42 protein-coding genes (1 of these 42 running past the window's edge) are annotated in these 57671 nt (G+C 66.4%); 22 read left to right on the top strand and 20 right to left on the bottom strand.

Annotated features, from left to right (window positions below):
- On the bottom strand, nt 1–60 hold the beginning of the coding sequence (locus NZU74_06435; GenBank protein MCS6880954.1) for an NYN domain-containing protein. Its footprint begins 423 nt before the window's first position; the window shows 60 of its 483 coding nt (coding positions 1–60); the start codon lies at nt 58–60; its stop codon lies beyond the left edge, outside the window.
- A 477-nt stretch (nt 61–537) separates the two neighbouring features.
- On the opposite strand from NZU74_06435, the gene NZU74_06430 reads away from it, so the two are divergent.
- The 5 genes from NZU74_06430 (at nt 538) to NZU74_06410 (ending at nt 5918) form a co-directional block, all read left to right on the top strand.
- Nucleotides 538–1656 carry a DUF4097 domain-containing protein gene (locus tag NZU74_06430; protein MCS6880953.1) on the top strand — a complete coding sequence of 373 codons (1119 nt, stop codon included), beginning with the start codon at nt 538–540 and terminating at the stop codon, nt 1654–1656.
- 155 nt (nt 1657–1811) lie between these two features.
- Complete coding sequence (locus NZU74_06425) at nt 1812–2597, top strand: ParA family protein (GenBank protein MCS6880952.1); 786 nt, start codon at nt 1812–1814, stop codon at nt 2595–2597.
- On the top strand, nt 2587–3699 hold the full coding sequence (locus NZU74_06420) for an alpha/beta hydrolase (GenBank protein MCS6880951.1): 1113 nt from the start codon (nt 2587–2589) through the stop codon (nt 3697–3699). Before NZU74_06425 ends, NZU74_06420 begins: the two co-directional genes overlap by 11 nt.
- A gap of 158 nt (nt 3700–3857) precedes the next feature.
- A complete protein-coding gene (locus NZU74_06415; GenBank protein ID MCS6880950.1) occupies nt 3858–4667 on the top strand; it encodes an ABC transporter permease subunit in 810 nt (269 codons plus the stop codon).
- 225 nt (nt 4668–4892) lie between these two features.
- On the top strand, nt 4893–5918 hold the full coding sequence (locus NZU74_06410; GenBank protein ID MCS6880949.1) for an ABC transporter substrate-binding protein: 1026 nt from the start codon (nt 4893–4895) through the stop codon (nt 5916–5918).
- 1107 nt (nt 5919–7025) lie between these two features.
- Here NZU74_06410 and pepF (NZU74_06405) read toward each other — a convergent pair.
- Complete coding sequence (pepF, locus tag NZU74_06405; protein MCS6880948.1) at nt 7026–8828, bottom strand: oligoendopeptidase F; 1803 nt, start codon at nt 8826–8828, stop codon at nt 7026–7028.
- Nucleotides 8829–9116: 288 nt separating this feature from the next.
- Nucleotides 9117–10919, bottom strand: a complete 1803-nt coding sequence (gene pepF, locus NZU74_06400; protein MCS6880947.1) for an oligoendopeptidase F — start codon at nt 10917–10919, stop codon at nt 9117–9119.
- A gap of 290 nt (nt 10920–11209) precedes the next feature.
- Between pepF (NZU74_06400) and NZU74_06395 the strand changes: the two genes are divergently transcribed.
- Entirely contained in the window at nt 11210–12691 is a 1482-nt protein-coding gene (locus NZU74_06395; protein ID MCS6880946.1) for an FGGY-family carbohydrate kinase, read from the top strand.
- 7 nt (nt 12692–12698) lie between these two features.
- Here the strand turns inward: NZU74_06395 and NZU74_06390 are convergent, their stop codons facing one another.
- Nucleotides 12699–12881, bottom strand: a complete 183-nt coding sequence (locus tag NZU74_06390; GenBank protein ID MCS6880945.1) for a hypothetical protein — start codon at nt 12879–12881, stop codon at nt 12699–12701.
- Nucleotides 12882–13036: 155 nt separating this feature from the next.
- On the opposite strand from NZU74_06390, the gene NZU74_06385 reads away from it, so the two are divergent.
- From NZU74_06385 to NZU74_06345, 9 genes are all read left to right on the top strand, one after another.
- Nucleotides 13037–13993 carry a NotI family restriction endonuclease gene (locus NZU74_06385; GenBank protein MCS6880944.1) on the top strand — a complete coding sequence of 319 codons (957 nt, stop codon included), beginning with the start codon at nt 13037–13039 and terminating at the stop codon, nt 13991–13993.
- A gap of 6 nt (nt 13994–13999) precedes the next feature.
- Complete coding sequence (locus tag NZU74_06380) at nt 14000–14890, top strand: DNA adenine methylase (protein ID MCS6880943.1); 891 nt, start codon at nt 14000–14002, stop codon at nt 14888–14890.
- A gap of 227 nt (nt 14891–15117) precedes the next feature.
- Nucleotides 15118–17850: a beta-galactosidase gene (locus NZU74_06375; protein ID MCS6880942.1), complete on the top strand. Its 2733-nt coding sequence runs from the start codon at nt 15118–15120 to the stop codon at nt 17848–17850.
- Complete coding sequence (locus tag NZU74_06370) at nt 17847–18791, top strand: glycosyltransferase family 2 protein (GenBank protein ID MCS6880941.1); 945 nt, start codon at nt 17847–17849, stop codon at nt 18789–18791. The genes NZU74_06375 and NZU74_06370 overlap by 4 nt, the downstream gene beginning before the upstream one ends.
- Nucleotides 18792–18902: 111 nt before the next feature.
- Nucleotides 18903–21086 carry a glycoside hydrolase gene (locus NZU74_06365; GenBank protein ID MCS6880940.1) on the top strand — a complete coding sequence of 728 codons (2184 nt, stop codon included), beginning with the start codon at nt 18903–18905 and terminating at the stop codon, nt 21084–21086.
- Nucleotides 21087–21351: 265 nt separating this feature from the next.
- On the top strand, nt 21352–21804 hold the full coding sequence (locus NZU74_06360) for a hypothetical protein (GenBank protein ID MCS6880939.1): 453 nt from the start codon (nt 21352–21354) through the stop codon (nt 21802–21804).
- Nucleotides 21805–21890: 86 nt separating this feature from the next.
- Nucleotides 21891–22997, top strand: a complete 1107-nt coding sequence (locus NZU74_06355) for an alpha/beta fold hydrolase (protein ID MCS6880938.1) — start codon at nt 21891–21893, stop codon at nt 22995–22997.
- A gap of 78 nt (nt 22998–23075) precedes the next feature.
- On the top strand, nt 23076–23816 hold the full coding sequence (fabG, locus tag NZU74_06350) for a 3-oxoacyl-ACP reductase FabG (protein MCS6880937.1): 741 nt from the start codon (nt 23076–23078) through the stop codon (nt 23814–23816).
- 91 nt (nt 23817–23907) lie between these two features.
- A complete protein-coding gene (locus tag NZU74_06345) occupies nt 23908–25284 on the top strand; it encodes a murein biosynthesis integral membrane protein MurJ (GenBank protein ID MCS6880936.1) in 1377 nt (458 codons plus the stop codon).
- Nucleotides 25285–25345: 61 nt separating this feature from the next.
- On the opposite strand, the gene NZU74_06340 is transcribed toward NZU74_06345, so the two are convergent.
- The 13 genes from NZU74_06340 to NZU74_06280 form a co-directional block, all read right to left on the bottom strand.
- Nucleotides 25346–26530 (bottom strand): M20 family metallopeptidase, encoded by a 1185-nt coding sequence (locus tag NZU74_06340; protein MCS6880935.1) that lies wholly within the window; start codon nt 26528–26530, stop codon nt 25346–25348.
- Nucleotides 26531–26728: 198 nt separating this feature from the next.
- Nucleotides 26729–29605 (bottom strand): C1 family peptidase, encoded by a 2877-nt coding sequence (locus NZU74_06335; GenBank protein MCS6880934.1) that lies wholly within the window; start codon nt 29603–29605, stop codon nt 26729–26731.
- Nucleotides 29606–29728: 123 nt separating this feature from the next.
- Nucleotides 29729–30556, bottom strand: coding sequence for a purine-nucleoside phosphorylase (locus NZU74_06330; protein ID MCS6880933.1), 828 nt, complete (start codon nt 30554–30556; stop codon nt 29729–29731).
- Between the two features lie 214 nt (nt 30557–30770).
- Nucleotides 30771–31463 (bottom strand): PH domain-containing protein, encoded by a 693-nt coding sequence (locus NZU74_06325; GenBank protein ID MCS6880932.1) that lies wholly within the window; start codon nt 31461–31463, stop codon nt 30771–30773.
- A gap of 10 nt (nt 31464–31473) precedes the next feature.
- On the bottom strand, nt 31474–32229 hold the full coding sequence (recO, locus tag NZU74_06320) for a DNA repair protein RecO (protein MCS6880931.1): 756 nt from the start codon (nt 32227–32229) through the stop codon (nt 31474–31476).
- A 544-nt stretch (nt 32230–32773) separates the two neighbouring features.
- Nucleotides 32774–34390: an alpha/beta fold hydrolase gene (locus NZU74_06315; GenBank protein MCS6880930.1), complete on the bottom strand. Its 1617-nt coding sequence runs from the start codon at nt 34388–34390 to the stop codon at nt 32774–32776.
- A complete protein-coding gene (larE, locus tag NZU74_06310) occupies nt 34387–35250 on the bottom strand; it encodes an ATP-dependent sacrificial sulfur transferase LarE (protein ID MCS6880929.1) in 864 nt (287 codons plus the stop codon). Before larE ends, NZU74_06315 begins: the two co-directional genes overlap by 4 nt.
- Nucleotides 35251–35327: 77 nt before the next feature.
- Complete coding sequence (gene larB / locus NZU74_06305) at nt 35328–36086, bottom strand: nickel pincer cofactor biosynthesis protein LarB (protein MCS6880928.1); 759 nt, start codon at nt 36084–36086, stop codon at nt 35328–35330.
- A gap of 424 nt (nt 36087–36510) precedes the next feature.
- A complete protein-coding gene (locus NZU74_06300; protein ID MCS6880927.1) occupies nt 36511–37263 on the bottom strand; it encodes an MBL fold metallo-hydrolase in 753 nt (250 codons plus the stop codon).
- Between the two features lie 283 nt (nt 37264–37546).
- Nucleotides 37547–39313: a hypothetical protein gene (locus NZU74_06295; GenBank protein ID MCS6880926.1), complete on the bottom strand. Its 1767-nt coding sequence runs from the start codon at nt 39311–39313 to the stop codon at nt 37547–37549.
- 940 nt (nt 39314–40253) lie between these two features.
- Nucleotides 40254–41015, bottom strand: coding sequence for a segregation/condensation protein A (locus NZU74_06290; protein MCS6880925.1), 762 nt, complete (start codon nt 41013–41015; stop codon nt 40254–40256).
- 135 nt (nt 41016–41150) lie between these two features.
- Nucleotides 41151–41693 carry a hypothetical protein gene (locus NZU74_06285; protein MCS6880924.1) on the bottom strand — a complete coding sequence of 181 codons (543 nt, stop codon included), beginning with the start codon at nt 41691–41693 and terminating at the stop codon, nt 41151–41153.
- A gap of 251 nt (nt 41694–41944) precedes the next feature.
- A complete protein-coding gene (locus NZU74_06280) occupies nt 41945–42745 on the bottom strand; it encodes a cyclase family protein (GenBank protein MCS6880923.1) in 801 nt (266 codons plus the stop codon).
- A gap of 266 nt (nt 42746–43011) precedes the next feature.
- Here NZU74_06280 and NZU74_06275 point away from each other — a divergent pair, with 266 nt between their 5' ends.
- The 7 genes from NZU74_06275 (at nt 43012) to NZU74_06245 (ending at nt 54009) form a co-directional block, all read left to right on the top strand.
- A complete protein-coding gene (locus NZU74_06275) occupies nt 43012–44151 on the top strand; it encodes a hypothetical protein (protein ID MCS6880922.1) in 1140 nt (379 codons plus the stop codon).
- A gap of 409 nt (nt 44152–44560) precedes the next feature.
- On the top strand, nt 44561–46234 hold the full coding sequence (locus NZU74_06270; GenBank protein MCS6880921.1) for an ATP-binding protein: 1674 nt from the start codon (nt 44561–44563) through the stop codon (nt 46232–46234).
- 580 nt (nt 46235–46814) lie between these two features.
- The gene (locus tag NZU74_06265) at nt 46815–47261 is read left to right on the top strand and encodes a MarR family transcriptional regulator (GenBank protein MCS6880920.1); all 447 of its coding nucleotides are present in this window, start codon (nt 46815–46817) and stop codon (nt 47259–47261) included.
- A 528-nt stretch (nt 47262–47789) separates the two neighbouring features.
- The gene (locus NZU74_06260) at nt 47790–49055 is read left to right on the top strand and encodes an extracellular solute-binding protein (GenBank protein MCS6880919.1); all 1266 of its coding nucleotides are present in this window, start codon (nt 47790–47792) and stop codon (nt 49053–49055) included.
- 683 nt (nt 49056–49738) lie between these two features.
- Nucleotides 49739–50806 (top strand): sugar ABC transporter permease, encoded by a 1068-nt coding sequence (locus tag NZU74_06255; GenBank protein ID MCS6880918.1) that lies wholly within the window; start codon nt 49739–49741, stop codon nt 50804–50806.
- Nucleotides 50799–51896 carry an ABC transporter permease subunit gene (locus NZU74_06250; protein ID MCS6880917.1) on the top strand — a complete coding sequence of 366 codons (1098 nt, stop codon included), beginning with the start codon at nt 50799–50801 and terminating at the stop codon, nt 51894–51896. The genes NZU74_06255 and NZU74_06250 overlap by 8 nt, the downstream gene beginning before the upstream one ends.
- A gap of 187 nt (nt 51897–52083) precedes the next feature.
- Nucleotides 52084–54009, top strand: a complete 1926-nt coding sequence (locus NZU74_06245) for an alpha-amylase family glycosyl hydrolase (protein MCS6880916.1) — start codon at nt 52084–52086, stop codon at nt 54007–54009.
- A 76-nt stretch (nt 54010–54085) separates the two neighbouring features.
- Here the strand turns inward: NZU74_06245 and NZU74_06240 are convergent, their stop codons facing one another.
- The 3 genes from NZU74_06240 to NZU74_06230 form a co-directional block, all read right to left on the bottom strand.
- Nucleotides 54086–54466: a hypothetical protein gene (locus NZU74_06240; GenBank protein MCS6880915.1), complete on the bottom strand. Its 381-nt coding sequence runs from the start codon at nt 54464–54466 to the stop codon at nt 54086–54088.
- A 61-nt stretch (nt 54467–54527) separates the two neighbouring features.
- Complete coding sequence (locus tag NZU74_06235) at nt 54528–55205, bottom strand: CPBP family intramembrane metalloprotease (protein ID MCS6880914.1); 678 nt, start codon at nt 55203–55205, stop codon at nt 54528–54530.
- 1152 nt (nt 55206–56357) lie between these two features.
- Complete coding sequence (locus NZU74_06230) at nt 56358–56588, bottom strand: pentapeptide repeat-containing protein (protein ID MCS6880913.1); 231 nt, start codon at nt 56586–56588, stop codon at nt 56358–56360.
- Nucleotides 56589–57671: the final 1083 nt, after the last annotated feature.

Genomic DNA, 57671 nt, shown 5'->3' with positions numbered 1-57671 from the left:
GGCGATGTCAATCGCCGGGATCTGGCCAATCAGGTTGTGCCCGTCAATGAGAACTGGCATATGATTGTATTGTAACATTCTCTTCTGGCGACTATTGGGCTTCGCCTCGCTCCGAGGGGTGAAAAAAGAGTTTTCACGGGAGGGCGCAGCCCCTCTCAGGTGTAGAGTTTTTGGGGCGAGCAGGGGTTTTCGGCATTCCAATGCGGTTACGGTCCTCACCCCCCGCCCCCTCTCCCGCGAGCGGGAGAGGGGGGAGTTGGGCGTCCCGATGCCCCGGATGGCGCATGCGATGCGAGCATACGCCGGAAAACCCTGCACCTGAGAAGGGCGCAGCCCTTCCGGGCCCTCCCACCGGCAGATGCGCGGGGAAACCTCGGCAGGCTGTAGCCCTCCCACGGGCAGGGGTATGGAGAAACCTGGTTTCCCCATACCCCTCTAACAAGTCCTGTTCGCAGAGACGACAATAGTGCAACAGCGCCGCGCTCTGAGGCGTCGTATGCAACGGAGCCGGACGGCCAACGAAGGGGTGAAGCAACGATGAGTCTCGAAACCGGTCCCCAGCAGGAACAACCGCCACGCACGGGGCCGACGACCCGCGCTGCACCGGGAGCGCCCGCCGAGCCGTTCTATCGCCGCCGCGAGCAGGCCCGGCGCTGGGGCGCGCTGCTCTTACTGATCGGGATTGTCTGGCTGGTCTTTGAATTGACCGTGCGCAGTTCGGTTTATGGCGTGCGCATCAACCTGGCCGAACGCTCCGATACGCTGCCGCCCCGGAGCTTTGCAGCCAGCGCCGTGCGCATCAACGGCGTGAACGATGACATCGAACTGGTTCCTGCCGTCGGAGAGGACATTACCGTCGAGGCAACCCGGCGCGCTGGCGGCTGGAACAAGGACGTCGCCACCGCGGCCCTCCAGGGCCTGGAGGTGGTCACCGAGGTGCAGGGTGACACCCTGGTAATTAGCGTGGGCGGCGGCAATGGTCTGACCAGGGTCCTTGGCCGGGCGTCCGCCGTGTCGCTGCGGGTAGCTGTACCGGCCAGTACGCGGGTTGAGGCCACGGTGGTGAACGGCGATATTGCCGTCACGGGCGTACAGGGCGATCTCATGCTGCAGACCGTTAGCGGCGATGTGCACGCCGAGAGGGTCAGCGGCGATCTGCGAGTCAACAGCACCAGTGGCGATGTGCGTGTACGCAATCATCGCGGCCCGCTCACGGTGAACACCACCAGCGGCACAATCAGCGCCGAGGGGCTGATTACCGGCGCGCGTCTCTCCACGCTAAGCGGCGATATCGAACTGCGGGGCGTCAACGATGGTCCGGCGGCCCGCGCCATTGCCGGCGCCGCAGATCCCCAGGGCGACGGCGATATCATCATTGATACCACCAGCGGCAACATCGTCTTCGAGGGTCGCCTGGCCTCCAATGCTGCCGGCGTTATTACCACGATTTCCGGCGACGTGCGCGTGCGCCTGAGCGATCCCGCCGATCTACGCCTCGATGCGCGCACCGTCAGCGGCGAACTCAGCAGCGACCTGCCGCTGGCCGACGATGCCCCCGAGCGCCGCCGCCTGAGCGCCCTCATTGGCCCCGGCACGGCCAATCTGACCATCACCACTACCTCCGGTGATGTGGAGATCGGAGCTGCCCGCCGGTAGGCCTCCGCTCGGGGCCCTGCGGATTTTTCCTGTTCGGTGCTTGCAAATCATCGCCCGGTCTCATCAGGACGCCATATACGACAATCCACAATCCAGAATCATATAACTCCCTGTCAACGCTGGTTACCATCTCTGGTACAATCGTGCCGGAGGGCATGTCTACAGCGGAGGCGGCCATGGGCCATGTTCTGGCGCTGGCAATGCAGAAGGGCGGCGTCGGCAAGACGACCACCACCCTGAGTCTGGGCACGATGCTGGCAGCGCGGGGACGCCGCGTGCTGCTGATTGATATTGATCCGCAGGCCAATCTTACCCAGGGCCTCGGGGTTGACCCGAGCGCCCTGGAGTACAGCGTGTACGAAGTGTTGCTCAACCCCGAGCGGGGCATCGGGTTCGCGACCATCACCACCGACGCAGGGGTGGATCTTATCCCGGCGGCCCTGGAACTGGCCGGGGCCGAACTGGAGCTGGCAGGCAAGGTGGGGCGCGAATTGTTGCTGCGCAAGGCGTTGCGCACCAGCCGTGAGCAGTACGACTACGTGCTGATTGACCCGCCTCCAAGCCTGGGCATCTTTTCGCTCAACGCCATGGCCGCCGCCGACGCGGTGATCGTGCCGCTCCAACTGCATGCCTATGCCCTCAAGGCAATGCCCCAGCTTGAACAAACGATTCAACTGGTGCGCGAGATCCATCCGAACCTGACCATCGGCGGCATCATCTGCACCCTGGCCGACCGGCGCACCAATCTGAGCCTGCAGATCGAACAGCAAGTTCGCGAACGCTACGGCGCCCTGGTGTTCGAGACGGTTATCCCTATAAATGTCAAGCTCGCCGAGGCCCCGACCGTGGGCAAGCCCATCGGCGTCTACGCCCCGAGCAGCGCCGGGGCGCTGGCCTACGAGGCCCTGGCGACGGAACTGGAGTCCCGCTATGGCGTCTGAGCCTCAAGATACGGCCCCCATTCGCCGCGGGCGCGGCCTGCGCCTTTCCACTGAGAACCCCGCCGAGGAACCCGCAACGTCGCCCGCTACTGACCAACCGCTTACCCGTGGGCGCGGCCTGCGCCTTTCCACTACCGCCGCCGAAGCTTCCACCGTCCTCCCGGTCGCAGAGGCTTCCGCCTCTGGACAGACCCTGCGGCTCGCCACCGAAGCCCCGGCGGTCCCGCAGTCCGTCTCTGCCGCGACAACCGCGCCGTCAGTTTCGTTTCTGCTCGAATCGCTCTGGCTCTCCAGCGGCAAGGTCGCCTATCGCCGCGCCGGCGCGGGGCCGGCCCTGCTGCTGCTCCACGACTTTGGAGCCACCTCGCGCATCTGGCGGGGCGTCGCCGGCGCCCTGGCTGGCGCGCGCACCTGTTACGCCCTCGATCTGCCCGGCGCCGGCGGCACGCCGCCGCGCCCCGCCCCGCCCACTCTCAGGACCCTGGCCGACGCGACGATCGCCTTCGCCGACGGGCTGGGCCTGGGGCGTTTCGACCTGTGCGGGCATGGCCTGGGGGCCGCGGTCGCCGCGATGGTGGCGGCGCGCTACCCCGACCGGGTGGGGCGCGTGGTGCTCAGCAACCTGGGCGCCCGCTCCTTCGCGCCGGAGCTGGTGGCCCTGGAATGGACCCGCGCGCCCCTCGATCTCTCCCTCGGTCTGGCCCGGCCGCTCTTCGACTTCTGGCAGCCCTGGAATCGCTATCTGTTCCAGGCCCCGCCCCTGGCGGCCTTCCTCGGCGCCCAGACCCTGCAGCGCCCGCCTGCCGACCAGGAGCTGTGGCGCGAGTACCTGGCCGACCACGCCGCCACCGATGCGCGGGCCTACCTGACGGCCCTTACCGCTGCCGGCGTTCCCCAGTTGCATGCGGCGCTGCGGGCCATCAGCGCGCCGACGCTCCTCGTAACTGGCGACAGCGACCGTCTCGTCCGCCTGAGCGACGTTCAGCAGTGCCAGCGACTGGTGGCAGACAGCCGGCTCGTTGTGCTCGAAGACTGCGGCCATCTGCCAATGATCGAGACGCCCGACGTGTATCATCAGACGCTGCGCGATTTTCTGGAGTGAGGGAGCGCTTTCTTACCGCAGAGGACGCGGAGTGATTTAAGCCGCCGATGCTCTGCGCTCCTCTGCGCCCTCTGCGGAAAGCCGCAACCTATTCCTCCGCTCCGCTCCCCGCCGGGACGCCCGGCGCCCCACGAGCCGTTTCGTGGTACGATGGGAGCATGTCAAACACCGCTCTGCAAAGTGAGTTGCGAGCGGCCGGCGGAGGGCCGGGGCGTCTGATTGCCCTGGCCCGTCGCTACGCCGCTGCGCTCTTGCTCATGCTTATCATCCTTATCGCGCTTGAGATCGCGCTGCGCGCCTTCCGGGTGCCGGTCTACCTCGTGCCGCCGCCCTCGCGGGTGCTGGCGCGCCTGCTCGCCCCTGGTGACCTGCCGGGCCACGCCGTGGCCACCGCCACCGCGGCTATCGCCGGGCTGGCCGCCGGAACGCTGGCCGGTTTCGGCCTGGCGGTGGCCTTCGTGCATCTGCGGCTGCTTGAAGATGCCCTCTACCCCTGGGTGCTGGTCTCGCAGGCGGTGCCCGCCGCGGCCCTGGCCCCCCTGCTGGCCATCTGGCTCGGCGACGGCCTGGCACCCCGCGCGGCCATGGCCGCCCTCTTCGCCTTCTTCCCCATCCTGGTGGCCGCCACCCGCGGCCTGCGCGACGTCACCCCCGAACAACTGGCCCTGATGCGCGCCTGGGGCGCCACCTCCTGGCAGACCTTCCGCTGCCTGCGGCTGCCCGCGTCGCTGCCGGCGCTCTTTAGCGGCCTGAAGATCGCCGCCGCCCTGGCCGTGGTCGGCGCGATTGTGAGCGAACTGGCCGGCAGCGGGCGCGGGCTGGGCTTCGTGGTCAGCGTGGCCGCCTACCATCTGCGCACCGACCAGATCTTCGCCGCGGTTATCGTCGCCGCGGCGATCAGCCTGGGGTTGCACGGCCTCGTGGTGCTGGCGGAGCGGTTCATCGTCTTCTGGCGCAGACCGGGGTAGGGCGTGGGGAGTGGGGAGTAGGGAAGTGTCCGGGAAGGATGCGTTCCCACGATCCCTCCTGCCGGCCAGGGGCGCGGGGAAACCCGGTTTCCCCGCCTTGCGACCGGTCCTGCGAAGTCTGACACCCTGGTGATTCACCACCAGCGATTGTGGTCGCAGTTTATTTCGGGAGGGCCTGGCCCTCCCCAACCCTCCCGCTGGTGCTGCAAACCACTGAGGTCACATATGCGCACATTCACTCTTATCCTGTTCCTCGCCATCGTCCTGGCGGGGTGTGCTACGCCGCCGTCGCCGCCAGCGTCGCCCGCCGCCGGCCCCGAGAAGCCCCGTGTAAGCATGCGCCTGCAGTGGTTCCCCCAGTTCCAGTTCGCCGGCTATATCGTCGCCAAGGTCAAGGGCTACTACCACGAGGCCGGGCTCGACGTCACCCTCAACCCCGGCGGCCCCGACCTGGTACCCCTGCCCCTGGTCGCCGCGGGGCGCGACGACTTCGGCAGCACCGGGGCCGATACGGTGCTGATCGCCCGCGAGCAGGACATTGACGTGGTGGCCCTGGCCACCTGGTTCCAGGCCAGCCCGGTGGGGTTCATGGTCCACGCCGACGCGGGGATCGGCGGCCCGCAGGACTTTCCGGGGCGCACCATCGGCATGTTTTACGGCGACAATGTGGAGACCGAGTACCGCGCCCTGCTCGCCGCCGCGGGCATCCCCCGCGAGGCGGTGCGCGAGATACCCGGCGACTACAGCCTGGCCCCCTTTCTGGAGCGCCGCGTAGACATCTGGCCGGTGTATGTAACCGACCAGCCCCATATCGCCCGCCGCGCCGGGGCTGACGTGCGCCTGATCCTGGCCCGCGACTACGGCGTGCAGTTGATGGGCGACGTGCTCTTCACCACCGAGCGCTTCCTGCGGGAGAACCCGCGCACCGTCCGCGCCTTCGTCGAGGCCACCCTGCGCGGCTGGGCCGACGCCATCGCCGACCCGGACGGCGCGGTGGAGCTGATCCTGGCCTACAACCCCGAACTGGGGCGCGAGCAACTGGCCTTCGAGGCCGCCGAGACGATCACGCTGATCCGCTACGGTCCCGGCGAGCGCTGCCCCGGCATCAACGCCCCCGGCCTCTGGGCCGCTGAGGCGCGCTTGCTCCAGGATCTGGGCATCCTCACCGCCCCGCCGGATCTGGAGGCCGCTGTACAGGGCCAGTTTGTGCGCGATTTCTATGCCGCCCGGGGGGTAAGGTGCGGGGGGTAAAGGGGGACGGACGGCGCAACGGACGCCCCATCGGGCCAACGCCCGGCGGGCCGTCGCCACGGGCGACCCGTGGGGCTAACGCCCGCCCGACTGTTCCTACCAGGCGATAGTGGAGATTATGCAAAGACCTGACAGTAGGCGCACGTGCCATCCCTGTGCACGCTGCAGAGAGCAGGCGCCCGCCTATCGGGCAGGTCTTACATGAGGTCTTTTTTCAATTGTTCGGTACCGTTCACCAACCATACAACTACACCAGATCAAGCTGTACGTTTGGGCTTGTACGCATACTTTCCGTCGTGCTTCTTACGATGAATCGGTCTTCCCAGGGGTTTTTACCTACAGTAATCGTCTGGCTCCACCAGGCAACCATGTTGCTGGCCAACCAATCTCCGTCTAAGTGGGGGCGCCTTCGTCTGGCCTCTTCGATCTCTCTTCTCGATTCGAGATCTCTCTTCAAAGCGGCGACAATTTCGTCATGTGTCGCATACTCAGGTAATGCCTTGAACCTGGTGTTCTGTTTTTCGCTGCAGATTCGGGTAATCAAACGACTGATGATTGCAAAGACGTTCTCATCCTCGTAGCACTTGCCCATATTCACCCCCCGTGGTGCGACAGTCTGCTGCGTTAGAAAGGTTTATGGTTTTCCCTGTTGCGGGCAAGTATACCGTGGCTCCTATACCACGTCGTATCCGTAGTTGATCGGGCACGCTCTGACGGCGAGGACGCCTTTGCCGTCAGAGCAGGCGGATGGCGGCTTCAGCCTGTGCAGGCACGATTTATGATGATTGAGAATTAAAGCCGGTGTAGCCCGCGCAGGCGGGCTTCGCATCGGTAGCCCGCGGCTTCAGCCGCCGGGCTACTGAGCGAATACCGGTTTATATTCTTAATCTTCATCAGCCGCCGGGCTACATGGCGAATGCCGGTTTACATGCTTAATCTTCGTCTATTGCCAGCGGCAAGGCGTGGCTCATGCATCGCCCCCGCGCGCGAGAGGCTTGCACTGAGCGAAGCCGAAGGGGGGCGGAGGGTGAGAGTCGCAAGCGCACTGGAACGCCGAAAACCCCTTCTCGTACCAAGAACCTGCACCTGCGAGCTTCCCCTGCTACCCTACAACCGCTCCAGCGCATCAATCAACTGCGCGTAGGTGTCCATCGCCGCCTGCACCGGGGCCGGAGTGGTCATGTCCACCCCCGCGTCGCGCAGCAGGTCAATCGAGGGCCGCGACGAGCCGCTGCGCAGGAAGGTGATGTACCGCTCCACCGCCGGCTGGCCCTCAGCGATGATCTGCCGGCTCAGCGCCAGGGCCGCCGAGAGGCCCGTGGCGTACTGGTAGACGTAGAAGTTGTAGTAGAAGTGGGGAATGCGCGCCCACTCGAAGCCGATTTCGTCATCAAGCACGACCGTGGGGCCGTGGTACTTCGCCACCAGGTCGTAGTAGCGCGCCGTGAGGGTCTCGGTGGTCAATGGCTCGCCGGCCTCGACCAGTTCGTGCATCGTCAGCTCGAAGCTGGCGAACATGGTCTGGCGAATGATCGTCCGCCGGATGTCCTCGATCTGCTGCACCAGCAGGCGCCGGCGCAGGGCCTCGTCGTCGCGGTGCCTGAGCAGGTAGTCGGTCAGCAGGGCCTCGTTGAGCGTCGAGGCCACCTCGGCCACGAAGATGGTGTAGTTGCCGTAGACGAAGGGCTGGCTCTTGCGCGTGAAGTAGGAGTGCATCGAGTGGCCCAGCTCGTGGGCCAGGGTGAAGGCGTCGTCGAGCTGGTCCTGGTAGTTGAGCAGAATGTAGGGCGGAGTGGAGTAGGCCCCGCCGCTGTACGCCCCGCTGCGCTTGCCCACGTTTTCGTACACATCAATCCAGCGGCTGCTGAAAGCCTGCCGCAGGGCCTCGGCGTACTCCGGGCCAAGCGGCGCGAAGGCCGCCTCCATCAGCGCCGTGGCCTCCGGGTAGGGCACGGTGATCGCCACATCGGGCACGGGCTGGGCGTACAGGTCGTAGACCCGCAGCTCGTCGAGGCCCATCAGCCGCTTGCGCACCTCCATGTAGCGGTAGTTCGTGGCGAGATTGGCTTCCACTGTGGCGATCAGGTTGTGGTACACCTCAAGGGGAATCTCGTTGGGCGCCAGGGCCGCCTCCAGCGCCGAGGCGTAGTTGCGCAGACGCGCTTCGATCACGTGGGTGCGGATGGCCGCCCCCAGGGTGGTGGCAATCGTGTTGCGGAAGGGCCGGAAGGCCCCGAAGTAGCCCTTGAAGGCGTCGCGGCGCACCCGCCGGTCAGGACTCTCGATGAAGCGGCGGTAGCGGGCGTGGGAGAGTTGCACCGGGTTGCCCTGCTCGTCGGTGATGCTGGGGAAGGTCAGGTCCGAGTCGATCAGCATCTCGAAGGTCTCATAGGGCGCACGGGTGATGTCGCTGAACTGCGCCAGCACGTGCTCCACCTCCGCCGAGCGGACGTGGGCCCGCCGCCGGTTGAGCTTCTCCAGCTCGTAGCGGTAGAGCTGCAACGCGGGCGTCTCGCGCAGCCACTGGTCGAGGGTGGCTTCGGGCACGGCGAGGATCTCCGGCTCGATGAAGGCCATGGCCGCGGCGACGCGCGCGGCGAAGGAGCCGGCCCGCTCCTGCAGGGCCTGCCCGACCGGATCGGTGGCGTCGGTGTCCTTGCGGTGCGAGGCGTAGATGTAGAGGGCGTAGAGCCGCTGGCCCACCTCGTCGCGCAGGGCCAGCACTCGCGCCAGGTGCTCAGGGCCCTGGCCCAGGCTGCCCTGCAGGGCCGCAAGCTGGTTCGCCTGCTCCTCCACCGCCGCCAGCTCCTGCTCCCAGGCGGCCACGTCGGGAAATACCACGCTTAAATCCCAGGTAAACTCGACCGGCGCCTCGGCGCGGGTGGGCACTTTCTGGGTTGCGGTTGTCATGCGGTGCGATCTCCTTTGATACTCCAGCGAAGCCTCTCCAAACGCTGCGGGATCCCAAAACGGCAAAAGGCGCTTTCCTGGGAGGGCTTTGCCCTCCCGGACCCTCCTCCCGGGCAGGAGGTATCGGGAAACCGGGTTTCCCCATACCCCTGCCTGAAGGGGAGAGTTTCGCCGCCCCCTCCCTGACCCTCCCCCGTTGGGGAGGGAACCGGGCGCCTCCCCCCGGCGGGGGGAGGCTGGGAGGGGGGCGAAATGCCGCGAATGGTAACACAGCCGCGAAACCATGCCTTACCCAAACAGCAACCGCTCCAGCCGATCCACGAACCGCGCCAGTACGCCAAAGGCGCGCTCCATCGGTTCGGTGGCGCGCATATCAATGCCGGCCAGTTGCAGGGCCTCCAGCGGGTAACGCGAACCACCCGCGCGCAGGCACTCCAGGTAGCGCTCGGCGGCGCCAGGCTCGCCCTGCAGCACCCCGTCGGCCAGGGCATTGGCCGCGGCGATGCCCGAGGCGTACTGGAAAACGTAGAAGGCGCTGTACAGGTGGGGGAACTGCGCCCAGGCGATGCCGTTCCGCGCCGGTTCGACCTGCACCGCCGGCCCGTAGCCGCGCGCAAACAGTCCCGCCAGCAGGTCAATCATCCCGTCGGCGGTCACGGGTTCGCCGTCCTCGACCCATGCGTGGACCTGCTGCTCGAATTGCGAGAGGATCGGCATGAGGAACAGGTAGCGGTGAAAGTTGTGCATCGCTTCCTCAATGATGGCGATTTCCACCTCCCGCGATGGACCCTGGGCCAGCAAATGGCTCCGCAGCAGGGCCTGGTTGAAGTTCGAGGCCACCTCGGCAACGAAGGTCGAGTAGTCGGCGTACACGGGCATCTGGGCGTGGTTGGCCAGCCAGGAGTGCATCGAATGGCCCAGTTCGTGGGCCAGGGTGCTCACCCCGTTCAGGGTGCCGTCGTAGTTCAGCAAAATGAACGGGCGCGTATCGTAGCTGCCCGAGGAATAGGCCCCGCTGGTCTTCCCCCGGTTAGGGTACACATCCACCCAGCGCTCGCGGGTCAGCCCGGCCCGCGCCACCGTCGCGTATGCGGCCCCCAGGGGCTCGACGCTGGCGCAGACCAGCTCGACCGCTTGCTCGTAGGGTACCTGGTAGGGCGGCGCGAGCGGAGCGAAGATGTCGTATGGCGCCATCAACTCCAGCCCCAGCGCCCGACGGCGGATGTCCCAGTAGCGGTGCCAGAGAGGCAGATGACGGTTGCATGCCGCGATCACGTTGTCGTACACCGCGCGGGGCAGATTGTCGTGGTCGAGTCTGGCGCTCAAAGTATCGGCGTAGCCCCGCGAGCGGGCCAGAAAGACATCGGCCTTGACGCTCCCGGCGTAGATCGCGCCGAAGGTGTTCTTGAAGGCCAGAAAGCCGTCCTGGAAGTGCTCCCAGGCGCGCTGGCGCAGGGTCCGGTCGGGACTCTGCAATAACTCCTCGATCGTGCCTGGCGTCACCTCGTGCCGCACGCCGGAGCTGTCCTCCGCGGGGGCGAAGCGCAGGTCGCTCTCGGCCAGCATGAGGTAGGCGCTATAGGGGGCGCTGAGCGGCTCACCCGCCCGCGCCAGGAGTTGCTCGATCTCCGGCGGGCGCACGTGGGCCGCGCGCCGGCCAAGGTTCTCAAAGTAGTGCCGGTAGGGGGCCAGCTCCGGCTCGGCGGCGATCAGCGCCTCCAGCCGTTCCGGGCCGAGGGCCAGCAACTCCGGCTCGGCGAACGCGGTGGCCGCGCCAAGCCGGGCATAGAGGCTGAGCGCGCGCTCGCGCAGCGCCGCGGAGGCCTGATTGGTGGTATCCTCATCGAAGCGCATATGCGCATAGGCGAAGAGCCGGCCCATCCTGACGCGCAAAGCGTCAGCCAGCCGCAGCCAGGCAAGCAAGACCTCTGGGGCCTCGCCCAGGCGTCCCTGGTAGCCGGCGACCGCCTCCAGTTCCGTCTCGAAGGCGCGCGCATCGGCCTCCCAGGCCGCCTGGCCGGGGTAGATGCTGTCGAGATCCCAGGTATACTCAACCGGCGCCTCGGCGCGATCGGGGAGCGTCACGGTCATCACAGGTCCTTTCTCAGGCAATGGTTGGTTCAGGAACGAAATCACCCCGGCATTATACCTGTGCCGGGTGGCGGGCGCCAGTGACAGGACTATAACCTCGTTGGCAGGCAGGTGAGATAGCTCCTTGCGCTGCAAACTCCACTATAATGGTTTGCGTTCATACCCACCGCACGTATCCTCACCACAAAGAGCGCAGAGGGGCGCAAAGGGTTTGAAACAGTCCATCCTCTGCTTTTCTCTGCGTGCTCTGTGGTGAACGTGAATCAGCAATTGCCTGCACGGAGCGCGGCGTGGCGGAGACACTGGTGCTGGGGATTGACCAGGGCGGCAGCGGCACTCGCGCCGTGCTGCTGGATGGCGCCGGAACGGTGCGCGGCTACGGGTATCGCCCCGTGGGCCGGCTCTACCCCCGGCCCGGCTGGGTCGAGCAACGCCCTTCCGCCGTCGCCCGCAGCGCGCGCGAGGCGCTCGACGAGGCCGTTGCCCGCGCCTGCTGCGACCCCGCCGCCATCGTCGCCTGCGGCATCACCTCGCAGCGCGACACCGTGTTCGCCTGGGACGCCCGGAGCGGGCGCCCGATCGGCAACGCTATCACCTGGCAGGATCTGCGCACCGCGCCCCTGGTGGAGGAGACCAGCCGGTGGGAGCGCGCCGCCGAGCGTCGCGCTCGCCTGGGCCAGTTTCCTGGCCCCTACTGCTCGGCCATGCACATGGCCTGGCGCATGCGCCACGACCCGGCCTTTCGCCGCGCCGCCGAGCGCGGCTATCTGCGCGTCTCGCTCAGCGCCGGCTGGCTCATCCAGGCCCTCGGCCAGCCCGCCGAGCATGCCCTCGACTACTCGCTGCTCCAGGCCATGACCGTCTTCGACCCGCGCCGCCGGGCGCTCTGGGACGAGTGGATAGACTATCTGGGCCTGCCGCGGGCGGCTCTGCCCGTCCCGCGCCCGACCCTGCACCCCTTCGGCGCGCTGCGCCTCGGCCAGGTTGATGTGCCGGTCATGGCGCTGATCAGCGACCAGCAGGCCGCCCTCTTCGGCTACGACTGCCGTAGCCCTGGCCAGGCCGTCGCCACCCACGGCACTGCCTCGTTCGTCAACGTCGTCGCCGGCCCGGTCGCTCCGCCCCAGGGCATCTGCAAGACCTACCTGGCCTGGGAACTTGATGGCGCGCCCACCTACGCCCTCGAAGCCGACATGACCGTCACCGGCGCGGTGGCGCGCTGGCTGAGCCAGATGCGCCTGATCCGCCACGCCGCAGACCTCGACGCCCTGGCGCGGAAGACGCCCCACAGCGATGGGGTGGTGTTCGTCCCCGCCTTCACCGGCCTGGGGGCGCCCCGCGAGGACCGCAGCGCCCGTGGGGCCATCTTCGGCCTGACCCTGGGGACCACGCTCGGCCACATCGCCCGCGCCTTTTTTGAGAGCATCGGCTGCCAGTTGCGCGAGATCCTCGACACGATGGAACACGAAGGCGGCGTGCGGATTGACGAGTTGCGCGTCGGCGGGGGCCTGGCCCGCAGCGACGTCGCCTGCCAGATCCAGGCCGACGTGGCCGGCGTGCGCATCGTCCGTGCCGCCGACACCGAGACCAGCGCGCGGGCCGCGGCGCTGCTGGCCGGCCTGGGCGCGGGCGTGTGGAACGGGCCGGAGGACCTGCCGCGGCTGCTCGACCAGGGCGCGCGGACCTTCGAGCCGCGCCTGGAGGCCCCGGCACGCGCCGAATTGCTGGGGCGCTGGCAGCGGGCGGTGGAACGGGCGCGGGGGTGGGGGTGAAGGGAAACTAACCCGCCCGCGCCAGCACCACCGTCGCGAAGGTCGCACCGGCGACGATCAGCGCCGTCAGCAGCAGCAGCCAGAGGGGCGTCGGCGCGCTCAGAAACGACACGCTGAACACCGTGATCAGCACTGCGCCGGTGACGATCCAGATCGTCATGATGGCAATCAGGCGGTGAAGCGAGGTCATAGGGCAGGCTTTCCTTTCAACTCAGCCGCATGGTACTATAACCGGACTTCGTCTCGGCGAGGATTTCAGCAGGGAGGCGCGCGGTGGCCCTGCCCTCCAGATCGGGCGCAGGTGAACCCGGCTTTTCTTATGCGCCTTGACAGATACACGTAAACGTGTATACTTATATCGTCTTGTCGAAGTACCGCACCCGTGCTAGAGTATACCCGCTGCACGATCAGAGAGAGCAAGAGGGTATTCGCATGGGGAGGCAGCCGCTAGCCGAGGTGTTTGGCTTCCGTATCGATGACCACTCCGACGAAGCGAAACGTCATCGCATGGAACGTCTCTGCCCATTCAACAACAAAGGTGCAAAGTGTAACAAAGATAAAGCTGATGATCCTCTAGGTGTATGCAGCATCTACCATGAAGGACAGACCGTGATTATCTGTCCGATACGTTTTCGCGAAAATTGGCAGATTGCAGAGGATGCCGCAAAGTTTTTCTTCCCATCTGGAACCAGATGGACATCCTTCACTGAAATACAACTCAAGGATCGGTACGGTGTATCGGCCGGGAACATTGATGTTGTTCTGGCAGCATATAATGAACAACGCCAGGTGATAGATTATGGCGCTCTTGAGGTGCAGGCAGTCTACATCTCCGGTAACGTCCGAAAGCCTTTCACCTTCTTCATGCAAGATCCGACCAGCAGAAACTCTCTGGATTGGTCAGAACAGAAAGATTACCCGCGTCCTGATTATCTGTCTTCGTCTCGAAAGCGCCTTGTACCTCAATTACTTTACAAGGGAAGCATCTTTCGCTCATGGAAAAAGAAGATTGCCGTTGCTATCGACAAGAGCTTTCTGGCAAGCCTCCCCGACCTGCCAGAAACGACAAAGGGCAGCGCAGATATCGCTTGGCTCGTCTACGATCTGAAGCATGATTTGCATACCAATCGCTTCAAACTAACACTTGTACAGACATTGTATACAGATTTTTCCGCAATTCTCAAGCGAATGACGGCACCAGAACCAGGCAACGAAAAAGATTTTCTCGCCTTTCTACAACGCAAACTGCGTAGCAAGCAGACGCGTAGCAACGCAGATGGTGACATTTCACCAGAGGAATAACCACCTATGCAACACTCGTTTCTCGATACGGATCTTCACGCGCCGATCATTAATGTGGCAATGGTGCCTCAGCGCAGCCCGTTCCGCTATCCGGGCGGAAAGACGTGGCTCGTGCCGTACATTCGCGCGTGGTTGCGCAGCCTGCCGTTCCGTCCAGCGGAGTGTATCGAGCCGTTCGCCGGCGGCGGCATTGTCAGTTTGACCGTTGCGTTTGAACATCTGGCAGACCACGTCACAATGGTCGAACTCGACGATCACGTCGCTTCGGTCTGGCAGACCCTGCTGAGCGGCGATGCGGAATGGCTGGTGGAACGGATTATGACCTTCGAGGTCACCCGCGAGACGGTGGCGGCGGTCCTCTCGGCTGCCCCGGTCACGTCGGAGGAACGCGCCTTCCAGACTATCCTGAAGAATCGCGTGAATCGCGGCGGTATTCTCGCCGCCGGCGCCAGTATGGTAAAGCACGGTGAAAACGGTAAGGGGTTAACGTCGCGCTGGTATCCACAAACGCTCAAACGGCGCATCCTGGACATCGTGGCGCTGAGAGACCGGATTACGTTTGTGCATGGCGATGGACTCAACCTGGTTCGCCAACACGCGCGCCGCGACGATGTGGTCTGGTTCATCGATCCGCCATACACCGCCGCCGGAAAACGCGCTGGCAGTCGTCTGTACACCCACTCGGAACTTGATCACGAGGAACTGTTCCGTCTGGCGAGCACCCTTGCCGGTGATTTCTTAATGACCTATGATGATGCCGAGGAAGTGCGTTCGCTTGCGCGGCGCTACGGCTTTGACACCTATCTTGTGGCGATGAAAAACACGCACCATGCTCGGATGACCGAACTCTTGGTCGGACGCTGCCTGGATTGGGCGCGCCCCATGCTCTCGAGCTGAAACGACACCGGAGATAGTCCAGGGAAGACTCGCCCTTCCCGGACAACCGCTCTCCTAACCTGTGAAAGGCCACAAACGCGACCTGGAAACATTAAAGGTGTGAGGCGCTGGCGAGGTAAGGATCGCTGATCAGGTGGAAAGACGCGTGTCACGAGGGTGGATGCGCATCTCCACACCTCCGCACCTCCACACCTCCACACCTCCACAGTTCAAACAAGGACCAACCCGTGACGCCCTCAGTCAAAGTTGACCGCGACGGTCTCCATCTCAATGGCGAGCCATTTTACCTGCTGGCCGGCTGCGTCCACTACTTCCGCTGGCCCCGCGCCGAGTGGCGGCCCCTGCTCGAACAGGCCCGCTGGGCCGGCCTCAACACCATTGATACGGTCATCCCCTGGAACCGCCACGAACCCCATCCCGGCGTGTTCGACTTCCACGCCGAGGCCGACCTGGGCGCCTTTCTCGACCTCTGCCACGACCTGGGCCTGAAGGCCATCGTGCGTCCTGGCCCCTACATCTGCGCCGAGTGGGAGAATGGCGGCATCCCCGCCTGGCTCAGCGCCGACCCCGCCATCCGCCTGCGCGTGGATAGCCCGGGCTACCTGGGCGCGGCGCTGCGCTGGTTCGACCGCCTGCTGCCGATCATCGCTCCGCGGCAGTTTACCCGCGGCGGCCCGGTGATCCTCTGCCAGATCGAGAACGAGCACTGGGCCTCCGGCGTCTACAGCCACGATGCCCACCAGCAAACCCTGGCCCGCGCCCTGGTGGAACGGGGCATCGAGGTCCCGCTGTACACCTGCATGGGCGCGATCCCCGATTGGCCCGAGTTCCGCAATGGCTGGAGCGGCATTGCCGAGAAGCTCGTCCAGACTCGCGCCGTCTGGCCCGATAATCCCCTGATCGTCAGCGAGTTGTGGAGCGGCTGGTTCGATGTCTGGGGCGCGAGCCGCCAGACGCGCAAGACGGCGGCGAAGCTCGATATGATCCTCCACCAGCTTGTCGCCGTGGGCTGCGCCGGCTTTTCCCACTGGATGTGGGCCGGAGGCACCAACTTCGGCTTCTGGGGCGGGCGCACCGTTGGCGGCGATCTGGTGCATATGACCACCAGCTACGACTATGACGCTCCGGTGAGCGAGTACGGCGAACTGCGCGCGAAGGCCCTGGTCGCCCGCCGCCACCATCTCTTCCTGGCCTGCTTTGGCGCTCGCCTTGCCCCCATTCTGGCCGATGCCGCGCCGGGGGGCCTGACCGTGCTCGTCCCTCCAGCCGTGCGCGGGCGCAGCGAAGGCGGCGCGGCCCCCTTCCGCACCGCGCGCGCCGGCCCCAACGCGCCCGAACCCTGGCGCCGCTTCCGGGCCACCTTCCTCCAGAACCCTGATCTGGAGGGCCGGACCTATCAGATTCTGCTTGACGACCCGCCGCGCCACCTGAGCGTGGAGGTGGAACCGGGCAGCATCCGGCCCATCTTCGCCCACCTGCCGCTGGCAAAGGGCATGACCCTCGTCTGCCATACCGGGCGCCTGCTGGGCTTCTGGAGCGACGACTCCCGCCACCTGCTGGTGGTCTACGGCCAGCCCGGCGAGCGGGGCGCACTGGAACTGGCCCTGCCCGGCCTTGGCGCGCCGCTGGAGGTGCTGCGCGCCGAGACTGGGATGCAGGCGCGCCTGGACGCTGCCACCCTGCGGCTGCACTACTGGATCGCTGGCGACCAGGCCACCCTTGACCTGCGCGGCGCTGCCGGGACGCTGCGGGTCATGGTCCTCAGCGCCGAGGCGGCGGCTCGCTGCGAGCCTGCGCCGGACGGCGAGCCGCGGATCGCTCCGCGACCCGCCCCGCCACGGCGGACGCGCCTGACACTCCCTGTCGAACGGCGACCGGTGGCCGATCTGACCACTGAGGAGGGCTGGCATCCTCTAGAAGCCCCCTGCCCTCTGGAACGGCTCGGCTGCGACCGTGGCTATGGCTGGTACCGCGCCATCCTCGAACTGGAGGCGCCCCTGGATACGACGCTGGTCGCTCCGTGGGTCAGCGACCGCCTGCGCGTGTTCGCCAACGGGATGGAACTCGGCGTCCTGGGAGTCGGCCCGGACGGGCCGCGCTATACCCTGCCGCTGCGCCTGCCTTGCGGGCGCCACGACCTGCGCCTGCTGGCCGATAATCTCGGGCGCTTCAACTACGGCCTGGGGTTGGGCGAGCGCAAAGGCTTGCTCGACACCCTCTACCTGGGCGGCGCGGAGGAAGACATTGCCAGCGGCTGGATCGCTCTGTGGCAGGAAGTGAGCTTCGTCGGAGAGGCCGTGGCGCGAACGCGCCCCGGCGCCGTGCGTCCCGATGCCGCCGGCGTCCACCTCGAACGCCTGCCCTTCACCGCGCCGGTTCTCTGGCTGCTGCGGGAAATCAACGTGCCCGGGGAATGCCGCGCCGTGGTGCATTTCAGCAGCGCCGACCGGGGCAGCGGGGCGCTCTTCGTCAACGGCCTGGCGATTGACCGCTTCAGCCGCCACCACAGCCACGGCTGGATCAAGCACGATATCACCCACCTGCTGCGGCCCGGAACCAACGTGCTGGCCCTGCTGCTGCAGGGCTACGCCGGCGACCCCTGGCGCGCGACGCTGATCACCTATGACCCCGCCCGGCCCCTGCCGGCGGCCTGGAGCTTTCGCCCTGGCGTAGAAGCCGGCACGGGCGATCCGCCCCTCACCGGCCCGGCGTGGTACCGCGCCTGCTTCGGGCGCAACGCTCTGTCGCACCTTCGCGCCCTGCGGCTCGAACCGGGCAGCCTGGAAAAGGGCCAGATCTGGTTAAACGGGCACAACATCGGGCGTTTCTGGCAGATCGGTCCTCAGGAGGCCTACAAGCTGCCCGTCTCCTGGCTCCACGAGCACAACGAACTGCTGATCTTCGCTGAAGCCGGCCATACCGACAGCGTGACCCTCGTCGCCGATGAGAGCCTGCCGTGACCGAGCTGGCGATTGTCATCGTCTCCTGGAACGTGCGCGACCTGCTCTGCCGCTGCCTGCGGGCGGTTGCAGCCTCGCTGGCGGGCAGCGGCATCGCGTATGAAATTATCGTCGTTGACAACCAGAGCGCCGACGGCACGCCGGAGGCCCTGCGCGCCGCCTTTCCCCAGGTGCGGCTGATCGAGGCCGGGGCCAACCTGGGCTTCGCCGCGGGCAACAATCTGGCCCTGCGCGAGCTGCTGGCCCGCGACGTGCCCTTCATACTGCTGCTCAACCCCGACACCGAGCCGGTCGGCGACGCCATCCCGCGGCTGGTGCGCTTTCTACAGCAGCATTCCGAGGCGGCGGCGGTCGGGCCGCAATTGCGCTACGCCGACGGCGGCGTGCAGTCCTCCCGGCGGCGCTTTCCCACCCGCATGACCTTCTTCTGGGAGAGCACCGCGCTCGATCGCCTGTGGCCGGCCAACCCCTGGGCGCGCCGCTATCGCTGCGCCGACACTCCGGACGACCAGGCTCAACCTGTAGACTGGCTGGTGGGCGCGGCCCTGCTCGTGCGCGCGGAAGCCATTCGCCTGGCCGGCCTGCTCGACGAACGCTTTTTTATGTACAGCGAAGAACTGGAGTGGCAACGGCGCCTGCAACACACCCGCGCTGCCGGAGCATCGGCGATCTGGTATCTTCCTGAGGCGACGGTTGTGCACCACGAAGGCAAAAGCAGCGACCAGGCCCCGGCGCGGCGGCACATCCACTTCAATCGCAGTAAAATACTCCTGGCGCGCATGTGGTACGGCTGGCGCTTCGCCGGGGCGCTGCGCGCCTTTCTCCGTCTTGGCTTCGCCTACGAACTGGCCGTAGAAACGCTCAAGGCCCGGCTGGGCCATCGGCCCGACCTGCGGCGGCAACGGATCGCAGTATACTGGCAGGTGCTGCGCGAATTATGAAAGCCGTTCTCGGGAGGGCTGCGCCCTCCCGGCCCTCCCGCGCGGTGGGCGCCAGGGAGGGCGACGCCCTCAAGAACCCTCCATGCGCCCACTCCTTCGACATAATGGGCTATGCTTCTTCACACCCTTACGGATCACTGGCAGATCCGCCCGCTGACGGCCTTTCGCAACGGGATCTATCCGCGCGGCGACGAAGGCTGGCTGCCGGCCCGCGTACCCGCCCACTGGCAAGAACTTCCCGGCCTCGAAGAACACGCCGGAAAAGTGGTCTACCGCTGCCAGTTCGCCTTTGACCCGCAGCGCGCGACCGAGGCCCTGTGGCCAGAGCGCGCCCCCGCGGATCGCCGCCAGAGCGTGCGCGTCTGGCTGCGCTGCAACGGCATCTTCTACTACTCCCAACCCTACTTGAATGGCGTGGACCTCGGCCTCCACGAGGGCTACTTCATACCCAAGGAGATCGAGGTAAGCGATGTCCTCCAGGCCGAAAACACGCTGCTGGTGGAAGTTGACTGTCCCAACGAGCGCAACAAGCTCAACAAGACCATGATCACCGGCGTGTTTTCCCACTGGGACTGCTTCGACCCCCGTGCCAACCCCGGCGGCATCTGGCTGCCGGTGGAACTGCATGCCAGCGGCCCGGTGCGGCTGTGTCACGCGCGCCTGCTCACCCTGGCCTGTGACGAGCGCGCGGCGCAACTGCGCTTTGACCTGGAAGTAGACGCCGCCTTCGAGGCGCAGGTGACCCTGCGCCTGCGCTTCGAGCCGCGCACCTTCAACGGCGAGCCGCAGATCATCGAGCAGCGCCGAATGCTGCGCCGCGGGCGCCAGGAACTCAGCGGGCTGCTGAAGCTGCGTGACCCGCGCCTCTGGTGGACGCACGACCTGGGCCGGCCCGACCTCTACGATGTCGCGATTGAACTCCTGCTTGACGAGCGGCTCAGCGACGCGCAGCGTCTCACCTTCGGCGTGCGCGCGTTTGAGTTGCGCAACTGGATCCCCCATCTCAACGGGGTGCGCTTCCTGGTCAAGGGCAACAACTACCCGCCCGGCGACATGCGCATCGCCACCATGACCCCCGAACGCTGCGCCCGGGATCTGGAACTGGCCCGCGCCTGCCACATGAACCTGCTGCGCGTCCATGCCCACGTTGACCATCCGGCGTTCTATGAGGCCGCAAATGTGGCCGGAGTGTTGCTCTGGCAGGACTTTCCGCTGCAATGGCTCTACGCGCGGCATATCCTGCCTGAGGCGCGGCGGCAGGCGCGGCTAATGGTGCGGCTGCTGGGAAGTCATCCCTGCATCGGCGTCTGGTGCATGCACAACGAACCGGTGGTCATCGAAGACACCGCCGACGAGTCGCTTCTCAGCCGGCTGCGGACGTACCGGACAGCCTTCGGGTTCAGTTGGAACCGCGACGTGCTGGATACGCAGCTCAAAGAGGTGGCCGAACAGGAGGATCCGACGCGCCCGGTCGTGCGCTCATCGGGGGAAATTGACATCCCCTATGTGCGCAAGGGCACCGATGCGCACGTCTACTTTGGCTGGTACCGCAACTACGGCACCCTCGACGACGCCGAGGTGATGCACAAGCGCTTCCCTGCCAACATGGCCTTCGTCACCGAGTTTGGCGCGCAGAGCTTCCCTAACCTGGAGAGCGCATTAAAGTTCATGCCGCCCTGTCTCAGTGAGGCGGACGTAGAGCGCCTGAAAGCGCGCCATAGCTTCCAGGCGGATATCATGTCCAACTGGATCGCCTGGCGCGAGGCCGAATCCCTGGCCGAGATGATTGACATGTCGCAGGACTACCAGATCTTCATCAATCGCTATTACATTGACCGGCTGCGCGCCCACAAATACCGCCCCACCGGCGGCATTGTGCCCTTTCTGTTTGTTGATCCGTATCCGGCCATTTTATGGAGCGTGGTTGATTACTGGCGCGTGCCCAAACGATCCTACTACGCCATGCAGGTGGCCTTCAGCCCGCAGTACGCCTTCTGTCTGTACCCGCCGCGAACCTACGCGATCGGCGAGGCGATTGACCTCCCGTTATACGTGGTCAACGACGCGCGCCGCTCCTTTCAGGATGCCGTACTCGAAGCGCGCCTGTGCGACCCCGCTGGCGAACCGCTCGCCGACGTGCGCCGCCGGGTCGAACTGGCGGCGGATTGTTTGCCAATCGAGGTTGACCGGCTGCGGCTCACCCCCGCTCGCGCCGGGCGCTACGCGCTGGAACTGGGTCTGAGCGGAGTCGAGCACCCCATGCGCCAGGTGTATGAGATTGCCGTGCGGAAGTGATGGCATATGCGGTCTACGGCTTAACGTAGCTCTGTGGAGGCGTGAAGGCGCAGAGGCGAGCGAACAGCTCCACCCCTCCGGACCGCTACATCTCTACAGACCGATTCTGGGAAGTAGAAAGGTGGCGGAGCGCCGTCAGGCAAAACCGCCCGACAGTGCGCCATGCGGCATGTAACCGCGCAGTAACTATCTAGAATACCCTAAAAGTAAATTGTCGAGCCCCGTATACGCCTGTGCTGCGTCATACCGTCAAAGGAGACCAGATATGAGCCAGAGCCCGAACGACGGGTTGAATCCGAATGATCCGATCGGCACCTGGCGCACGATTCGCGACGCTAATCTCGATGCGTGGGCCAAAGGAATGGCCGCGCTGGTCAACACGGAGGTTTTCGCCAACGCCATCGGTTTACAGCTTGACACGATTCTCGCAGCTTCCGCCCCGATTCGCCAGGCCGTCAACCAGTACATGGAGACTTATCTGGCGCAGATCAATATGCCTTCGCGCGCCGAGGTCATCAACCTCGCCTCACGCCTGACCAACATCGAGATGCGCCTGGACGACATGCAGGTTCAGCTTGACGAGGTGCTGGAAGCGGTGCGCGGCCTGGCACTGGTCGCTTCGGCTAATGGCGCCGTGGCCACGGAAGAGGCCGGCATGGGCGAAGCCGAAATCACCGCGAAGCCGCGCCGGACCCGCAAGCCTGCCGCCGAAAGCTAAGCGTCGTTACATGAGCCTGTGGCCCCCGGCACACGGGTCAGGCCGCCAGGGGTGACTCAGACCGACACGGAGAAAGGGAGCTGCCGATGACTACGCAAAGCCCCCCGGCCCTGGATGTTGAAGAGTTGACCAGGAACCTCTATGCCGAGATGGAGCGCCTTGGCAAGAGCACCGATACGCTGGCCAAGCTGGCCGCCAATCGTCTGCACGTGCAGATCGGGCTGACGCCCAAAGAAGTGGTCTGGACGCTCAATAAAATGAAGCTGTACCACTTCTATCCGCAGACGCCCCCTGAACAGCGGAAGCCGGTGCCGCTGTTGCTGGTCTTCGCCCTTATCAACCGGCCCGATATTTTCGATCTGCGCCCGGGCAATAGCTTCGTCGAGTACATGGTCCGCCAGGGCTACGAGGTCTACATGCTCGACTGGGGCCGGCCCGGTCCTGAGGATGCAGGGTATGACTTCGAGGACTTCTCGCTCAAATTCCTGCCGCGGGCGGTGCGCGCCATGCAGCGCCACAGCGGCAAGCGCGAGTTTAGCATGTGCGGCTGGTGCATCGGCGCTACCATCGCGGTGATCTATGCCGCCATGCGCCCCGATGATGGCCTGCGCAATCTGGTGCTGCTCACCGCGCCGCTCGACTTCTCAAATAAGGAGGCCGGCCCCTTTAACAAATGGCTCAATACGCCCTATTTCAACGTTGATGAACTGGTGCGCCAGTTTGGCAACGTGCCGGGCGAGATTATCGACTACGGCAACAAAATGCTTAAGCCGGTCGAGAACTGGGTGCTCAACTATCTGAAACTGTGGGACAACCTCGATAACCCGGCGGTGGTCGAGTCCTGGCTGGCGATGAACAACTGGGTCACCGATGGGGTAAACTTCCCCGGCGCAGCCTATCGGCAGTGGATCGTGGAGTTCTTCCGCGAAAACCGGCTGATGGAAGGAACGCTGCAAATGGAGGGCCGCACGGTTGATCTGCGCAACGTGAAGGCCAATCTGCTCAATGTCATCGCCGACCGCGATCATATCGTTCCCACCTGCCAGTCCGTTACGGCGATGGATAAGTTCGGTTCGCGCGATAAACTGTTGCTGGAGATGAAGGGCGGCCATATCGGTCTGATGGTCGGCAGCGGCGCGAGCAAGCGCACCTGGCCGCAGATCGAGGCGTGGCTTGCCAAGCGCAGCCAGTAACGTCTGCTTTGTACCTGTGGCGCGGCGGTGCGGCCGCGCCTTTGTTGCTCAGGGGCGTCCCTGGATTAAGGAGCTGGTATGCGACTGAAAGATAAGGTTGCCCTCATCACCGGTAGCGGCCAGGGTATCGGTAAAGTAACCGCGCTTACCTTCGCCCGCGAGGGAGCGCGGGTGGCGGTCGCCGACATCAATATGGCCAATGCCCAGGCTACCGCCGAGGAGATCATTCGCAACGACGGCCAGGCCAAGGCGATCTTCCTCGACGTGAGCCGCGCCGAGTCGGTTGAGATCGCGGTACGGACGACCGTCGAGGCGTTCGGGCGGATTGATATCCTCGTGAACAATGCCGGCATCACCCGTGACGCCCGGATGCAGAAGATGACCGAGGATCAGTTCGACGCGGTGATTAATGTCAACCTCAAGGGCGTCTGGCTCTGCGCCAAGGCCGTCGTACCGATTATGATCGCCAATGGCGGTGGCTCGATCATCAATGCCGCGTCAATCGTCGGCATCCATGGCAACTTCGGCCAGACGAACTATGTCGCGGCCAAGGCCGGCGTGATTGGCATGACCAAGACCTGGGCGCGTGAGCTTGGCCCCAGCCAGATCCGCGTTAATGCCGTCGCCCCTGGTTTTACTGCCACCGAGATGATTGCTACGGTGCCCGAAAAGGTGCTTGAGAGCGTGCGCGAACGCACCCCCCTGCGCCGCCTTGGCACCCCCCAGGATATCGCTAACGCCTACCTCTTCCTTGCCTCCGACGAGGCGAGCTTTATCACTGGCATCACGTTGTCCGTTGATGGCGGCTTGCTGTTCTAGGCGAAAACAGGCCATACCCGGAAGCATGCGGGAGGGCTTCGCCCTCCCCGGGGTTTTTTAAGACGCCCTGGCAGGGCCATCCGGTACGTCGTTGCGCCACGCTGCTCTGAACCTGCTTGCCCGCCTGCGGCGGACGCCGCTCCGCGACTGGCCCGCCCTGGAGGTCACGGTTGCCGAAGCGTCGGCTCTCTACATGGCCGGATTCCTGCTCTCGGCAGTCCTCGGCATCGTCCGCCAGATCCTGCTGAATGCCCGCTTCGGCCTCGGTGACGAGGCCGCGGCTTTTTATGCGGCCTTTCGCCTCCCCGAAACCATCAGTCTGTTGATCGCTGGCGGCGCGCTGACCAATGCCCTGGTTCCGGTGCTGGTGCGGGCCTTTGCTCACGGCGGTTCGCCCGCCGCTAACCGCCTGGTCAATCTGACGCTCACGGCGTTGCTGGCGGTGTTCGCCCCCCTGTGCCTTCTCGCCGTTCTCGCCGCGCCCCTGTTCGTGCGCACGATCCTGGCCCCCGGCTTTGATGCCCGCCTCCAGGCCCTCACTGTTACCCTGACGCGGATCTTGCTCCTCGAGGTGCTGCTGGTGATCAGTGAGGCCGCTCTGGTGGCCCTGCTGGTCAGCCGCAATCAGATCCTGCTCCCTGCTCTGGCCATCGCCCTGCGCAACCTGACGTTGATTGGCGGGACGGTCGCAGCGTTTGTGGTTCCACAGGTGGGCATCCTTGGCCCTACGATCGGCTCGCTCTTCGACGCGTTGCTCCAGATCGTGTTCCTCGTCCCCGCTCTGCGCAGCCACTGCTACCGGCCGCGCCTGCTATGGGCGCCGAGCGATCCTGATCTGCGCCTGACGTTGCGCCTGCTCTGGCCCAACGCCCTTTCGGGGCTAAGTAATTATGCCGGGAACATCGCCGATGTCGCCTTCGCCAGTCTCAGCGGCGTTACCGCCGCGGTGGGAGCGCTGGTCAATGCCCTGCTGCTCGTCGGGTTGCCGGTGCGCCTGCTTGGCTTTGCCGTCGGGCAGGCCGCCCTGCCTGCCCTCGCCGCCTTTGGCGTCGCCAACAACCTGGCGGCCTTCCGCTCCCTCCTGCGCCGCACGTTGCTCATCGCTGCCGGCGCCAGTCTCCTGGCCGCCATCGCGCTTGTCGTCCTCGGACGCCCCCTGATCGCCCTGCTCTTCGAACGCGGCGCGTTCGATGCGGCGGCTGGCGATCTCACCTACCGCCTGCTGGCGATCTATGCCGCTGGTTTGCCCACATATGTGGTCACTGAGATCGCCTCTCGCGGCCTGGTGGCGCGCTTTGATACGCGCACGCCTCTGGTGGCGAATGTGCTGCAACTCGCCACGCGCATCGCCCTCAATGCCGCCCTTGTTCCGCCCCTCGGCCCCGTTGCCCTGCCTGTTTCCTTCGTCCTCGCCGCTGCGCTCGAAACTGCGGTTGTGCTCATCGTGCTTTACTGGCGAGCCAGGTAGAATGCCATTTGGAGGGGGGGAGGCGGAGCTCGCGCATCCAAGATCCGTCGTCGGAACGACTTTAGTCGTTGCCTTTCAACTCATTCGACCCCCTGGCGCCCGCCCGGCTGACCAGCAGCGCCACCAGAGCGATGCGCGGCACGATGCTGGCTTCCTCGATGTATTCGTCGGGACTGTGGTAGTTGCCCCCGATGGGACCCAGGCCGTCCAGCACGGGCAGGCCCATGCCCGCGAGCAGGTTGGCGTAACTCGCCCCTCCGGTGGCCGTGTCGCCAAGCGTAAAGCCCAGTTCGCCCGCGCAGGCCCGCGCCAGGTCTACCAGACGGCTGATCGCCGGCGTCCGCGCCATGGGCGCGAAGGTCCACCCTCCGCTCACCTGGCTGGTAGCGCCCGGAACCGTCTCCCTGGCGGCGATGGCCTCCACCGCCGCAGTCACCGCTGCCATGTCTTCCGGCGCCGTCACCCGCACATCCACCTGCGCCTGTGCCCGCGCCGGCACCACGTTGGGCGCATCGCCCCCCTCGATCACGCCCACGTTCACCGTGACGCCGGGGCGCATCCCGTTGAGCCCTTGCAGGGCGATGATCTGATGGGCCAGCGCCAGGATTGCGTTGATCCCGCGCTCAGGCGCAGCGCCCGCGTGGGCGGCGCGCCCGGTTACCTCGAGCACGAATACGCCGGCGCCCTTGCGCGCGCTGACAATATTGCCATTCGGTCGGCCCGGCTCCATTACCAGGGTCAGATCATATCCAGGCGCCAGGGCTTCGAGCATGGCCTGCGAGACCCGATTGTCGCGCTCCTCGTCGCTGCCGCAGACGACGCTCAGCGTAGCGAAGCTCTGCGGCGCCAGGGCCGCCAGGGCCTCGACCGCGTAGAGCGCCGAGAGCAACCCGCCCTTGTTGTCGGCGCTCCCCGGTCCGACCAGCCGTTCGCCCGCGCGACGCAGTGGCCGCGCCGCCGCCGTGCCTACGGGGTATACCGTGTCGAGGTGCGCCGCCAGCATGACGCGGAGCTGGCCCGTGCCATGCGTGGTGAGCGCCAGCCCGTCACCAGCCTGCGCGTCGGGGAACCGGCGCACCTCCCAGCCCCGCGCCATTGCCCACCTCTCCGCCCACTGACCCATTGCCTCAATGCCGGGGCGATACCCGGTGGGGCTGTCAATCGCGCACACCTGCTCCAGCTCTGCGACATACGTTGGCAGACGCGGCCCTAACCAGTTCAATAGCGTTTCGGCGTCGAGTGTCATATGTGGTCTCCACAATGCCGGTTGAAAAACGATGCGCAACCCGGAGGGTTGCGGTAGGGAGAAAGCGGATTTCCGCATGCCTGCCGGGGTGTCAGGCGCTCCGGCAGCGGTTGGAGGGCGGGGAAACCGGGTTTCCCCGTGCCCCGGCCGCGCGGGTTAACGCAACCAGGTTTCCTCCATCCCTGCCGGATGCGCCGGTCACCATGGCAGGCGCGCTGCGGGGTCGCCCAGCAGGGCGTAGTTGCGCGCGTCGTTGCGAGCCACCCAGAGCTGGGCCAGTTCGAGGGGGTCCACAATCTTGCCGAACCTGATGTTCTCGAGTTCCTCGGTGAGGGCCATGGCTCGCGCTCCCTGCACGATGTTAAAGTCGTCGGTGGCGTTGCCCGCCGGCTCGCCCTGCAACAGGCGGGCGATCACATCCTCAAAGGCCTGCGTCTGCGAGCGGGCGCCATCGGTCCCGCTGAAGGAGTAGGTCCAGGCCCGTTCGACGTGGCCGATGACCGCCTGGACGCCGCTGAGCAGCAGGCGCTGCGGCAACTGGCCGATCAAGGGGAAGGGAGCCACCTGGGGGCGCGTCCGCGTCTCGTCGAAGATGAACTCGTCGCGGTCGGGGCACCCGGCGCCGTAACAGGCGAAGAGCAGCGCCATTGTGCCCTCCAGATGAGCCCGGGCGTCCAGATCCTCGCCGGCGAACCAGTGCTCGCGTTGCACATTGCCTGCGCCGTTCCAGTCCTGGGTCACCAGGGCGCCCTGGTGCAGCACGAGCCGCGCGTCGCTCAGCGGCAGGCCCAGGCCGTGGCAGGCGGCGAAGAGCAGCGCCGGGGCCCTGGCGTCGCCCTCGCCGCGCACGATGCGCTCGAGGGCAGCCCGGCCGGCTTCGCCGGCCACGAAGGGGCGCGCCACGAAGCCCTGCCTGTGGGGCACATTGGCGGGGTCCCCGCTCCAGCGGATCAGCGGGCGCGCCAGTTCCTCGGCGCTGCGCCGTGTGGCGACGTCCATGTCGTGCTGGGTGGCGTAGTAGATCACCTCCTTGCGCACCTGGCCGGCCCGGTCGGGCCGCTGCTCGAAGCCAGCCAGACGTTCGGCGTAGGCGGCATAGTCGGCCAGGCGATGGTCGCCGTCGGCCCCGGTGAAGCAGAGGCGCCCGACGGCCCAGAACAGGTCCAGTTCATACTGGAAGGTGAAGGGAATGAAGCGCGTATCGCCAGCGTGGAGCGGGCCGGGCAGACCGAGCAGCAGCAGGTAGTAGGGCACGCCGCGGCGCGGATCGACCGGCCCCTGGCTCACCCCGTGGCGGGCCAGCCAGCGCCCGGCGCGCTCGTTGGGACGGTAGGTCAGCACGGGCGGGATCTGGCCCCAGTGCTCGCGCAGGTTCTTGTTGCCATTGTCGGTGTGCCGGTTGACCCAGGCCCCGGCGCTCTCGCCCTCGACAAAGGTCACCGCTGGCGCGCCGAGGCCCATCTGAGCCATGCGGTGAGCGATCAGCGGCCAGATGGCTTTGATCAGCTCGGCGCTCTCGGTGGCGTTGATCACCACCGCCCAGCGGGCCTGAGCCAGATCGAGGGGGTCAATGTCGCGGGTCACGCCGAGGTGGGTCGTCTCCGCAACCTCTTTTTTCGCCCTGTAGACGCCGTGCAACTCGGGCGGTTCGGCGCCGAGGGCGCTGCGGGCCAGTTCGCTGGCCGCGGCAGCGTCGATGCGCAGCAATGGCGTCCCCTCAGGCGAGAGGCCATTGGGGTAGAGTTCGTCGCCCGCGCCGGGGCCTTCGCCGCGAATCAAGAGCAGCGGGCCGCCAGCGAGACGTCGCTCCTCCGCCGCGGGCGCTACAGGGGGAGCGGGCGCGGCCGTCGCCTCGGACGACGGCGCTCCGGGAGACGCGGCGCCGCCTGCCCCCGCCAGCGCGCCCAGGCGCGCCGCCAGGGCCTCGACGCGCGCCGTAAGCGCCTGGAGGTCGGCGCGCAACGCCAGCGCCTCGCGGTGCAACTCCTCCAGGCCGGCCCGGCCCATCGGCGCCGGCTCGCCGCTCGCCGGGCGCGATACGGGGCGCGGGCACTCCACTGCTTCAATGGCAATCGCCGCCAGACCGCTCTCGGCGACCAGGCGGTAGGGCACGTGAGCGTAGCCCGGCCCGTCGGGGTTCTCGGCGCCCCAGTCAGGGCCCCAGGAGTTGCGGGCGATAAAGTAGCCGCCGCCGGGCGCGTCCGCGTCGTCACGGTAGCCCAGCACGGCCACGGCGTGGCCGCCCCGCCGCGCCTCGCCGGGCAGCGGAAAGCGCACGCGCCCCAGGGCGCGCCCCTGCCACGAGCCGTTCCAGTGCTCCCAGATGTACAGGCCGAGCAGCACCGGGTGGCCCTGCGCCAGGGCCTCCTTGATCTGCAACACCCCCTTCGCCGGCAGTTTCCGAAATGCGGTCACGCGGCGCAATCGGGCCTCGTCGAAGGCCTGCGCGGGCGGGCGCTCGTGACCGGGGCGGATGGGGTCGCTGGGAGCGGGGCGGTAAGGCCAGGTGGTCTCGGTGCAGATGCCCAGATCCTGCAACACCCGCACACCCACGAGCGGATCGGTGCCCACGTCGCCGCGAATGCCGTCGCGCTCCTTACAGGCCCAGTAGAGGAACTGCTCGGAGAGATCGGTCGGATCGCCGCTGCGGGCCTGAAAGAGGGCGGCCAGGGTGAAGGCCACGCAGGAATTGCGCACCCCCTGATTGCCGGGCGGCGGCAGGTGCGCTGGCGGATCGACCCGTGCGGGCAACGTTGTGGGCGGGGCGAACGCCGCGACCTCCACGTCCTCGTAGGCGTCAATCACCAGACCCGCGCCGACCTCCAGTTCGACCGGCACGCTGAAGGAGACGCCCTCGGGCAGCAACGGCAGGGCCGCCTCGGCCAGCGCGCGCACCCGCTCTTCGGGAAGCTCCAGCGCCACCGCCAGGGCCTGCACTCCCGTGCCATACTGCTGGTTGCTCGAACGCACCGTGGCGTAGAACTCCTCAACGCTGGCGATCCAGTACGTCGCCAGCCGGTCGCGCACCGCCGCGTCCATTGCTTCAATGCGTTCCAGGGGGGTCAGAGGGCGCATAGGCTGTCTCCTTGCCTGGTAACTCTGTGGAGAGGTGTGGAGGTGTAGAGGTGTGGAGGTGTGGAGGTGTGGAGGTGTTGAGCTGTAGAGCTATGCTATGCACCTCCACATCTCCGCACCTCCTCAGGTCATCCTCGCCAGCACCCCCTGGATCAGCGCGGCGAAGCGGGGCCGCGCCTGCTCGCCAGCGGCGAGCACTTCCTCGTGATTGGCCGGCGGGCCATCAGGCAGGGCCAGATTGGTGATCAGCGAGAGGCCCAGGATGCGCATGCCGCCGTGGTGCGCCACCACCACCTCGGGAGCGGTGGACATTCCCACCGCGTCGGCGCCGAGGGCGCGCAGCAGGCGCAACTCGGCGGCGCTCTCGAAACTCGGCCCGGCTACCATACAGTATACCCCTTCGCGCAATGGCGTTCCCTGCTCCGCGGCGACGGCGCGGGCCAGCGCCGCTAACTCGTCGTCGAAGGCCCCGACCATTGCTGGGAAGCGCGGCCCGAGTCGGTCGTCGTTCGGGCCAATCAGGGGATGGTGGCCGGCCATACCCGGCAGAAAGATCTGGTCGCTGATGCGCATAATATCGCCGACCTGCCAGTCGGGACGCAGCCCGCCCGCGGCATTGGTGACAATGAGCGTGTCGCATCCCAGAGCGCGCAGCACGCGCACCGGGAAGGTCACCTCTTGCATTGTATAGCCTTCGTAGAAGTGGAAGCGCCCGCGGAGCGCCGCCACCGGCTGGCCGCTCAGCAAGCCCACCGCCAGCTCGCCGCGATGGCCCGCCACCTTCGGCTGGTGAAACCCGGGAATGTCCTGGTAGGGTATGACAACAGCCTGCTCCAGGGCATCAGCCAGCGCGCCCAGCCCCGAGCCGAGGATCAGGCCGACCCGCGGCGTGAGCGCCAGCCGCTCGGCGATCCTCGCCCGCGCCTGTTCGATGCGATCATAAACCTCCATACTGCCTCGCCGGGCAACAACCGGGCCTTCGCACTGCAACCCGGAGGATCGTGTCACTTCATCGGCAGGGGCGTGGGGAGACCTGGTTTCCCCATCCTCCTCCTCCACCTGCCGGTAGGGTATTGCTCCTCACCCTTCCCCGCCGCGCGCTGCGTGGCGCCCCCTCCCTCTTCACCTTTGGTGGAGAGGGAAGGGGCCGGGGGGAGGGTGAGGATCACCGCCGCCGGCTCAACAACTCGCGCTTGCGGGCCTCAAACTCGTCAATCGAGAGAATGCCGCGGTCACGTAGCGCGGCCAGTTCTTCCAGCGTGCGCTGCACCTCGGCCGGCGCGGAGGCGATGGGCGCCGGGGCAGCGCGATAGATGCGGTCGAAGAAACGGTAGTTCTGCTCCAACTGGCGCCTGGCTTCGAGCAGCGCCCGTTGGAAGGCCAGCGGCGACTCGATGCGATCAAGGACATTGACGCCCGGATCGCCTGAAGCCGTAAAGACCGTGACTGTGCCGAAGTTCAGCAGGCGCCCGGTGAAACTCTGGTGCAACGTGACCTCGTTGATCTTCTCCAGCGCCACGTCATTCACCCGTTTGCTCAGCACTCCCTGCACCTGGAGCAGGCGCCGGTCGGTCACGACGTGCTGTTCATTATTCCAGCGCAGAAAGTCGAGGAAACTGCTGAACAACACCGCCAGGCTGATGCCGACGCAGATCAGCAGGATCAGGTTGCTGGCGGTGATGCCGCCGAAGGTGAGCGTGCTAGTATCAAAGGCCATATGCGAGGCCATACCGGCGGCGACGAGCAAGGCGATCAGCGCCAGTTCGGTCACGATATTGGCGATCAGGACGAAGAGATGCTGGCGGGCGACGTAGAGTATCTGCTCCCCGCGACCGAGCAGATGTTCAAGGTAGGCCATGCGGTGCTCCTCATTCGATGCGCAGGATCTCATCCAGGAAAGCGACCGAGCGCAGATCGCGCTCCAGGAGACGGCGCAGATATGCCCGGAGGAGGCCCTCGGCCTCGCTCCGGACGGCTGGGGAGAGCCGGAGGCTCTCAACCACCGTAAGGGGCTGGCTTTGCAGGTAGCGTAACAGGCGGAAGGCCGCGCCGCTCATTGGCATTGCCGCCCGGTCGGCATCCTCGTGCTGCGGGCAGAGCACGCCGCCGAGGGTGGGGCTGAAGCGACCGGCGGCCTCTGTCAACACCTCCTGGCAGACAATGCAACGATGCAACTGTGGGCGATAACCGGTCAAATGCAGCAGGCGCAGTTCGTACCAGCGCAGCGCGAGGTCGGGGTTCGCGCTGCGATCCAGTGCGGCAAAGGTCTGCGCCAGCAAGGCGTACAGCTCGGGATGCTCGTCATTCTCCTCACAGAAGCGATCGTACAACTCGGCAGCATAATAGGCGCAACTCAACCGGGGCAACTCCGCCCGCAGGGTCCCGTGGCTGTCGCGGATGTCGCTCTGGGTGATAATGTCAAAGGTTCGTCCGATGGCGAGCAGCAACCCGACGCGGGTAAACAGTTCCAGGTGCCCCGCGAGCTTGCTGGTGGTCTTGCGAATGCCTTTCGCAAGCACCCGGCGCTTCCCGTCGGGCGTGGCGAGCAGCATTAGCCGGTCGGCCTCGCCAAAATCGCTCCGCCGCAGGATCAACGCTTCGGTTCGGTAGATGCGCTCGCCCATTGCCTGGTTTTCGTCGGGTGCTCCTGCGGCTGCGCCGCGCAGTGAGATTTTGGATTTTGGATTTTGGATTTTAGATTTTGGATTGGCGTCTATCTGGGATAGGATTCTCGGGAGGGGGCGGCCCTCACGACGCTCCCGCCAGCGGCGCTTACCTAGCGTAGCAAACAAGTATAACCGAAAATCGCGCCCGGCGCCTCGCCCGGAAGGGGTATGGGGTGCGACGAAACATTTTGCATGATCCCCAGCGCGCGAGGCGGACCAGGTTTCGGGAACGCGCGGTGTCCGTTCGCGGCGGACGCCGCCCCGCCCCCTCCCTGACCCTCCCCCGCCGGGGGAGGGAACCGCTCCTCCTCCCAGCGAGGGGAGGCCGGGAGGGGGGCGCCCTGCGGCGCGCAGCGCGGCGCCGCGGGGCGAACCGGCAACCAGCGCCGCGTGCGAACCGGCGGGACGCTTGCCGGGTTACGGGGCGCCGGGTGCCTGCACCCCGATCCTGCAGAACGTTTCGTCACACCCACGGGCATGCGAAACCCCCCTTTCCCTATCGTTACGTCAGCGGGAAGGTGGCCGCGACGATCCAGGCGAACAGGACCGCGTTCACCAGCGCGCCTACCACGATGGTTCGGGTTTGCCGGTGCACCAGACCGCTCAGGAGACCGTAGATCACGAAGTAGACGACGAAGAGCGGGGCGATCAGCACCAGGAAGAACAGTTCGCGCGGGTTGAGGACGATGGCCAGGATCAGGCCGCCAAAGAACGCGCCCTTCGTCAGCACATAGGCCCCGCGCGGCGCTCCCGCTCCGCGGGTCAACCGCTCGTCGGCCAGGAAGTAGGGCAGCATGGCCGCGAAGACCGCCAGGAAGACCGGCCAGCGCGGAGGCGGAGGGAAGTAGTTGAGCACGAACAGGTGGGTCGGCACGCCGAAGCTCAACAACACATAGCCAACCACCAGCAGGGCGGCGGCCACGGCCATGAGGAGGCCGCGCCGCCAGGCGGCCAGACCGCTCCACGCTGCGCGCCGGCCCCGGGTCAGCGCAGCCAACCCCGCGGCGGTGAGCAGCCCGTAGAGGCCGAAGAAGAGCGCCAGCGGCCCGCCGACGCGAATGGGCAGCAGATCGCCCGCAGGGATCAGGCGCAGCAGCAGGGGCGCGAGCAGCGCCGGGGCGAGCGCCGTCGCCCACCAGCCGCGCCGCGGGAAGGGCGCCGTCTGCCCGCCGAGGGGACCGATGGGCTGCAACAGGCGCACCAGAGGCCAGTAGAGCAGCACCGCGCCGATGTACACCAGCCCCAGGGCCGGCAGGCGGTTGTCGAGAACGCCCGCGCCGGGCGGCGGCATCGCCCTGAGCGGCATAGCCGCCTGGAACCAGCCCAGGGTTTCGGCCATGCTCACAGGGTGAAACAGGACCCCGATGTGCTCGGCGCCCGGTACGAAGACCACCCGCCGCCCTGTGCCCGCCGCTGGATCGCCATACGTCTCTCCGGGAACGCCCGCCGCCCCCGCCGCCTCGACGATCACCGCCTCCGCCAGGGGCTGCAGGCCGCCCTCCAGCGCGCCCGTGAGCACCAGCAGATTGGCCGGGCGCGTGGCCGTCGTTCCCTCGTAGACCAGCGAGACGGCGACCGTCGCGGCAATGTCGGGCTGCTCCATCGCGTAGCGCGCCACCGCTTCGCTACCCATGGAGTGGCCCACCAGCCCCACCCGTCCGTCGCCGCGCTCGCGGGCATAGGCCACCACTGCGTCAAGCGCCGTTCGCAACTGCCGGTAACGCCCTTCGCGGTCGGCCAGATCGCCCCGGAGGGGCGCGGTGTTCCGCCCATGGCCGGGAAAGTCGAAGGTAAGCGCCAGGTAGCCATTGCGCGCCAGCGTGAGCGCGAACGGCTCCATAATCTGCTGCGAGGCGGCGAAGCCGTGGGCGATCACGACCGCCGGGGCCGGTCCCGCGACCGCGGGCCGGTATACCGTCACCGGCGTCGCGCCCAGGGTGAGGCGCTCGATACCCGCCAGCGGCGCCCGCGAGGTGAACAGCAGCCAGAGACCTGCACTGATCGCTGCGAGGCCGGCCAGCCCTGCCAGAGTTCGCGCCAGGCGCGCCGGCCACCGGCCAAGGGCCGGCGCCGCCACCTGCTTCGCGGCAGCCAGCCGCCGGTCCCGCGGCGCGCTCATGGCCGGCCTCGCTGCGCCGGTTCGAGCGCGACGGTCAGATCCAGACCCTCGTTCAGGCTGCCCCGCCGGTAACCGGCGAGGTCCAGCGTCACATGGCGGAAGCCGGCCGCCGCGCGGATACGCTCGACCACCTCGACCGCGCGTTCTACCAGCCGCGGCATATCCGCCGCTTCGACTTCGATCCGCGCCAGGTCGCCATGGTGCCGCACCCGGTACTGCCGCAGGCCCAGTTCGCGCAGCACCTCCTCCGCCGCCTCCACCTGCGCCAGCTTTGCGGGGGTGATCGGCGTGCCGTAGGGAAAGCGCGAGCCGAGACAGGCGAAGGCCGGCTTGTCCCACACCGGCAGGCCATGCCAGCGCGCCAGAGCGCGGATGTCGGCCTTGGTCAGGCCGGCCTCCTTCAGCGGCGCGCGCACGCCGTGCTCCAGCGCCGCCTGCGCCCCTGGACGGTGGTCGCCCAGATCGTCGAGGTTATCGCCATAGAGCACCCAGGGCAGATTGTACTCATCGGCCAGGGCGCGCAGCCGGGTGAACAGCTCGCGCTTGCAAAAGTAGCAGCGATTGGCTGGGTTGGCTGCGTAGCGCGGGTCGGCGACCTCATCGGTCGTGATGACCAGATGGCGCACGCCGATCAGACGCGCCAGTTCCTCCGCCTCCCGCAACTCGCGGCGCGGCAACGACGGCGAATCAGCGGTGACGGCCAGGGCGCGGTCCCCCAGGGCGGCGTGCGTCGCATGGACCAGCAGCGTGCTATCCACGCCGCCCGACATGGCAATCACCGCGCCGTCCAGGCCCCGCAGGATCGCCCGCAGGCGCGCCGCTTTATCGGCCAGTTCGGGAGGCAAAGGTTCGAGGTTCATTCGCTTGTGACTCCCGGCGAGAACTACGGCAGGGAGGGTTTCAAGGAGGGCTGGCCCTCCCCGGGACAATCTTCTTGTCACCCCCCGGCGGCCAGCGTGTTGATCATACTCGCAGCGTACCCCGCGCCGAAGCCGTTGTCAATGTTTACCACCGTTACGCCCGGAGCGCAACTGTTGAGCATCGCCAGCAGGGCGGCCAGGCCCCCGAAGCTGGCGCCATAGCCCACGCTGGTCGGCACGGCGATGAGCGGCCGCCGGACCAGGCCGCCGACCACGCTGGGCAGGGCGCCCTCCATTCCTGCGACAACCACCAGCACCGACGCGCGCTGCACCTGTTCCAGGTGGGCCAGCAGCCGGTGCAGCCCGGCCACGCCTACGTCTGCCAGCCGCTCGACGTGGTTGCCCATCACTTCGGCGGTCAGCGCCGCCTCTTCGGCGACAGGCAGATCGGCGGTGCCGGCGCAGATCACCAGCACCACGCCGGGGCGCTTTGGGAGCGGCTGGCGCTCGATGATCACCATGCGCGCCACGTCGCTGTAGCGCGCCGCAGGGACGGCGGCGCGCACCTGCGCGTATACCTCGAAGGAGGCCCGCGTTCCCAGCACCGGCCCCGGCCCCTCGGCCAGCCGCGCGATGATCGCGGCGGCCTGCTCGGGGCGCTTGCCCTCGCAGTACACCACCTCCGGAAAGCCGGCGCGCAGGGCGCGGTGGGTGTCGAGGCGGGCGAAGCCCAGATCCTCGAAGGGCAACCGGCGCAACGCCGCCATGGCCTCCTCGACCCCCGTCTCGCCCCGTTGCACCCGTTCCAGCAATGCGCGCAGTGTTCGCTCGTCCATGGTTCCGCGGGCCTACCCCTTCCTATGGAACCCCTGGCGGGGCTTAAGCGCACTCTCCTCCCAAACCCTGCGCAGGTGCAGGGTTTTTGAGGGAGAAGAGGTTTTCCACATCTGAATGCGCTAATGCCCCACCCTCCCTCTCCGCCGCAGGTGGAGAGGGGGATGCCGGCGGCTTGCTACCCCGCCTCCCGTGCGCGGGAGAGAGGGAATTGGGCTTTCTGACGACCCAAAACCCTCCCCTGCCGGGAAGGGCGCCTGGCGCCTCCCCCCGTTGGGGGGAGGCGGGGAGGGGGGCGGGCTGCGCTCAGGGCGACGCGTGCGCCGCCTGCCGGGCGAGCGACCGGCCGCGCGCCCCTGCCGGTCAAGAAGGCCGGGGGCGGAACCTTTCCGCCATTCGTGAGGCCGGAGGGGGGCCGTGTTCGCCTCAAATCTCAACTGTCTGCCCATCGCGCCCAATGTCGGCGCGGCCGGTGAAGCCCCCGTTCGCCACCGCGGCCAGGGCGTCGGCCTCGGGCATCGTCCAGCGGGGGCTGTAGTGCACCAGAACGAGATGCGCCACGCCCGCCGCCGCCGCCAGCGCCCCCGCCTGCCGCGGCGTCGTATGCCCGGCGGAAGGCTCGGCGGTCGTGGCCTCGTGGATGAGCGCCGTGGCCCTCCGGGCCAGCTCCTGCACCGCGGCGCACGGCTCGGTGTCAGCCGAGTAGACCAGGGCGCGCCCGCTCGCCGGGGCCTCGAAGCGCAACGCCAGACCGGGGCGGCTATGGGTGGTCGGCGCAGTGCGCACCTGCCACCCTTCCGCCAGGGGCAGAATGTCGCCGGGCTGGAGCGGGCGCCAGTCCGGTGGCACGTGGTACTCGACCTGCATCGCCTCCAGGGTATGTTCGAGCACCTGCAACACCGGGGCCAGCCCGTAGATCGGCAGCGGCGCCTCGCGCCCGCCCAGGCGCATGCTGAAGATCAGCCCTGGCAGGCCGTTGATGTGATCGCAGTGGCTGTGGGTAATGATGACGCCGCTCAGCGCCTGCGGATCGATCCCGGCGCGCAGGAGCCGCTGGTAGGTGTCGCCGCCCGCGTCAATCAGCAGCGGGCCGCCCGGCCCGTCCCAGACCATATGCGTATGTCCCCGATCCGCGTCGGGGAGACCGGTCCCCGTCCCCAGCAGGATCATGCGTGGCATCGTCCGCTCCGAGTCTTGCAGTCGCGCATCTCCACGCATATCATAGCACGCCCGCGCGCGCGGCGCGGGAGGCGTAAGCTCCGCCTCTCGCAGCGGGGCCACGCATTTCCTGCATGTTGCAGCGGGTTGTCGGGGTGGCCTCTGGCGGGTCTCCGCCGCTCCTTCCTGCCGGTTACGATGGTCGAGAAGGCCGGGTTCTGAACGGTTACGCTACTCGGGTCCGGGAGAGGCGCGCTCTCCCGGACCCGCCAGTGCCACTTCTCCCTGGCCGCCGCGGGCCGCGCTAGTTCCGCACGAGCAGCGGCAGGTAGACGCGGGTGTCGCTGATCGTCAGCGTGCCCGGCACATAGGTAATGTTATAGTTTGGGCTGGATAAACCGCTCGGAACGATCGGGTAGGTGCCCATAGGGCTGCTCTCGGTCGCCGTAGTTGTGAATCGCAGTTCACCCTGCAACACGCCAGGCCCTTCATCATTGACGAAACCAATGTAGCTGGCCGTGAAGGGCGGGTTGGGCCTGCCGAAGGGTCTGGAGACATCATTGGCCCTGATCGTGAGCGGGGCGGGAGTCACACTCAGCGTGCCCGGCTCGAAGGTCAGCGTGTAGCGTTCAGCGCCGTACTCCGAGAGGGCCAGCGTGCCCTGGTTGATGGGATAGGCGCCCACCGGGCTGGTGGCCGTAGCCGGTGTCGCCGGGCTACCGGTCAACACCTGCGCGAGCGTGTCGTTGCCCTGGAGATTTGCGGTGTAGGTCAGACTCGGATTCGCCGCGCCGTAGGTCCGGCTGCGGTTGTCGGCGACGACCCGCAGTGGCGCGCGGTTCACCGTGATGGTTCTGTCCACGCTGACGGGCGCGAAATTAGTTGTGTCATTGGGAGTGAACGTCACCCGCAGGTTGCGCGTGCCGGCCGGCAGCACCGTTCCCGCTGGCGGATCGTAGGTGAAGACGCCGGGAACGGTCTGGCCGTTGAAGCTGGCCGTGGCGTTCAATTGGGCGGAGCTAAGCGGCGTGCCATAGGTGATCGGCGCGGGGTCGGGCCAGGCGATCTCCGGCAGGTCGCGCTCGGTGACGGTCAGCGTGCCATCAACAAAGGTGATGGCATAGTTGTTGCTCGTCAGGCCGCCGGGGGTGATGGGATACGTGCCCGCCGGGCTGGCGGTCGTTGCGGGGGTCGAGAAGCTCAACGTGCCATTCAGATCAGCCGGGCCGTCGCCATTGACAAAGCCCTCATAGCGGGCAGTGAAGGTCGGGTTGGGCGCGCCGACCCGCCGGGTGGCATCGTTGGCGGTGACGGTCAGCGGGGCGCGGGTCACGGTCAGCGTGCCGGGCTCGAAGTTCAAGGTGTAACGCGCGGCGCCATAGTTCGTCAGTCCCAGGGTGCCCTGGATGATCTGGTACGTGCCCGCCGGGCTGGCGCTGGTGGCCGTGGTGGCCAGCGCGCCGGCGAATACCTGCTGCACCGTGTCGCCGTTACGCAGCCCGGTCACGTTGAACGTGAAGGTTGGATTGGGTGCGCCATAGCGCCGGGTGGCGTTGTTAGCGGTGACCGTCAGCGGGGCGCGCTGTACGCGGATGCGGTAGCCCCGCGCGGCGACCGTTCCCGATCCCGGCGGCTCATTGGCATTGCCCGTCACCCCGATGGCGAACGTAATGCCGTTGGGATCATCGGTTGCCGGCTCGGTTACCGTCCCACCCGGAGGAGTGGCGATCCGCGCCTGGGTTTGACTGTCCTGAATGATCTGAATGCCATTGGGCAGCCGGGTTCCCAGCGGAGGGTTGTACCCCGAAGGCGGCGGATTAACAATGAAAAACTGGGTCCCCGCATTCGTGCCGGTGGCCACCAGGCGGACGGGACCGCCGGAAGGAGGGTAGGGATAGCCGTAGATGGCATTCGGGAGGTCTGAACCGCCCGGCGGCGTATCGGGGTCAACATAGGCCACGGCGTACACTGCCGAGGTGGCGGTCAGGGCCACCAGGGCGATCAGCAGGGCCGCTAGAGCGCCGCGGATGGGGGCCTTGCGGTACCAGGGGGTGGGGGTGGATGGGCGCATGCTCTGCTCCTTGTCTCAACGACGATGAACACAACGGTCTCCGCTGCCCGCCGGAGACGACATCCTTGGGTACTACGTGGTAGCGCAGCCTGGTCATACGTTTACCCGGTACGGTAGTACGGGCGTATGAGAAACCTGTGACCCCCTCCCCGCGCGCGGAATGAAAAGCCTGTCACCTCGTGGCGCGCCCGAATTGCGGCGGCGCCGCGGCGACGGAAAGCCGCCGGCCAGCGTCTGCCGGCCAGCGGCCGGCGGCTACGGGCCCTTTTCACATCGGCCAGCGCGCCTGCGGCGGGCGGAACGGCAGCGGCGAGAAGACGCAGACCCCGCGCCCCGTCACGCCGTCGATCGCCGCCTGAGCGTGAACTGCCAGGCGACACGCGGATGAAATGTTGCTCACGCGGGTTTTAGAGCACTGACCGGAATGCTTGATCCACTGAGGACACCGAGCGGTGTGGCTCGCTGCGCTCGCGCCACCATCGTTGCAGGTCAATCCTTTCGAGAAACGCTACAGAGGTTTCCCTGAGAGGGGCGGGCCGTGAAGTGGTGGGACGACAGTGGCGGTCTGTGAAGCGCGTTCGCTTGCATTTTCGCCCCCCTCCCAGCCTCCCCCCGTTGGGGGGAGGCGCCGGACTCCCTCCCCCGGCGGGAGAGGGTTGGGGAGCTCTCAGGTGCAGGGTTTTTCGAGCGAGAAGGGGTATTCGGCATTCCAATGCGCTTCCGATCCTCACCCCCACGCCCCCCTCTCCACCTACGGCGGAGAGGGGGGAGTTGGGCGTCCCGATGCCCCGGATGGCGAATGTGACGCGAGGATGGGCCGGAAAACCCTGCACCTGAGTAAGGGTTGGGGAGGGGGCGAGGGGTTAGCGAAAGACTTTGTTTACAGACTACTAATGCAGCTCCCAGATGATCAGAGCGCACCGCCCGGCGGCTGGATCGCTCACAGCTCATCGTCCTCGAATGTGGCCTCGGCGGGGGTCGGCGCGGCCTCACCGCGACCGATGCTGATGATCCCGAAGAGGTCGCGCTGTTCCACGACGATCACGCGCCGTTTGAGCAGTTCGAGCACCGCCCAGAAGGTGACAATCACCTCCTCCCGGCGCGCGTCCGGGGCCAGCAGGTCGTCGAAGCTAAACCAGGGGGCCCGCTCCAGGCGGCGCAGAATATCGGCGACCACCTGGGCGACGGTCAGCCGCGGGCCGAGGGCGATGACCTCGGCTTCCTCCAGCGGCAGGGCCAGTTGCAGGCGGCGCTGCAGCGCGGCGACCAGTTCGGCCACCGTATGGCGCACGGGCGGCGGGGTGAGATCCAGCTCCGGCGGAACGGGTGTGAGGCGCAGGAAGGTGCGCCGCTCCTCCTCGTACCAGGCGCGCAGCAGGGCGGCGGCCTGTTTGTAGCGCCGGTACTCGCGCAGTTGCCGCGCCAGGTCCTCGGCGTCGGCGTCCCGGAACGGCGCGGCTCGCTCCGCAACGGCAGGGCGGGGCAGCAGCGCCCGCGATTTGATCAGCAGCAGACGGGCCGCCAGGCTCACAAACTCGGCCAGCGCGCCGGGGTCCGGCGCCTCCATTGCCCGCACGTGGGCCAGGTACTGGTCGGCCACCTGCGCCAGCGAGATGGAGGTGATGTCAAGCTCCGCCCGCTCGATCAGGCGCAGCAGCAGGTCGAGGGGGCCGTTGAAGCCTGGCAGGGTTATTGTGTACATTTCCTCACCCTCCCCCTGGCCCCCTCCGGGGTTGGGGCGCCGCTCCTCACCCTCCCCCGCCTCGCTGCGCTCGGCGCCCCCTCCCTCTCCACTGCAGGTGGAGAGGGAGGGGGCCAGGGGGAGGGTGAGGACCCCTCAATGCTGCTCATCGGCCCATCGCAGCAGCGCGGCGCGACCGGCGGGCGCGGGATCGTGGTAGCGCCGCAGCGTCTCAATCACCTCGGGCGGGCTGCCAGCGGCGGCGGCCATGCGCGCGCCGCGCCAGGCGTGTTCGGCATAGCGGGCGACCGGGGGCAGGAGGCGCGCCGCCAGCAGGTACAGTCCCGGCGCGCGCTTGAGGATGGTCGCCAGCACGTACCACCCCAGGGCCATGGGGCGGCCCGCGTCGTCCATCTTGCCGCAGTCGTGCACCAGCGCAGCGCGCAGCAGCAGCGGATCGGCGTGGCCCGCGGCCACCAGCGTGGCGTACACGTCCAGACAGTGGCGCTGATCGTAGCGCGGCATCATCGTGAACAGCCGCCACTCGGCGGGCGTCAGCAGCGCCTGCGCCGCGGCCAGTTCATCGGGGCCGATCCGCGCGTCCAGGGCCGCCCGGAACTGCCGCGCCCGGTAGAGCAGTTCCGGCAGCCCGCCGGCCAGTCCGGGATCGGGTGGATACGGGTGGTGAGCGTAGGGCATGACCGCTTTCCTGATTTTGGATTTTGGATTTTGGATTCGGCTTTCCGATAAACGAAGTGGTCCGTAAAGCAAGGTTCCTGGCATGTTCGCCCCCCTCCCGGCCTGCTCCCGTCGAGGTTAGGAGCCGGCCTTCCACCCCCGGCGGGGGAGGGTTGGGGTATACGCCCGTTATGCCAATTCCGACCGACGCGTTCCACCCCCGGCGGGGGAGGGTTGGGGAGAAGCAGGGGTTTAGCATTCCGGTCAGTCCTTCAGGGCGCGAGCGCAAGCACCCGGGCCGGGGCGCTCGAGGCCGCCTGCACCTTCAGGGCGCCGATCACCACCGTGGCCCCGGTGGGCGGCACCTGCTCCAGGCTGGTCAGGTTCTCCAGGAACAGGGCGAACCCCCGCGCCGGCGCGTAGAGGCGCCCCGGCGCATCCACGCCCAGACCGGCCACGCCGCGCTGGTTCAGCAACAGGTCAGCCGCGTCGGGGCCAAAACCGGGCGCGCCAGCGTCCGCCCCCAGATAGGCCCGCGGATCGCCCCAGCGCACGTCCCAGCCGGTGGCCAGCAGGACCAGCGTTCCCGGCGGGATGGAGCCGTAGCGTTGCTCCCAGGCGCGGACATCGGCGGCGCTGAGGGCGAAGTCGGGCGCGTCCTGGGCGCGATCGCGGGCGTCAATCACCACCGCCGGCAACACCAGGTCGCGCGGCGAGAGGTGCTCGACGCTGGTAAGCTCGGCGTCTGGCCCGGCAACCACCCGCAGCAACGAGCCGGTATTGCTGCCCAGTTCGATCCGCGTCACCGCGCCGTCGGGCGCGCGCAGGAGGCGCGGCCGGGGCTCGCCAGCGCGCAGAGGCACATTTTCGTGCACCACGTGGCTCAGATCCACCGCCCGTGAGAAAGGCGCCGGCGCGCGGGCCTCCGGCTGAGCGGCGCAGGCGCTCAGGAGGGCCGCCAGCGCCAGCAAGGTCAGCAGACCCCTGAAGTCCTGATGCGATGTTGGATTTTGTACTCTGGATTCCGGGTTGCCGTAGCCGGCGTTCCGATCAGATCTGGCAATGATACGCATAGGGTCTATACAAAAATGGTATTACATGTTTAATTATAGTTGTGAACGATGCTGCACAACGGGCGCCGGCGTCTGTGCGCTTCATTATAACAGCTTGCTCGGCGCCGGCGTTAATGCTGCTGGTGGAGTGCGGGTTCAGATTTAGCGCAGAGGAATGTAGAGGATGAGCTTTTTGAAACTCTTTGCGCCCCTCTATCCCGCTGGAACCGTGAAGTTTATGATATAATCTCGCCGAGAGGCAGAGCGAAACGCCACTACGAGGCAGCATGACAGTCTACAATCCAGAGGGACTCCCTCCGCTCATTTCAACAGGGCTGGCTCGCATCGAACGGCGGTTGCCCTACCCTGGAGAGGTGCGCTTCAGTCCAGGCCGGCGCGTTGAGCCCGAAGACATTGTAGCGGCCACGCTTATGCCCGCCCCGCCGCAGATCATCAACGTGGCGCGGGCGCTGGGCATTCCCCCCGGCGATGTGTATCGCGCCATGCGCCGTGAAAAAGGCGTGAAGATCGGCGCGGGCGAGGTGCTGGCGCGCGCGGGGAGCCTCTTCGGGCGGCGTTGCATCGCTCCGGTGAGTGGTGAAATCACCGATATTGACACCGAGACCGGCTACGTGACCATCGTGCCCGATCCGATAGAACAGGAACTCGCGGCGGGCGTGCGCGGAGTGGTCACCGAGGTCTTCCCCAACCGGGGGGTAGCTATCGAAACCCTCGCCGCGCAGGTCTACGGCGCCTTTGGCCTGGGCCCCGACCAGACCGGCGTGCTCCGCCTCATCGCGACGGACCCGTCCGACGTTGTGCAGCCCGAACAGATTGACACCCGCAGCGCTTACGCGATCATTATCGGCGGGGCCGCCATCAGCGCGGCAGCCCTGCGGCGGGCCGTGCTCGAACAGGTGCGAGGGGTGATCGTGGGCGGGATCGAAGAGCGCGAACTACGCCAGTTCCTCCAATGGTCGAGCATGGAGCGCTGGCGCGAGGCGCTTCCGCCGTGGTCGCTGCCCGATGCGCGCGTCACCGCCGACCTCAAGTTGACCCTTGTGCTCACCGAGGGCTTCGGCGTGCGGGCGATGCACCACGCCATCTTCGACTTGCTCAGCTCGCTGGATCGCCAGGAGGCCCTGATTGAGGGAGCAACCAGTCTGCGCGCGCCGTTGCGCCGCCCGCGGGTGATCGTGCCGCTCTCGCGGGGCGCGCCGGCAGAATTGCCGCAACTCACGCTGCGCCCCGGAGCCGTGGCGCGCCTGCTCGACGACGCGCACCTCGGCCAGACGGGAACCATCCGCGCGCTGTCGCCTGAGCCGCGGAAGCTGGTCTCCGGCGCCGGGTTGCCGGCCGTGCACGTGCACCTCGAGGACGGCGGCGATGTCTGGCTGCCCCGCACATGCGTGGAGGTGCTGGGGTAAGCTCCGAGGCTTCGCCTTCCGGGGAACCGAACAACTTGTTGTCGTCTGTGCTGTGAAGCCTGGTAGCCTGACCCTCCGGATCGGGCTACAACCCGGCAGCTCTCCGCGAAGTCTTTCGCTAAACCTCCACCCCCTCCCCAACCCTCCCCCTCCGGGGGAGGGAGTCTGGCTCCCACCCCCCAACGGAGGAAATTGGGAGGGGGGTGGAAATGTAAGGAAACTTCATTCACAGACTACTAATTAGTCTGTAAACGAAGTCTTTCGCTAAACCTCCACCCCCTCCCTAACCCTCCCCCTCCGGGGGAGGGAGTCCGGCGCCTCCCCCCAACGGGGGGAGGTTGGGAGGGGGAGCGGAAATGTAAGGAAACTTCATTCACAGACTACTAATAAGCCACATCAAAGCACTACAATGATCCAGGAACCTCTAGCCTCCCCACCGCCGACCACCAATCCAGCCCGCATCCTCATCGCCGATGACGATGCCACAATGAATTCCGTATGCGCCCGGGCCCTGAGCGCCGCAGGCTACGCCGTCGTGACCGTCGCCGAAGCCGAGGCGGCCATCACCGCTCTGCAGACGCAGGGGCCGTTCGATCTGCTGCTGGCCGATATCAAAATGCCCGGGCGCAGCGGTCTGGAACTGGCCCAGATCGCGCGCGAGATTGATCCGGCCGTCGCCGTGGTGATTATGACCGGCCATAGCACCGTTGATACGCTGCATGCGTCGGTGCGTCGCGGCGTCGCCGATTACCTGACCAAGCCCTTCGAGCTTGACGAACTGCGCCTGGCCGTCGAGCAGGCGCTGCACAAACGCAGCCTGCTGCAGCAGAGCCTGCGCCTGCGGACGCTCGAAGAACTGCTCCACAGCAGCGAGGCGATTAACGCCATTCTCGACCGCAACCAGCTCGCGCTGGAGATTATCGCCCGCGCCCGCGCCCACGCCCCCGCCGAGGCCGGCTTTCTCTTCGTCGCCGGATCGGACCATCTGCCGCCCCAGGTCTTCGCCGAACCGGCCGGAGCGGCGATCCAGCCCGCGGGGCGCGAGGCCGTCGCCCAGAGCATTCGCGCCGGCCGCCCGCTGCCCATTGCCGGCGCCGAGCCGCTGGCGCTCTTCCAGGCCGCTCCTCTCACCTACGGCCTGGCCGTGCCCCTCCGCGCCGGCGGCGAAGCCGTTGGCGCACTGCTGCTCTGCGGCGCCCAGGACGAGTTTATCGCCCCCGGCGCCAGCGAGTTCCTGGCCCTGCTAGCCAACCAGGCCGGCAATGCCCTCCGCAACGCCCAACTGTACAGCCAGCTTGACGCGGCCTACCGGAGCCTGCGCGAACTTGATCGGCTCAAGAGCGAGTTTATTGCCATCGCCTCCCACGAACTGCGCAGCCCGCTGTCAATCGTGCTGGGCTACGCCCGGATGGTGCACGATCGCAGCAGCGGCGATCTGCGCGAGTATGCCCAGCGCCTGCTCACCGGAGCCGAACGGATCAAGACCATTGTGAACGATCTGCTGCAACTGCGCGACTTCGACCGCAAACAGACCACCCTGAACCTGCAGCGTTCGGCGCTCGACGCCCTGGCGCGCCAGGCGGTCGAACGGCTCGTCCCCGCTGCGCAGCAGAAGGGCCAGGAGCTGAGCCTGATCCCGCCCAACCAGCCGGTGATCCTCGAACTCGACCGGGAGAAGGTCCTGCTGGTGATCGGCAACCTGATTGATAACGCCATCAAGTTTACGCCTGCGGGGGGACGGATTCAGGTCGAGGTGGTCTGCTGGCCCCACGAAGACCTGGCCGCGGCGATCGCCCGCGCCGTCGCCAACCCCACTATGCGTCGCCTCGGCGAGGCGGCGCCCGCCGCGTGGGCGCTGGTGCGCGTCGAGGATACCGGGATCGGCATTCCGCGGGAGCAGCAGGGCCGCATCTTTGAACGCTTCTACCAGGTGGCCAACTCGCTGACCCGCGAACATGGCGGCGCCGGGCTGGGCCTGGCGATTGTCTCTGATCTGGCCACCCTGCAGGGGGGCGTTGTCTGGGTTGAGAGCGAGGAGGGCCGCGGAAGCACGTTCAGCTTTGCGCTGCCGCTGCCAGGATGAGAGATTCGGTGAACGGCGTTTTCTTCTGGTTGCCGCAGAGGACGCGGAGGGCCGGGGGGAGCTTCAAATAGCTCATCCGCTACGTTCCTCCGCGTGCTCGGCGCTACATCTGAACCCTGATCGGCGAGGCGGCGGTAGGTCTGCGCCAGGGCTACGTTCCTCCGCGTGCTCGGCGCTACATCTGAACCTGGATCCGGCCTGGGTGTGACGAAACATCGTGCCCGCTTCCCTTCGCCCGGCGGCTGATGAAGATTAAGAATGTAAACCGGCATTCGCCCTGTAGCCCGGCGGCTGAAGCCGCGGGCTGCCGATGCGAAGCCCGCCTGCGCGGGCTATACCGGATTTGTTTCTTAATGATCATCAGGCTCCCGGCGGGCCGGTAGGCCGCGGCGCGTGCAGAACTTTACGTCACACCCATCCGGCCTCCCGGCCTTGACGAACGATCGCCCTGGTTGTACACTCCCAGGGGTCTCCAACAATTGCTGGAACAACGATTGGCAACTGGTGCAAGCCGGAGGGTTGCACCGCATCAAAGTCTTTACACTCATCTATGTCCTCGCAGTCCCACCAGCAGTACCGTATGTTTCACGACATCTATGTGTTACTGGACGACGGCGACCGCCGGGTGCTCCGGGCCTTCAACCTCAATCCCTCGCAGTTTGCGGTGCTGCTGCTGCTGGACACTGAGGCGGGCTGGCGCCTGACCGACCTCAGTGAGCGGCTGCTGGTGGACAAAAGCACGATCACGCGCATTGTGGACCGCCTCGAAAGCGCCGGGCTGGTGCGCCGCGAGGCCGACGCCGATGACCGCCGCGTGCAACGGGTGGTGCTGACCGCCCAGGGGCGAGAGAGGCGCGATCAGGCGCGCGCGGCCCACGAGCGCTCAATCGAACGGCGCATGGCCGCCCTCGACGCCGACGAGCAGCGCCAGTTGCTTGCCCTGCTCACCAGGCTGCGAGACGGCTTGCAGGCCGATCTCGTCGCTACGGCGGATCCGGCGCCCGCTTCGCCCATGGAAAGGGGGTGAGGCCATAGGATCCAAGCAGCATCCTTGAAGGGATACAGTGGTTTGCCTGGCATTCCTCCCCCGCGAGGGGCGCGGAATGAAGCGCGTCGGGAACATCGAAGGCTGTGGCGAGGGCGCCACGAAGAATCGCCGGTTTGTTCGCCCTACCTCAGCAATTCCCCTGCATGCACGGGTTCTCCCTGGGAACAGATTCCTGACATCTGGCCGGTGCTGGCCATCTTTAGAGACGATCCCAAAACGCTGCGAGGCCGCGCGCGACAGGCGTTCAGGCTTGTCCCTGGCAGGGCGCGGTCCTCCTGGAGAGGAGATCGGATTTCCCTGCCCCTAACCGCCTGGCCGTCAATGGTTTTGAGATTGGTCTCTTGCTGGTCTGTAAACAACGTTTTCCGCTAAACCTCTGCCCCCTCCCCACCCCTCCTCCACTGGGGGAGGGCGCCTCGCTCCTCCTCCCAACGAGGGGAGGCCGGGAGGGGGGCGGAAATGCCGGAAACGTACTTTACAGACTATTCAGCGAAGGAGCATAGAAGCATGAAACGCATCAGTTTGCTGGTTGCCCTCAGCGCGCTGTTCGCGCTGATCCTGGCCGCATGCGGCGGCGGCGCCGCTCAGCCGACCGCGGCCCCCGCCCCGACCACGGCCCCCGCCCCGACCGCGGCCCCGCCCACCGGCGCCACGACAGCCCCGCCCGCCGGCGGCATGGCGATCGAGGGAACCGTCACCCTGTGGCACGCCTACGGAACGGGCAGCAACGAGGAAGAAACGATCAACGAGTTGATCGAGCGCGCCCGCGCGGCCTACCCCAACGCGACGATCAACGTCTTGCAGATCCCCTTCGACCAGATCTTCACCAAGTTCCAGAACGAGGTCACCGCGGGCGGCGGCCCCGATATGTTCGTTGCGCCCAACGACAGCCTCGGCGACCAGGTGCGCGCTGGCCTGCTGGCCGACCTGAGCGCCTACATTCCGGCCCTGCAGGCCGAGAATGTCTCGCCGGTGGCGATTGATGGCATGAGCCTCGACGGCAAGCTCTACGCCATCCCCGAGTCGTTCAAGGCCGTGGCGCTCTACTACAACAAGGCGAAGGTCGCCACCCCGCCCGCCACCACCGACGAACTGCTTGCGGCCGTGCGGGGCGGCAACACCCTGGTGCTCAACCAGATCGTTTACCACAACTTCGGCTGGTTGCAGGCCTTCGGCGGCAAGCTGATGGACGAGAACGGCCGGTGCGTCGCCGACCAGGCCGGCGGCGTGGAGTGGTTCACCTTCCTCAAGACGCTGAAGGCCGAACCGAACGTGACCTTCTCGCTCGATACCGGCAAGGCCGACTCGCTCTTCAAGGAGGGCAAGGCCGATATGATCATCAATGGCCCGTGGCAACTCGGCGACTACCGCGAGACGCTGGGCGAGAACCTGGGCGTGGCCCCTATGCCCGGAGCGACCAAGCCGGCCGGCCCCCTTACCGGGGTTGACGGGTTCTATGTGAACATCAACAGCCCTAACCAGGCCGGCGCGGTGGCCCTGGCTATGTTCCTCACCAGCAAAGACTCGATGAAACTGTATGTCGAGAAGGCCGGTCACGTGCCTGCCCGCACCGACATCGAGATCACTGACCCGCTGGTCGCGGCCTTCGCGGAAGCCGCCCAGACCGGCGTGCCTCGCCCGCAGATCCCCGAGTTGAGCAACTTCTGGACGCCCTTCGGCGACGCGATCACCAGGGTTGTGGATGGCGGCGCTGATCCGGCGGCAGCAGTTGCCGAGGCTTGCGCGACGATGAACACCGCTAACGGCAAGTAGTCCTGGAGGGCGCCAAAACCTGACCCCTGTCCGGCCGCCTCGCCGGGGAGGGTCCGGGAGGGATGCGCCGTCCCAGGAACGCCTGGTCCAGGGCCGTCTGGAGGGGTGTGGGGGAAACCCGGTTACCCCCCCCCCCGCGTTTTTAGGGGGGAGAGGGGTTGGGCCCAAACAAGGCCGCAGGAGGGTGGGGTAAACAGGGTGGGACCCCGCACCACAACCGCCCCCCCGGGGGGGGGGGTTGGGGGGGGCTGGCGCGCCCCCCGTCCGCCTGGCCTGGGGGCGTTGGGGGGGGGGTGTGCACCCCGGGCTCCCCCCACGCCCCTGCTTGAGTCGGAGGAAGCGGGTTTGCCCCATAGCTCTGCCTCAGGAGGTTCGGATAACCTGGTTAGCTCCGCGAACAACGCCGGCCGCCCCGGATTCTGGTATAGTTAATCCAATTGCATGTGCAACGCTCCACGTTCCGCCCCCTCCCGACCTCCCTCCAACGAGGGAGGCGCCCGGTTCTCTCCCCCGCCGGGGGAGGGTCAGGGAGGGAGCAGGCCGGCAACACGCTGAAACCGTGTCCCGGCTGTCTGTCAGCCTGGTTGCCCGGAGTGTCGCCGGGAGCGGGGGCGTCTTGCCATGGCCGTAGAACGGCATAGCGTCACGGTTGCGCGTAGCGTCATTCCAATGGAGGAAGCCCTATGGCAGCGACGAAACCGGGGATGGCCACGCTCAAGCCCGGGGCGGCCCGCTCGGCGCTCGGCGAGGCCTGGCGGCAGTTGCGGATCCCCCTGGTTTATCTGATCCCGGCTGCGCTGGTCATGGCGCTGATCACCTTCTATCCCCTGGCCTACCAGGTGTGGATGTCCTTCACCGACTACGGGGTCATCAAGGAAGAGGGCAAGCAGACCCTCAACCGCTTCGGCCCTGACGGGCAACCCCCGCCCAACTACCGCCCCGCCCGGTGGGTCGGCTTGAAGAATTACAGCGACATCCTCACCAATGAGCCGCAGTTTGTGGCCAGACTGGGCGGCACCTTCAACTTCTGGCGCCTGCTCGGGTTCAATCTCTGGTGGACCTTCTCGAACGTGGCCTTCCACGTGGCCCTGGGCATCCTCATCGCAGTGCTGTTGAACGTGGAGGGACTCTGGGGGCGCAGGATCTACCGCGCGCTGTACATTCTGCCGATGGTGTTGCCGAACATCGTCGTCGCCGCCGTCTGGCGCAACATGTTCGACGACCAGTACGGCGCGGTCAACCAGTTGCTGAGCATGTTCGCGGGCGTGCCGGTGAACATCCGCTGGTTCAACCAGATCGAGCCGCCCATCCCCGGCGTGCCGCTGCCGCTGAGCTACTACGCCATGCTGATCGCCAACATCTGGCTCGGCTGGCCGTTTATGGCCATCGTGGCCACCGGGGCGTTGCAATCCATCCCCAGGGAGATGTACGAGGCCGCCGCAATTGACGGGGCCACCGGTCCACAGCAGTTCTGGAACATCACCCTGCCGTTACTGCGCCCGGCCATGGTGCCGGCGGCGATGGTCGGCATTGTCACCACCTTCAACCTGTTCCATATCATCTACTTCATGAGCGGCGGCGGCCCCCTTGGGCAGACCGAGATCATGGTCACCCAGGCCTACAAGCTGATAAACCTCCAGCAACTCTTTGGCGTGGCCGCGGCTTTCTCGGTTATCATCGCCCTGGTGCTGATCCCGATCTTCCTGATCACCAACCGCATTTCGCGCGCAACGGAGAGCTACGATGTCTAGCATCGCCACACGGACGCGCAAGGGCAGCACGGCCTCCGGTCGCCGTCTGCGCTGGTGGCAGCAACTGATCTTCCAGGCCCTCTGCCTGTTCATCGCGGCGACGGTGCTCTTCCCGATCCTGTGGATCGTGAGCATGTCGCTCGACCCGCGCAACATCGCCCGGCCCACCGAACTGCGGCTCATCCCTCCCGGCGCCTCGCTCGACGCCTATCGCGCCGTGCTCGACCGGCCCACGGCCAACCCGGTGACCTTTAGCGAACTGGCGCTGAACAGCCTGAAACTGGCCGGAGGCGTGGCGATCTTCGCGCTGCTGATCGGCGTGAGCGCGGCCTACGCCTTCTCGCGCTTCAAGTTTCCGGGGCGGCAGTATATGATGATCGCCGTGCTGGCAATAACCGTGCTGCCGGCAGTGGCGACAATCGCTCCGCTCTTCGCCCTGCTGAATGGCATCCGCATCAGCAGTGACCTGCTGAGCATCGCCCTGCTGGTGGCCGCGGCGCTGGTGATCGGCTTCGGGCTGATGATCGTGGTTCCCGCGCTGCGCGCCGGCACCGCCAGCGCCAGCGTCTACGCCGTTGGCGGCGTGGCCCTGCTCCTCAGCCTGGCGCTGATCTACACGGCCTTCGCCCCGGAACGCGATGACGTCTTCGTGCTGCGCAATTCGCTGCTCGGCGTGGGCGTCGCCATGATCTCAGGCGCGCTGCCCTTCGCCATCTGGAACCTCAAGGGCTACCTCGACACCATCCCCAAAGAGCTTGAGGAGGCGGCGATCATTGACGGGGCCAGCCCCAACCAGATCTTCTTCCAGATCGTCCTGCCCCTGGCCGTGCCCGCCCTGGCCGTCACCGGCTTTCTCAGCTTCGCCGGGGGCTGGACCGAGTTCTTCCTCTCCTGGCAGTTCCTCACCAATCCCAGGGATTTTACGCTGGCAATGGCGCTCTACAATATGACCGGCCAGTACGCCGGCTCGGTGCCCTGGTCGCGCTTCGCCGCCTTCTCCATCCTGGTCTCGCTGCCGGTGGCGATCGTCTACCTGCTGCTGCAACGCTACATCGTCGGCGGCCTGACCCTGGGCGGCGTGAAGGGGTGAGAGGTGGAGGTGTGGAGGTGTGGAGGTGTGGAGGTGTGGAGGTGAGGTTTAATGGCCGCGTCTGAAAACGTGGATGTCAGATCGGCTTGACAGTGCGTTCTACAGCCCCCAACTCCACATCTCCACACCTCTACATCTCCACACCTCCACGGACTGACGCAACCCTTAGCCAGACGAACGCGACCCTATGGACGACGTCTCCGCCGATTTTATCTTCGGCACCATGGCCACCGACGCCCGGCGGCTCGCCTTCCTCAAGGCCGAGTTGTCGGGCGTGAGCCATCGCTACCGCATCGAACCCGCCGACCCCCCGCCGGGGCAGGCGGTGACCCTGCGGGTCAGTCTTGGCCCCGCGGTGGTGGCCGACCACGTGACCTGCTACTTCACCACCGACGGCAGCGAGCCAGGGGGGTCGCGCGGCGCGCCCGCCCCCGGCTCGCAGGCAGTGGCCTTCGAGCGAGTGGGCAGCGAGTGGAACACCTTCCTGTGGGGGTACCTCGAAGAGTGGCGCGCGACCCTTCCGCCGCAGCCCGCGGGCGTCATTGTGCAGTACCGCATTGAAGCCTGGTCCGAGCATCATCTGCGCAGCGTCTGGGCCGGGGAGATTATCGGCAGCACGGCCGGCGATGGCGCGGTGCTGGGGGAAGTAGGGCCAGGGGATGTCTTTCTGCGCGAGGTGGGCCAGGAGTTCGAGTTGACCTTCGTGCGCGGCAGCCGCACCTTCGCCTACGCCGTGGACGAAGAGCGGACCCCGGCCTGGCTCCACGACGGGCTGATCTATCAGGTGTTCGTGGACCGCTTCAACCCCGGCGGCGGGCGCCCGTTCGCCCGCCCGGCGACGCTGATGGGCCGCTACGGCGGCACCCTGGCCGGGGTGATCGAGCGCCTCGACTACATCCAATCGCTCGGCGCCAGCATCATCTGGCTGTCGCCGATCTTCCCCTCGCCCTCGCACCACGGGTACGACGCCACCGACTACTACCGCGTCGAGCCGCGCCTGGGCAGCCTGGAGGAGCTACGCGCCCTGGTAGCCGGGGCCCATGCGCGGGGGATGCGCGTGCTCCTCGACTACATCGCCAACCACGTCTCCGACCAGCATCCTGCCTTCCAGGAGGCGCTGCGCGACCCCCACAGCCCGGCCCGCGACTGGTTCATCTTCACCGAGCACCCCGGCCGGTACGTCGCCTTCTTTGGGGTGCCAGGCATGCCGCAGGTGAACACCGATCACCCCGTGGCGCGGCGCATGATGATTGACCCCGCGGTCTACTGGCTGCAACAGGGCATTGACGGCTTTCGGCTCGACTATACTATTGGCCCCTCCCACGCCTTCTGGACGGCCTTCCGCGCCGCCACGCGGGCCGTTCGCGCCGATGCGATCAGCCTAGGCGAGGCAGTGGATACCGCCGAGATGGTGCGTTCCTACTACGGGCGGCTGGACGGCTGCCTGGATTTCTTGCTGCTCCAGGCGCTGCGCCGCTTCTTTGCCTTCGGCGACCTGAAGGCCAGCCAGTTCGCAAGTTTCCTGCGCCGGCATTTTGAAGCCTTCCCGCCCGATTTCGCGATGCCCAGCTTTCTGGACAACCACGATATGAACCGCTTCCTCTGGGTGGTGCGGGGCGATACGCGCCGGTTGAAGCTGGCGGCCCTCTGCCAGTACACGTTGCCGCATCCGCCGATCATCTATTATGGCACCGAGGTGGGCCTGAGCCAGGAGCGCGACGTGCGCCACCCCGACGGCAGCGCCCACCCCGAGGAGTCGCGGCTGCCGATGCTCTGGGATGATGCCCAGGACGCCGACCTGCTGGCGTTCTACCGGCGGCTCGGCGCGCTGCGGCGCACCACGGCCCGGGTGTGGCGCGGCCCGCGACGCACCGTCGCTCTCGACGATGCCCTGGGACACTACGCCTGCCTGTGCGGTGATGATGAAGCCTGGCTGGTGGCGTTGAACAACGGCCCGCTCGCGGGACGCATCGCCCTGCCGCCGGGGCGCTGGCACGTGGCCCTGGCAACCGGTGACGCTGAGGCGCATGGCGGCGCCCTGTGGCTGCCGGCCTATGGCGGCGCCGTGCTGCGGAGAGGTTCCCTTGATGCGCCGGGCCGGGCGACGCCGTGAGGCCGGGTGCGGAGGGCGCGCCACGCATCGCCGCGACCGGCAGGGCAGCGGGACGCGGCTGGCCACCCTTGCTCAGCTACGGTCCAATTGCAATCAGGATCGCCGCAATCAGCAGGAGCACATTCACCGGCCCCCAGAGCAGCCGCTCTCCGCGGCTCGGGGTGGCCAGGTTAGCGAGGGCGCCCAGCACAAAAAAGCCCGCCACGAACCAGATGGCCACGCGACTGAAGGGGTAGAGAACCTCGAAGGCCAGGCCGGATCGGGCCAGGACAATTGCCGCGAACAGCAGCAGCGCCAGCATCTGCGCCAGCGCGGCCAGGCGCATCCGCGGCGGCAGTTGGCCCGGAAAGCGTCCCCCCAGCGTGTAGGCGCCCCAGGGCGCCCCCAGGGCCAGGGCCAGTTGGAAGAGCGCGGCGACGGCCGTCAGGATCAGAAACAGCGCGACGGGTAGGGTCACGGTGATCCTCCGGGCTTGAACAACTCAATCCATTCTCGGTCAAGGTGGCCGGTGATCAGCTTCAAGCCTCGATCAGCGCCAGCAGACTCGTTGCCAGATAGCCGCTCAGGGCCAGAGCCCCGCTGAGGCTGTGGGACACCGCCGTCCAGCGGGCCGAGCCGGTGCGGTAGGCGATGAAGCCATAGCTCAGGCCGAGGAAGAAGGTCGCGAGCACGAAGCCGGCCACGTTGCCGGCGGGAAAGACCATCTGCGGGGCCAGGTGCCAGAGGGCAAAGCCAATCGCCGGGTACACAATCGCCAGCCAGGGGTTGCGCGGAAAACAACGCGCGTACAGGCTGCGCCAGAGCAGTTCTTCGCACACGCCGTTGACCGTAGCTAGCGGCGCGGCGAGCAGGATCAGGGCCGGCGGGGCGCTCAGGAATGCTCCGGCGTACATGAAAACGGCACTCAGTGTGACGAGCAGCCACAGGCAGGCCGCAAGCCAGTTGTTTCGGCTGAAGAGCGGGGCGCGGTCGCGCAGGAGGGTGGCGAAACCCGCCTTACCCAGCAGAGCGCGCGGAACGAGCAGGCACCAGACCAGCCAGTACAGGCCGAAGCCGAGCAGGTAGCCCGCCTCCGCGCCCAGCCAGCGGGCGCCCAGGGCAAAGACGCCGGCCATCACCGGCGCCAGCGCCAGCGGTAACGCCAGCAGCCCATGTTGGGCGTAACGAGACGGCGTTACCGGCATGCGTTCCTTCATATGGCCGCTGAAGGTGATAGGCGCCTCTCTGCATACGCCGGCGAGAGGGTCAACATACCCGCCCTGCGCGCCCTCTGCGGCAACACCCCATGCGCACCTGGACCCACACTACCCCCAGACCCCGTGCCGGGGCGAAAAGAAGCCGCTACACCACGGAAAGATCCCTGCGCCCGTACAAGCGTTCGTATGCTGCAATGTTCCAGAGAGCGACGCAATGAGGCAACGCGCCTGGATATGACCATCGAGAAGTGCAGCGGGGAGGTGTGCGACGGATACGCTCGTGGTTGAACCTGACCCGGAGACTGGCGAATAGGCTCGTCAGCTTGCCGAGGCGCGCGGCATCACGCTAACGGCGCTGGCATAGCGCCTGATCGCCAAGCTCGACCGCGGCGAGTCCGTGCAAGACCCGCTGCCTGGGTTGTTTGCCGATGAGCCTGCGCTCCTTATAGGCTGCGGCTGGTTACGGGCAATATGGCACACTACGAGCGGGTGAAAGCGCCTGGATATCCGCTGGAGATCGCGAACTGGCAGGTCTGGAGCGTTTCTCGGAAATTTTGACGCAAAGACGCGACGGCGCCAGGTGTTCATAGGAGTGATGTCAGGCGTTTGCGCCGTTGCGTCCCGGCGATTATGGAGGATCAGATGCTCCCGATGAGCATCGCCGCGAACACCGGCGCGATCAGCAACGCAACGACCACGGTTGTGACACACATAAGCTCTCCGTGCTGCTATGAGGCGTGATGTGGACAGCGTGATGGACGATCACCTCCCGTGTTCGCAGCACAGGAGGCAAGCATAGTGTACAGCCTGGGTGTTACCACCGGGAGGCGGGTTCATAGCCCTGCTGAAACCGCGTTCGGCGCGCAGCCCGCCGGGTTCTGCCGCGACAGGCAGGGGGGTGGGGAAACCAGGTTTCCCCACCCCCCTGCGATCCGCCGTTGTAAGCCTTATGGAGATTAAGAAGATCATCCGGTATTCGCCCGGTAGCCCGGCGGCTGCAGCCGCGGGCTACCGATGCAAAGCCCGCCTGCGCGGGCTATGCCGGATTTATTTCTTAATGATCATTCGTCGTTCCCGTCGTGCCATCACCCCGTCCCCTCAGAACCCCATATCCATCAATCCAAAATCCAAAATCCATAATCCAAAATCGTATCACCTGGACCCCTCAGCGCCATCCTTCACATTAACAAAGCACCCATCGCGGAGATCCGCGTTGCTCAGGTCGGCCCCGGTGAAGTCAACATCAACAAACGTGCCGTTGAGACAGGCGCCCACCAGGTTCGCCCCCCTGAAGTCGACATCTACGAACTTCCCGGATAACTCGACGCCCGCCAGGTTCTGATCGGCGAAGCTTACATTGACATAGGTGCCATCAAGCTTCATAGCGCGTGCCTTTCGTTGATCGAAAATACAAGGCCATTACATCCACGAACGGGCGGTTTTCGCCCTTACTGATACCCGCGCCCTCGACTGTGCAGGTAACGGGACTTGCCGGGCGCAGAATGTAAGAACGAAGGTCTAATGAGGATTAGGAAATGAATCCGGTATACCACTCTGATCTTTGCGGCGGCAGCGCCTGCGGGCTAAAGCCCTCGCTCAGAACGCGGAAGCCCCGCAGGGGCTTTCAAGAACTCAGCCAGGGCTTATGAAGATTAAGAATTTAATCCGGTATAGCCCGCGAAGGCGGGCTTTGCATCGGCAGCCCGCGGCTTCAGCCGCAGGGCTATACGACGAATACCGGTTTATGTTCTTAATCTTCATTAGCCCGCAGCGTTCGGCGATGCCGGATGCAGTTCTTAAAGATCATTCGACTCTTAAAGGACTCGAAGCCTGCACTGTTCCGCGGCGTCTGGCTGGATCACGGATCAACAGGTCTGCCGTCGGGACCTATAACGTTCTGTAGGGCGCCTGCACTCCGAATCTGTTCGTGAGTAATTGTGGCGCCGGTGAAGTCAACGTTGATTAGCGTACACCCACGTAGGTTGGCCCCAGATAAATCTGCGTGACGGAACTTAACGTCTTGAAACACACTCCCCCGAAGGTCTGAATTGCGCAAAATTGCATGATTAAAGGTGCACTCGATAAAATTGCCAGCGATCTTCTTTCCCGATAAATCCTGTCCGTCAAAATTCTTCTCAATATGTTTGCAATTATCCATCATAACCCTCCTGCTCTTGTGTGGTATATGAATAAGAACAGCAAGACGGGCATTGCGAGTGTCAGATGAGTAATTGGTTTGCGAGCGCTCTCATTTTAATATCTGCCGGAAAATACTAACAATACCATGAAGATTACAGCATGATTGCAAAGAAAAAGCCCTGAAATACAATACTTAGTATTTCAGGGCGTATATGACGTTTTATAGGAGTGCTAACGCTGGTTTTTCATTTCTCCTAGGATAAACGGTCGTCTATTACTACAACGAGACTTCGTCTCGGCGGGGGTAGCGGGGGCCCGCGGCCCCCG

The organism is Chloroflexaceae bacterium (genome assembly GCA_025057155.1).
Taxonomy (GTDB): Bacteria; Chloroflexota; Chloroflexia; order Chloroflexales; family Chloroflexaceae; genus JACAEO01.
Note: the sequence above shows the minus strand (reverse complement) of the source record. Positions and strands in the feature narration are given on the sequence as shown.

What these genes read in the sequence shown, in the direction of transcription:
- NZU74_06430 (MCS6880953.1), top strand. Translation starts at nt 538, where the DNA reads ATGAGTCTCGAAACCGGTCCCCAGCAGGAACAACCGCCACGCACGGGG.
- NZU74_06425 (MCS6880952.1), top strand. Translation starts at nt 1,812, where the DNA reads ATGTCTACAGCGGAGGCGGCCATGGGCCATGTTCTGGCGCTGGCAATG.
- NZU74_06420 (MCS6880951.1), top strand. Translation starts at nt 2,587, where the DNA reads ATGGCGTCTGAGCCTCAAGATACGGCCCCCATTCGCCGCGGGCGCGGC.
- NZU74_06415 (MCS6880950.1), top strand. Translation starts at nt 3,858, where the DNA reads ATGTCAAACACCGCTCTGCAAAGTGAGTTGCGAGCGGCCGGCGGAGGG.
- NZU74_06410 (MCS6880949.1), top strand. Translation starts at nt 4,893, where the DNA reads ATGCGCACATTCACTCTTATCCTGTTCCTCGCCATCGTCCTGGCGGGG.
- pepF (MCS6880948.1), bottom strand. Translation starts at nt 8,828, where the DNA reads ATGACAACCGCAACCCAGAAAGTGCCCACCCGCGCCGAGGCGCCGGTC.
- pepF (MCS6880947.1), bottom strand. Translation starts at nt 10,919, where the DNA reads ATGACCGTGACGCTCCCCGATCGCGCCGAGGCGCCGGTTGAGTATACC.
- NZU74_06390 (MCS6880945.1), bottom strand. Translation starts at nt 12,881, where the DNA reads ATGACCTCGCTTCACCGCCTGATTGCCATCATGACGATCTGGATCGTC.
- NZU74_06380 (MCS6880943.1), top strand. Translation starts at nt 14,000, where the DNA reads ATGCAACACTCGTTTCTCGATACGGATCTTCACGCGCCGATCATTAAT.
- NZU74_06365 (MCS6880940.1), top strand. Translation starts at nt 18,903, where the DNA reads ATGCTTCTTCACACCCTTACGGATCACTGGCAGATCCGCCCGCTGACG.
- NZU74_06360 (MCS6880939.1), top strand. Translation starts at nt 21,352, where the DNA reads ATGAGCCAGAGCCCGAACGACGGGTTGAATCCGAATGATCCGATCGGC.
- NZU74_06355 (MCS6880938.1), top strand. Translation starts at nt 21,891, where the DNA reads ATGACTACGCAAAGCCCCCCGGCCCTGGATGTTGAAGAGTTGACCAGG.
- fabG (MCS6880937.1), top strand. Translation starts at nt 23,076, where the DNA reads ATGCGACTGAAAGATAAGGTTGCCCTCATCACCGGTAGCGGCCAGGGT.
- NZU74_06340 (MCS6880935.1), bottom strand. Translation starts at nt 26,530, where the DNA reads ATGACACTCGACGCCGAAACGCTATTGAACTGGTTAGGGCCGCGTCTG.
- NZU74_06335 (MCS6880934.1), bottom strand. Translation starts at nt 29,605, where the DNA reads ATGCGCCCTCTGACCCCCCTGGAACGCATTGAAGCAATGGACGCGGCG.
- NZU74_06330 (MCS6880933.1), bottom strand. Translation starts at nt 30,556, where the DNA reads ATGGAGGTTTATGATCGCATCGAACAGGCGCGGGCGAGGATCGCCGAG.
- NZU74_06325 (MCS6880932.1), bottom strand. Translation starts at nt 31,463, where the DNA reads ATGGCCTACCTTGAACATCTGCTCGGTCGCGGGGAGCAGATACTCTAC.
- recO (MCS6880931.1), bottom strand. Translation starts at nt 32,229, where the DNA reads ATGGGCGAGCGCATCTACCGAACCGAAGCGTTGATCCTGCGGCGGAGC.
- NZU74_06315 (MCS6880930.1), bottom strand. Translation starts at nt 34,390, where the DNA reads ATGAGCGCGCCGCGGGACCGGCGGCTGGCTGCCGCGAAGCAGGTGGCG.
- larE (MCS6880929.1), bottom strand. Translation starts at nt 35,250, where the DNA reads ATGAACCTCGAACCTTTGCCTCCCGAACTGGCCGATAAAGCGGCGCGC.
- larB (MCS6880928.1), bottom strand. Translation starts at nt 36,086, where the DNA reads ATGGACGAGCGAACACTGCGCGCATTGCTGGAACGGGTGCAACGGGGC.
- NZU74_06300 (MCS6880927.1), bottom strand. Translation starts at nt 37,263, where the DNA reads ATGCCACGCATGATCCTGCTGGGGACGGGGACCGGTCTCCCCGACGCG.
- NZU74_06295 (MCS6880926.1), bottom strand. Translation starts at nt 39,313, where the DNA reads ATGCGCCCATCCACCCCCACCCCCTGGTACCGCAAGGCCCCCATCCGC.
- NZU74_06290 (MCS6880925.1), bottom strand. Translation starts at nt 41,015, where the DNA reads ATGTACACAATAACCCTGCCAGGCTTCAACGGCCCCCTCGACCTGCTG.
- NZU74_06285 (MCS6880924.1), bottom strand. Translation starts at nt 41,693, where the DNA reads ATGCCCTACGCTCACCACCCGTATCCACCCGATCCCGGACTGGCCGGC.
- NZU74_06280 (MCS6880923.1), bottom strand. Translation starts at nt 42,745, where the DNA reads ATGCGTATCATTGCCAGATCTGATCGGAACGCCGGCTACGGCAACCCG.
- NZU74_06275 (MCS6880922.1), top strand. Translation starts at nt 43,012, where the DNA reads ATGACAGTCTACAATCCAGAGGGACTCCCTCCGCTCATTTCAACAGGG.
- NZU74_06270 (MCS6880921.1), top strand. Translation starts at nt 44,561, where the DNA reads ATGATCCAGGAACCTCTAGCCTCCCCACCGCCGACCACCAATCCAGCC.
- NZU74_06265 (MCS6880920.1), top strand. Translation starts at nt 46,815, where the DNA reads ATGTTTCACGACATCTATGTGTTACTGGACGACGGCGACCGCCGGGTG.
- NZU74_06260 (MCS6880919.1), top strand. Translation starts at nt 47,790, where the DNA reads ATGAAACGCATCAGTTTGCTGGTTGCCCTCAGCGCGCTGTTCGCGCTG.
- NZU74_06255 (MCS6880918.1), top strand. Translation starts at nt 49,739, where the DNA reads ATGGCAGCGACGAAACCGGGGATGGCCACGCTCAAGCCCGGGGCGGCC.
- NZU74_06250 (MCS6880917.1), top strand. Translation starts at nt 50,799, where the DNA reads ATGTCTAGCATCGCCACACGGACGCGCAAGGGCAGCACGGCCTCCGGT.
- NZU74_06245 (MCS6880916.1), top strand. Translation starts at nt 52,084, where the DNA reads ATGGACGACGTCTCCGCCGATTTTATCTTCGGCACCATGGCCACCGAC.
- NZU74_06235 (MCS6880914.1), bottom strand. Translation starts at nt 55,205, where the DNA reads ATGAAGGAACGCATGCCGGTAACGCCGTCTCGTTACGCCCAACATGGG.
- NZU74_06230 (MCS6880913.1), bottom strand. Translation starts at nt 56,588, where the DNA reads ATGAAGCTTGATGGCACCTATGTCAATGTAAGCTTCGCCGATCAGAAC.